The 57,671-nt window shown below is 61.8% G+C and carries 47 protein-coding genes and 15 pseudogenes (1 of these 62 running past the window's edge); 44 read left to right on the top strand and 18 right to left on the bottom strand.

Annotated elements, in window-relative coordinates; genetic code table 11:
• The 3 genes from NKI97_RS21645 to NKI97_RS21635 all read right to left on the bottom strand — a co-directional run.
• Positions 1-465 carry the 5' end (the start) of an MFS transporter gene (locus NKI97_RS21645; RefSeq protein ID WP_352483750.1) on the bottom strand. 786 nt of this gene lie to the left of the window's left edge, so only the first 465 of its 1,251 coding nucleotides appear in the window; it begins with the start codon at positions 463-465; its stop codon lies beyond the left edge, outside the window.
• Positions 466-488: 23 nt separating this feature from the next.
• Positions 489-1,898 carry an RNA polymerase factor sigma-54 gene (gene rpoN / locus NKI97_RS21640; protein ID WP_352836493.1) on the bottom strand — a complete coding sequence of 470 codons (1,410 nt, stop codon included), beginning with the start codon at positions 1,896-1,898 and terminating at the stop codon, positions 489-491.
• Between the two features lie 71 nt (positions 1,899-1,969).
• Positions 1,970-2,503 carry a peroxiredoxin gene (locus NKI97_RS21635; RefSeq protein WP_352836490.1) on the bottom strand — a complete coding sequence of 178 codons (534 nt, stop codon included), beginning with the start codon at positions 2,501-2,503 and terminating at the stop codon, positions 1,970-1,972.
• A gap of 1,297 nt (positions 2,504-3,800) precedes the next feature.
• On the opposite strand from NKI97_RS21635, the gene NKI97_RS21630 reads away from it, so the two are divergent.
• From NKI97_RS21630 to NKI97_RS21565, 14 genes and pseudogenes are all read left to right on the top strand, one after another.
• On the top strand, positions 3,801-4,043 hold the full coding sequence (locus tag NKI97_RS21630; protein WP_352818396.1) for a P-loop NTPase family protein: 243 nt from the start codon (positions 3,801-3,803) through the stop codon (positions 4,041-4,043).
• 145 nt (positions 4,044-4,188) lie between these two features.
• Positions 4,189-5,391: a cytochrome P450 gene (locus NKI97_RS21625; RefSeq protein ID WP_352483747.1), complete on the top strand. Its 1,203-nt coding sequence runs from the start codon at positions 4,189-4,191 to the stop codon at positions 5,389-5,391.
• A gap of 94 nt (positions 5,392-5,485) precedes the next feature.
• Positions 5,486-6,775 carry a cytochrome P450 gene (locus NKI97_RS21620; RefSeq protein WP_352836544.1) on the top strand — a complete coding sequence of 430 codons (1,290 nt, stop codon included), beginning with the start codon at positions 5,486-5,488 and terminating at the stop codon, positions 6,773-6,775.
• A 1-nt stretch (position 6,776) separates the two neighbouring features.
• Positions 6,777-7,084, top strand: a pseudogene (locus tag NKI97_RS35520) (ferredoxin).
• Positions 7,071-7,916: an SDR family oxidoreductase gene (locus NKI97_RS21610; RefSeq protein WP_352483826.1), complete on the top strand. Its 846-nt coding sequence runs from the start codon at positions 7,071-7,073 to the stop codon at positions 7,914-7,916. The pseudogene NKI97_RS35520 and the gene NKI97_RS21610 overlap by 14 nt, the downstream one beginning before the upstream one ends.
• Positions 7,916-9,259, top strand: coding sequence for a cytochrome P450 (locus NKI97_RS21605; RefSeq protein WP_352483746.1), 1,344 nt, complete (start codon positions 7,916-7,918; stop codon positions 9,257-9,259). The genes NKI97_RS21610 and NKI97_RS21605 overlap by 1 nt, the downstream gene beginning before the upstream one ends.
• Before the next feature lie 154 nt (positions 9,260-9,413).
• A complete protein-coding gene (locus tag NKI97_RS21600; protein WP_352836541.1) occupies positions 9,414-10,406 on the top strand; it encodes a polyprenyl synthetase family protein in 993 nt (330 codons plus the stop codon).
• Positions 10,407-10,552: 146 nt separating this feature from the next.
• Complete coding sequence (locus NKI97_RS21595; protein ID WP_352836487.1) at positions 10,553-12,100, top strand: hypothetical protein; 1,548 nt, start codon at positions 10,553-10,555, stop codon at positions 12,098-12,100.
• Positions 12,097-12,999: a terpene synthase family protein gene (locus NKI97_RS21590; protein WP_352836484.1), complete on the top strand. Its 903-nt coding sequence runs from the start codon at positions 12,097-12,099 to the stop codon at positions 12,997-12,999. Before NKI97_RS21595 ends, NKI97_RS21590 begins: the two co-directional genes overlap by 4 nt.
• A gap of 85 nt (positions 13,000-13,084) precedes the next feature.
• Positions 13,085-14,134 (top strand): type 2 isopentenyl-diphosphate Delta-isomerase, encoded by a 1,050-nt coding sequence (fni, locus tag NKI97_RS21585; RefSeq protein WP_352836482.1) that lies wholly within the window; start codon positions 13,085-13,087, stop codon positions 14,132-14,134.
• A 336-nt stretch (positions 14,135-14,470) separates the two neighbouring features.
• Positions 14,471-14,800 (top strand): helix-turn-helix domain-containing protein, encoded by a 330-nt coding sequence (locus NKI97_RS21580; RefSeq protein WP_502895940.1) that lies wholly within the window; start codon positions 14,471-14,473, stop codon positions 14,798-14,800.
• Positions 14,775-16,027 (top strand): annotated as a pseudogene (locus tag NKI97_RS21575) (type II toxin-antitoxin system HipA family toxin). Before NKI97_RS21580 ends, NKI97_RS21575 begins: the two are co-directional and overlap by 26 nt.
• A 1,165-nt stretch (positions 16,028-17,192) precedes the next feature.
• Positions 17,193-17,434: pseudogene (locus NKI97_RS21570) on the top strand (AAA family ATPase); the annotation flags it as partial.
• A gap of 102 nt (positions 17,435-17,536) precedes the next feature.
• Positions 17,537-18,919, top strand: a complete 1,383-nt coding sequence (locus NKI97_RS21565) for an AAA family ATPase (RefSeq protein WP_352485047.1) — start codon at positions 17,537-17,539, stop codon at positions 18,917-18,919.
• Positions 18,920-19,614: 695 nt separating this feature from the next.
• Here the strand turns inward: NKI97_RS21565 and NKI97_RS21560 are convergent.
• The 4 genes and pseudogenes from NKI97_RS21560 to NKI97_RS21545 form a co-directional block, all read right to left on the bottom strand.
• Positions 19,615-19,896, bottom strand: a complete 282-nt coding sequence (locus NKI97_RS21560) for a Fic family protein (protein ID WP_352485048.1) — start codon at positions 19,894-19,896, stop codon at positions 19,615-19,617.
• A 160-nt stretch (positions 19,897-20,056) separates the two neighbouring features.
• Positions 20,057-20,239 carry a Fic/DOC family N-terminal domain-containing protein gene (locus NKI97_RS21555; RefSeq protein WP_352836480.1) on the bottom strand — a complete coding sequence of 61 codons (183 nt, stop codon included), beginning with the start codon at positions 20,237-20,239 and terminating at the stop codon, positions 20,057-20,059.
• A 113-nt stretch (positions 20,240-20,352) separates the two neighbouring features.
• Positions 20,353-20,550: pseudogene (locus tag NKI97_RS21550) on the bottom strand (transposase domain-containing protein); the annotation flags it as partial.
• A gap of 2 nt (positions 20,551-20,552) precedes the next feature.
• Positions 20,553-20,867, bottom strand: coding sequence for a hypothetical protein (locus NKI97_RS21545; protein ID WP_352836477.1), 315 nt, complete (start codon positions 20,865-20,867; stop codon positions 20,553-20,555).
• Positions 20,868-21,040: 173 nt separating this feature from the next.
• On the opposite strand from NKI97_RS21545, the gene NKI97_RS21540 reads away from it, so the two are divergent.
• Positions 21,041-23,110: a recombinase family protein gene (locus NKI97_RS21540; protein WP_352836538.1), complete on the top strand. Its 2,070-nt coding sequence runs from the start codon at positions 21,041-21,043 to the stop codon at positions 23,108-23,110.
• On the opposite strand, the pseudogene tnpC reads toward NKI97_RS21540, so the two are convergent.
• The 3 genes and pseudogenes from tnpC to NKI97_RS21525 all read right to left on the bottom strand — a co-directional run.
• Positions 23,096-24,544, bottom strand: a pseudogene (gene tnpC / locus NKI97_RS21535) (IS66 family transposase); the annotation flags it as partial. The gene NKI97_RS21540 and the pseudogene tnpC sit on opposite strands and share 15 nt — an antisense overlap.
• Positions 24,545-24,617: 73 nt before the next feature.
• On the bottom strand, positions 24,618-24,962 hold the full coding sequence (tnpB, locus tag NKI97_RS21530; RefSeq protein ID WP_023675163.1) for an IS66 family insertion sequence element accessory protein TnpB: 345 nt from the start codon (positions 24,960-24,962) through the stop codon (positions 24,618-24,620).
• Positions 24,959-25,339, bottom strand: a complete 381-nt coding sequence (locus NKI97_RS21525) for a transposase (protein ID WP_245274633.1) — start codon at positions 25,337-25,339, stop codon at positions 24,959-24,961. Before NKI97_RS21525 ends, tnpB begins: the two co-directional genes overlap by 4 nt.
• A 151-nt stretch (positions 25,340-25,490) precedes the next feature.
• On the opposite strand from NKI97_RS21525, the gene NKI97_RS21520 reads away from it, so the two are divergent.
• From NKI97_RS21520 to NKI97_RS21500, 5 genes and pseudogenes are all read left to right on the top strand, one after another.
• Positions 25,491-25,694: a hypothetical protein gene (locus tag NKI97_RS21520; RefSeq protein ID WP_023723017.1), complete on the top strand. Its 204-nt coding sequence runs from the start codon at positions 25,491-25,493 to the stop codon at positions 25,692-25,694.
• 28 nt (positions 25,695-25,722) lie between these two features.
• Entirely contained in the window at positions 25,723-25,968 is a 246-nt protein-coding gene (locus tag NKI97_RS21515) for a hypothetical protein (RefSeq protein ID WP_352818366.1), read from the top strand.
• A 381-nt stretch (positions 25,969-26,349) separates the two neighbouring features.
• Positions 26,350-26,591 (top strand): annotated as a pseudogene (gene nifH, locus NKI97_RS21510) (nitrogenase reductase); the annotation flags it as partial.
• Between the two features lie 143 nt (positions 26,592-26,734).
• Positions 26,735-27,086, top strand: a pseudogene (locus tag NKI97_RS21505) (transposase); the annotation flags it as partial.
• Between the two features lie 239 nt (positions 27,087-27,325).
• Positions 27,326-27,610, top strand: a complete 285-nt coding sequence (locus tag NKI97_RS21500; RefSeq protein WP_023723021.1) for a hypothetical protein — start codon at positions 27,326-27,328, stop codon at positions 27,608-27,610.
• A gap of 845 nt (positions 27,611-28,455) precedes the next feature.
• Here NKI97_RS21500 and NKI97_RS21495 read toward each other — a convergent pair.
• The 6 genes and pseudogenes from NKI97_RS21495 to NKI97_RS21470 form a co-directional block, all read right to left on the bottom strand.
• Positions 28,456-29,059, bottom strand: a pseudogene (locus tag NKI97_RS21495) (IS5 family transposase); the annotation flags it as partial.
• A 445-nt stretch (positions 29,060-29,504) separates the two neighbouring features.
• A pseudogene (locus NKI97_RS21490) lies at positions 29,505-29,789 on the bottom strand (3-oxoacyl-[acyl-carrier-protein] synthase III C-terminal domain-containing protein); the annotation flags it as partial.
• A gap of 38 nt (positions 29,790-29,827) precedes the next feature.
• Positions 29,828-30,246, bottom strand: a pseudogene (locus tag NKI97_RS21485) (sulfite exporter TauE/SafE family protein); the annotation flags it as partial.
• 121 nt (positions 30,247-30,367) lie between these two features.
• On the bottom strand, positions 30,368-32,023 hold the full coding sequence (gene groL, locus NKI97_RS21480; RefSeq protein WP_352836475.1) for a chaperonin GroEL: 1,656 nt from the start codon (positions 32,021-32,023) through the stop codon (positions 30,368-30,370).
• 3 nt (positions 32,024-32,026) lie between these two features.
• Entirely contained in the window at positions 32,027-32,362 is a 336-nt protein-coding gene (gene groES, locus NKI97_RS21475; protein WP_352485014.1) for a co-chaperone GroES, read from the bottom strand.
• 382 nt (positions 32,363-32,744) lie between these two features.
• Positions 32,745-33,881 (bottom strand): redoxin family protein, encoded by a 1,137-nt coding sequence (locus NKI97_RS21470; RefSeq protein ID WP_352836535.1) that lies wholly within the window; start codon positions 33,879-33,881, stop codon positions 32,745-32,747.
• Positions 33,882-34,403: 522 nt separating this feature from the next.
• On the opposite strand from NKI97_RS21470, the gene NKI97_RS21465 reads away from it, so the two are divergent.
• The 7 genes from NKI97_RS21465 (at position 34,404) to NKI97_RS21435 (ending at position 36,691) form a co-directional block, all read left to right on the top strand.
• The gene (locus NKI97_RS21465; protein WP_084643106.1) at positions 34,404-34,664 is read left to right on the top strand and encodes a type II toxin-antitoxin system VapB family antitoxin; all 261 of its coding nucleotides are present in this window, start codon (positions 34,404-34,406) and stop codon (positions 34,662-34,664) included.
• The gene (locus NKI97_RS21460; protein WP_245278771.1) at positions 34,664-34,837 is read left to right on the top strand and encodes a hypothetical protein; all 174 of its coding nucleotides are present in this window, start codon (positions 34,664-34,666) and stop codon (positions 34,835-34,837) included. Before NKI97_RS21465 ends, NKI97_RS21460 begins: the two co-directional genes overlap by 1 nt.
• A 237-nt stretch (positions 34,838-35,074) precedes the next feature.
• Positions 35,075-35,209, top strand: a complete 135-nt coding sequence (locus NKI97_RS21455) for a hypothetical protein (protein WP_023722620.1) — start codon at positions 35,075-35,077, stop codon at positions 35,207-35,209.
• Positions 35,210-35,344: 135 nt separating this feature from the next.
• Positions 35,345-35,683 (top strand): type II toxin-antitoxin system RelE/ParE family toxin, encoded by a 339-nt coding sequence (locus NKI97_RS21450; protein WP_023722621.1) that lies wholly within the window; start codon positions 35,345-35,347, stop codon positions 35,681-35,683.
• The gene (locus NKI97_RS21445) at positions 35,680-36,033 is read left to right on the top strand and encodes a helix-turn-helix domain-containing protein (protein WP_023722622.1); all 354 of its coding nucleotides are present in this window, start codon (positions 35,680-35,682) and stop codon (positions 36,031-36,033) included. The genes NKI97_RS21450 and NKI97_RS21445 overlap by 4 nt, the downstream gene beginning before the upstream one ends.
• Positions 36,034-36,115: 82 nt before the next feature.
• Positions 36,116-36,424 (top strand): type II toxin-antitoxin system VapB family antitoxin, encoded by a 309-nt coding sequence (locus NKI97_RS21440; protein ID WP_352836472.1) that lies wholly within the window; start codon positions 36,116-36,118, stop codon positions 36,422-36,424.
• Between the two features lie 126 nt (positions 36,425-36,550).
• Positions 36,551-36,691 carry a hypothetical protein gene (locus tag NKI97_RS21435; RefSeq protein ID WP_023722625.1) on the top strand — a complete coding sequence of 47 codons (141 nt, stop codon included), beginning with the start codon at positions 36,551-36,553 and terminating at the stop codon, positions 36,689-36,691.
• 193 nt (positions 36,692-36,884) lie between these two features.
• Here the strand turns inward: NKI97_RS21435 and NKI97_RS21430 are convergent.
• Positions 36,885-38,519 (bottom strand): annotated as a pseudogene (locus NKI97_RS21430) (MFS transporter).
• Positions 38,520-39,742: 1,223 nt separating this feature from the next.
• Here NKI97_RS21430 and NKI97_RS21420 point away from each other — a divergent pair.
• The 16 genes and pseudogenes from NKI97_RS21420 to NKI97_RS21345 form a co-directional block, all read left to right on the top strand.
• A pseudogene (locus NKI97_RS21420) lies at positions 39,743-40,785 on the top strand (type II toxin-antitoxin system HipA family toxin); the annotation flags it as partial.
• A 491-nt stretch (positions 40,786-41,276) separates the two neighbouring features.
• Complete coding sequence (nifH, locus tag NKI97_RS21415) at positions 41,277-42,170, top strand: nitrogenase iron protein (RefSeq protein WP_031195212.1); 894 nt, start codon at positions 41,277-41,279, stop codon at positions 42,168-42,170.
• Between the two features lie 98 nt (positions 42,171-42,268).
• Positions 42,269-43,771 carry a nitrogenase molybdenum-iron protein alpha chain gene (nifD, locus tag NKI97_RS21410; protein ID WP_352836469.1) on the top strand — a complete coding sequence of 501 codons (1,503 nt, stop codon included), beginning with the start codon at positions 42,269-42,271 and terminating at the stop codon, positions 43,769-43,771.
• Between the two features lie 128 nt (positions 43,772-43,899).
• Positions 43,900-45,441: a nitrogenase molybdenum-iron protein subunit beta gene (nifK, locus tag NKI97_RS21405; protein WP_023722634.1), complete on the top strand. Its 1,542-nt coding sequence runs from the start codon at positions 43,900-43,902 to the stop codon at positions 45,439-45,441.
• 63 nt (positions 45,442-45,504) lie between these two features.
• Entirely contained in the window at positions 45,505-46,995 is a 1,491-nt protein-coding gene (nifE, locus tag NKI97_RS21400) for a nitrogenase iron-molybdenum cofactor biosynthesis protein NifE (RefSeq protein WP_352836466.1), read from the top strand.
• Positions 46,996-47,004: 9 nt separating this feature from the next.
• Positions 47,005-48,387, top strand: a complete 1,383-nt coding sequence (gene nifN, locus NKI97_RS21395; protein WP_352836464.1) for a nitrogenase iron-molybdenum cofactor biosynthesis protein NifN — start codon at positions 47,005-47,007, stop codon at positions 48,385-48,387.
• A complete protein-coding gene (gene nifX, locus NKI97_RS21390) occupies positions 48,353-48,850 on the top strand; it encodes a nitrogen fixation protein NifX (protein ID WP_352836462.1) in 498 nt (165 codons plus the stop codon). Before nifN ends, nifX begins: the two co-directional genes overlap by 35 nt.
• A 17-nt stretch (positions 48,851-48,867) precedes the next feature.
• Entirely contained in the window at positions 48,868-49,347 is a 480-nt protein-coding gene (locus NKI97_RS21385; RefSeq protein ID WP_352836459.1) for a NifX-associated nitrogen fixation protein, read from the top strand.
• Positions 49,347-50,180, top strand: coding sequence for a response regulator transcription factor (locus tag NKI97_RS21380; protein WP_352836456.1), 834 nt, complete (start codon positions 49,347-49,349; stop codon positions 50,178-50,180). Before NKI97_RS21385 ends, NKI97_RS21380 begins: the two co-directional genes overlap by 1 nt.
• A gap of 428 nt (positions 50,181-50,608) precedes the next feature.
• Complete coding sequence (locus NKI97_RS21375) at positions 50,609-50,845, top strand: hypothetical protein (RefSeq protein WP_352836453.1); 237 nt, start codon at positions 50,609-50,611, stop codon at positions 50,843-50,845.
• 1,676 nt (positions 50,846-52,521) lie between these two features.
• The gene (locus tag NKI97_RS21370) at positions 52,522-53,673 is read left to right on the top strand and encodes a TlpA disulfide reductase family protein (protein ID WP_352836450.1); all 1,152 of its coding nucleotides are present in this window, start codon (positions 52,522-52,524) and stop codon (positions 53,671-53,673) included.
• Between the two features lie 436 nt (positions 53,674-54,109).
• Entirely contained in the window at positions 54,110-54,505 is a 396-nt protein-coding gene (locus NKI97_RS21365) for a NifX-associated nitrogen fixation protein (RefSeq protein WP_352836447.1), read from the top strand.
• A gap of 25 nt (positions 54,506-54,530) precedes the next feature.
• Positions 54,531-54,734, top strand: coding sequence for a CCE_0567 family metalloprotein (locus NKI97_RS21360; protein WP_352836444.1), 204 nt, complete (start codon positions 54,531-54,533; stop codon positions 54,732-54,734).
• Positions 54,731-55,042: a ferredoxin III, nif-specific gene (gene fdxB, locus NKI97_RS21355; RefSeq protein WP_352836441.1), complete on the top strand. Its 312-nt coding sequence runs from the start codon at positions 54,731-54,733 to the stop codon at positions 55,040-55,042. Before NKI97_RS21360 ends, fdxB begins: the two co-directional genes overlap by 4 nt.
• Before the next feature lie 47 nt (positions 55,043-55,089).
• Positions 55,090-55,572, top strand: coding sequence for an exopolysaccharide production repressor protein (locus NKI97_RS21350; RefSeq protein ID WP_352836532.1), 483 nt, complete (start codon positions 55,090-55,092; stop codon positions 55,570-55,572).
• 117 nt (positions 55,573-55,689) lie between these two features.
• A pseudogene (locus NKI97_RS21345) lies at positions 55,690-55,914 on the top strand (transposase domain-containing protein); the annotation flags it as partial.
• A 290-nt stretch (positions 55,915-56,204) separates the two neighbouring features.
• Here NKI97_RS21345 and NKI97_RS21340 read toward each other — a convergent pair.
• Positions 56,205-56,390, bottom strand: a pseudogene (locus NKI97_RS21340) (IS110 family transposase); the annotation flags it as partial.
• Between NKI97_RS21340 and NKI97_RS21335 the strand changes: the two are divergent.
• Positions 56,388-57,524 (top strand): annotated as a pseudogene (locus NKI97_RS21335) (IS1380 family transposase); the annotation flags it as partial. The pseudogenes NKI97_RS21340 and NKI97_RS21335 overlap by 3 nt on opposite strands.
• Positions 57,525-57,671 lie beyond the last annotated feature (147 nt).

Below are 57,671 nucleotides of genomic sequence, written 5' to 3'. Positions count from 1 at the left end.
GAGCCGCATCGCCAGTGCTGCCGACATGGACCAGAAGCCTCCGAGCGCTATGCCGAGCACGACGCGTGCCGTCAGGAGTACCGCCAGCGACCACGCGCCGGCCGCCACAACGTCCGACAGGATCAGCAGCAGCGTCATCGCCCACATGACGATCCTGCGGTCCAGGCGCTTTGTGATGATGGCAACCGTCGGCGCCGAGATCGCCCCGACGATAGCGGTCGCCGTCATCGCCTGTCCAGCCGCACCCTCGGTAACACCGAGATCATGCGCGAGGGGCGTGAGGAGGCTGACAGGCAGAAACTCTGCCGTCACCAGCCCGAAGGTGCCCAAGGAAAGCGAAATGACCGCACCCCATGCGGGATCAGACGGTGGGTCGGGCTTTTCTGGGTCGTGCAGAACAGCGTCATGACGCCTGCCGCGGATCGGGTCATGAACGAAGTCTCCACTTTGGATGCACTGCAACATGAGGTTGGCTGCGTTGACCCACATTAAAGACACAAGCGCATTTCGCGGCGGCGTTGCACGGAGGAGGGGATGTTCATTGCTTCGCGATATTTTGTGACGGTGCGGCGCGCAACATCGATGCCGGTTTCCTTCAGCCGGACAGCGATGTCATCGTCGGAAAGCACGTCGCCGAGAGATTCTGCGGCAATCATCGCTTTGATCCGATGGCGGACAGCTTCGGCGGAGTGCGCATCGCCGCCTTGGCAGGACGCGATCGCGACGGTGAAAAAATACTTCAGTTCAAAGACTCCGCGCGGGGTAAGCATGTACTTGTTCGAGGTCACCCGGCTTACCGTCGACTCGTGCACGCCGATCGCGTCAGCGACGGTTCTGAGATTGAGAGGCCGCAGGTGGGCGACGCCATGTTCCAAAAAGGCATCCTGCTGGCGCACGATTTCAGTCGCAACCTTAAGAATCGTGTTGGCGCGCTGATCGAGGCTGCGTATCAGCCAGTTCGCTGTCTCCAAGCATTCGTTGAGAAATGCTTGATCTTTCGAATTTTGGACGGTGTGACGCGAGACTTCGGCATAGTAGGCTCGGTTGATCAGCACCTTGGGCAGTGTGGCCGGATCAAGTTCGATCTTCCATCCGCCTTCCGGCGAGGGCATGACCCAGACGTCTGGTATGATGGATTCCAACGGACCGGACTGGAACCGGTTTCCAGGCTTGGGATCGAGCGCAAGAATCTCATGGTACATGTCGAGAAGGTCGTCTTCATCGACACCGCAATGCTGCTTCAGTGCCTGGAAATCGCGTCGCCCAAGCATTTTAAGATTGGCAACCAAAGCTGCCATTGCCGGGTCGAACCGGTCTCGCTGGCGCAACTGGAGCTCGAGGCATTCTTCGAGAGTTCGCGCAAAAATTCCCGGTGGATCAAAGTGCTGCAAGGTTCCGAGAACCCGTTCAACGTCAGCCTCCTGGACACTCAGGCTCTCGGCAAGATCCAAAAGGTTGGTCTGAAGATAGCCAGTGTCATCCAGATCGGCGGCAAGCTGGTCAGCGATCAGCCGCTCCTTTGGTGTGAACGCGGTGAGGGCGATCTGACCAGCGACATGGTCGTGCAATGTTTCGGCGAGGGTGGCAAACTCGTCGAGGGAAGGGCCATCAGCCGACGCGTTGTTGGTCTTCTTGCGGAGTGACCCGGCCCCGGTCGGTCCGTCAACGGCGTTTGCACGCGGGCCGATAGGCTGATCCGCTCCCGAAATCGAAACGTCGCCAAAAGACCCGTCATCGTTTGACGCAGATTCCAAGAGCGGGTTCTTCTCGATTTCCTGCTCCACGAACTGATGCAGTTCAGTATGCGCCAGTTGCAGCAAGCGAATCGACTCAATGAGTTGAGGCGATGTGACCATGGATTGCTTCTGGCGCTGAAGTAGGCTTGCTGAGGATTGCATGGTGAGCGCGACATCCTGTCGAGGAGCTTCTTGGGGTGGGTAATGGCACCAGGGAGGAGACGTTTTCTAGGTCATGCGGCGGCCTTCAGCGTTTCGAGAACGTTTTGCGGCGATGAGACGCCATAGGGGTCGGCCTCGCAGTTGTCGGAGAAACCTTCCTCCTCGAACCACTGCTCCACCACGCCATTGTTTATCAGGGCGGCGTAGCGCCAGGAGCGCATCCCGAAGCCGAGATTGTCCTTGGCGACCAGCATGCCCATCTTGCGTGTGAACTCGCCTGAGCCATCGGGGATGAGCTCGACCTTCTGCAAGCCCAAGGACTTCCCCCACGCATTCATGACGAAGGCATCGTTGACGGAGACGCAGTAAATCGCGGCAATTCCCTCCTTCTCAAACTCATCATAGAGGTCTTCGAAATTGGGCAGTTGGTAGGTCGAGCAGGTCGGAGTGAAGGCGCCAGGCAGCGAGAACAGGATGACGCGCTTGCCGGCAAAGTAGTCGTCAGATGTCTTTTCTTCCCAGCGATATGGATTTGGGCCCTGGACTGACTCATCGCGACCACGCGTGAGAAAGGTGACGAAGGGAACCTTCTTTTGAACGGTCATCAACTTGCTCCTCAAGAAAAAACTGGCGCGCTGGAGTCCGGCAGACGCTGGCGCAATACCGAGCAAAGGCTCGTCTGCCGGGCATGAAATGAGGCCCTCGCGGCTCGCAACCTCGGTTTTCCATCCCGATGTAGGGGAACGTCTTGGCTGCTGGTCTTCGTCACCCGAACGCCATCGATCTGAGCGAGTGGAGGCTGTCGAGCCGCTTGGGCAATCTTTCCACGGCTATGGCGCCGGAAGCGGCATCGATCACTCGCGCTCGTGCCCGGGAAAAAGTGATAGCGGGCCCGAAGTAGCCAGTATCGGAAGCGTGTGGCGGCCTCAGATGTGACTTCACGCAAGAGACCCGGGTTACTGAGCTGGTTCGGCGTATCGTCGATATTTGCCAGTGAGCCGCCGACCATGGCTTCGGGGGCTCTTTCATGGGGCTCTTGGGCACTCACATGCTGATCGCAACCGGTAAACGGCAATTGCGCGAGCGCCATGTGTTGGCATGCCGGCATCGGACCAGCCGTGCGCAAAGGGGCTACCGAGCACGGACTTCCGAAGCAGACGATGTACCGATGTTCAGCGGGAACGGGCACTGTGTCTTCAGGCCACCGTCTAGAGCTTCGTGTGTCGGGCATGGCGCAAGTCGCTTTCATCGTGATTTGATGGGCTCTAACCAGGAGCAGCAAGCGGCGTGCCATTTCAAATAGACATGCTTTTGGACCGCCCCCTTTTTCTCGGAGGCGGTGTCTTCGCCAAGATCGGGCGCGCGCTATAACCGCCTAGTCACGACACTCAACAACGGTGCTGTATGGTGCGGATGTTCGGCGCTTCCGCCCCAGCTGGGCAAAGACGAACGCAGCCGAGCCGATGCACTACCTCGCACCGGCGGGAACTGCAGCGATTGCGTAGCGTATGCCGCTAGCGTGTTCTTGCGTGCGCAGGCACGGCTATTGCGAACACACGCCTGTGGCAGCAACCATGAGCGCACGCTCTTCGGCAAGCGCCCTGGTTCCGTGAGGATCGAATTCTCCAAGCGTGTCCTGTTTGCAACCCTCTTATGTTCGAAACTGGACCAGAATGTCGCAAGCCTGACCAAAAGGTCGCCGAGGCGTACTATCCGACACTGTTCTGTCGCCTTTGTTGGTCCGCGACACCGGTCTATTTCGCCGAGCTCTTGTCCGGCCTCAGGCTACGTCGCTGAAAAGCAAACATAATTCTTTTCTTCTGCTGGGTCGGCCAAATTGGCACGAGTTTTGAAGCCTCTTCGTTGCTGGCCGGGAGCCGCCGACCGACCTTCATTTCGTGGATGACACCGCGATCGATGGAACGAAGAAAGAAAAGCAAAATGTCAAATCCGCATCAAATAGCATTCTATGGGAAGGGGGCCTCGGCGAAACCGCCCCTACCAAAAAAGGCTCGCCGCCTTGGTCGAACCCTTGCCCAGGAAATCTTGATGGCCGGCTGCTGCTCAAAGGCCTGCCACACTCGCTTTATCCTGAACTCGAAGGCGCAGGATAACGTTCTGCATCTCGCCGCGGGGTATGCCTAGGCAGTTACACGTTGGCCGATCTTGAAAATCGAGTCAGGCTACGCCGCGGAGGACGTCGTCTACATGTCGTCTTACGTCATTCGATGCCCGCAGCGCCTGCCGGTCACCTTCCGCCCTTCCATCGCTTAGAGAGTCAAGTGCCACCATGTGCGAACAACCCTTGCCGACGCTGCCGATGTGGCGCGTCGATCACATCGAGCCCTCGCCCGAGATGTTGGCACTATGCGCCAAGGGTCCGATCCACCGCGTGCGCTTCCCGTCCGGGCACGAAGGCTGGTGGGTGACAGGCTACGACGAAGCCAAGGCGGTGCTGTCCGACGCGGCCTTCCGGCCCGCGGGAATGCCGCCGGCGGCATTCACCCCGGATTCGGTGATTCTCGGTTCGCCGGGGTGGTTGGTCTCGCACGAGGGGGGCGAGCATGCGCGGTTACGCACGATCGTGGCGCCGGCCCTCAGCAACGGCAGGGTGAAGCTGCTCGCGCAGCAGGTCGAGGCGATCGCCGCGCAGTTGTTCGAGACGCTGGCGGCCCAGCCCCAGCCCGCCGACCTGCGGCGTCACCTCGCCTTTCCGCTTCCGGCCATGGTCATCTGCGCGCTGATGGGCGTGCTCTACGAGGATCACGCCTTTTTCGCCGCACTGTCCGACGAGGTGATGACGCACCAGCATGAAAGCGGCCCGCGAAGCGCGTCGCGCTTTGCCTGGGAAGAACTGCGCGCCTACATTCGCGGCAAGATGCGGGACAAGCGCCAGGATCCGGGCGACAACGTGCTGACGGATCTGCTCGCGGCGGTCGACCAGGGCAAGGCGACCGAGGAAGAGGCGATCGGCCTGGCGGCGGGCATGCTGGTGGCGGGGCACGAGAGCACCGTCGCGCAGATCGAATTCGGCCTGCTGGCCATGTTCCGCCATCCGCAACAGCGCGAACGCCTGGTCGGCGATCCATCCCTGGTGGACAAGGCGGTGGAGGAAATCCTGCGCATGTACCCGCCGGGCGCGGGCTGGGACGGCATCATGCGCTATCCGAGGACCGACGTGACCATCGCGGGCATGAATGTTCCCGCGGAGAGCAAGGTGCTGGTCGGCCTGCCGGCGACGTCGTTCGATCCGCGCCATTTCGACGACCCGGAAATCTTCGACATCGGACGCGACGAAAACCCGCACCTCGCGTTCTCCTACGGGCCGCACTACTGCATCGGCTTGGCGCTGGCCAGGCTGGAACTCAAGGTGGTGTTCGGTTCGATCTTCCAGCGCTTTCCCGCGCTGCGCCTGGCCGTGGCGCCCGAAGAACTGAAGTTGCGCAAGGAGATCATCACTGGCGGGTTCGAGGAGTTCCCGGTGCTCTGGTGATGCGCGGACGCCGCCGGGAATCACGATGTTCTCCGCAATTTGCCGGCGCGCCTGGCGCGCGCCGATCAGATCAGCCAGCCAACAGGTAACCAAGATGGACGTGCAAGAAACCACGGCAGCATGCCGGGACGCCTTCGCCGAACTGGCGTCGCCAGCGTGCATCCACGATCCGTATCCGTTCATGCGGTGGTTGCGCGAGCACGATCCGGTGCATCGCGCGGCGTCGGGCCTCTTTCTGTTGAGCCGCCACGCCGACATCTACTGGGCGCTCAAGGCCACGGGCGATGCGTTTCGGGGACCGGCGCCAGGCGAACTGGCGCGCTATTTCCCGCGTGCGGCGACCAGCCTGTCGCTCAGTTTGCTGGCGTCCACTTTAGCGATGAAGGAACCTCCAACGCATACGCGTCTGCGCCGGCTGATCTCGCGCGATTTCACCATGGGCCAGATCGACAACCTGAGGCCGACCATCGCTCGCATCGTCGCAGCGCGCCTGGACGGCATGGCGCCCGCGCTGGAGCGCGGGGAGGCGGTGGACCTGCATCGGGAATTCGCGCTGGCCTTGCCCATGCTGGTTTTCGGCGAACTGTTCGGCATGCCCCAGGACGATATGTTCGCGCTCGTCGCCGGCATCAGCGCCATTCTGGAAGGCCTGAGCCCGCACGCCAGCGATCCCCAGCTCGCCGCGGCGGACGCGGCCAGCGCCAGGGTGCAGGCCTATTTCAGCGACCTCATACAGCACAAGCGCACCGATTCCCGTCACGACATCGTGTCAATGCTGGTCGGCGCACACGACGACGATGCCGACATGCTGTCGGATGCGGAGTTGATCAGCATGCTGTGGGGCATGCTGCTGGGCGGCTTCGCCACCACTGCTGCGGCCATCGACCATGCGGTCCTGGCGATGCTGGCGTTTCCCGAACAGCGGCACTGGCTGCAGGGAGATGCCGTGGGGGTGAAGGCATTCGTCGAAGAAGTGCTGCGCTGCGACGCGCCCGCCATGTTCAGCTCCATTCCGCGTATCGCCCAGCGCGACATCGAACTGGGCGGCGTGGTGATCCCGAAGAACGCGGACGTGCGCGTGCTGATCGCGGCCGGCAATCGCGACCCGGACGCCTTCGCCGATCCCGACCGCTTCGATCCCGCGCGGTTCTACGGCACCAGTCCTGGCATGTCGACCGACGGGAAGATCATGCTGAGCTTCGGCCACGGCATCCACTTCTGTCTCGGTGCGCAACTGGCCCGGGTGCAGTTGGCCGAGAGCCTGCCGCGGATCGAGGCGCGCTTCCCCACGCTCGTACTGGCCGAACAGCCGACCCGGGAGCCCTCCGCGTTCCTTAGGACGTTCCGCGCCCTGCCGGTGCGGCTGCATGCGCAGGGGGGCTGAGATGCGCGTCGTGGTCGACCAGGATCTGTGCGGAACCACCGGGCAGTGCGTGCTGACGCTGCCGGGCACCTTTCGCCAGCGCGAACCGGACGGCGTGGCGGAAGTGTGCGTGGCGACGGTCCCGCACGCGCTGCACGCTGCCGTGCGGCTCGCGGCCCGCCAGTGCCCGGTCGCCGCCATTCGGGTCATCGAAAGCCACCCTGGCGATGACGAGCGCGCCAGCGCCGACCCTGCGCCCTCTCCGGCGAGGTCGGGCGGCATGCTGCGAAAGACCAACATGATCAGGGAGCACACGATGGGACGGTTTGAGGGCAAGGTTGCCGTGGTGACCGGCGCTGGCGCGGGCATCGGCAAGGCATGCGCCCTCGCCATTGCGCGGGAGGGGGGCCGAGTGGTGGTGGCCGACATTGATGGCTCGGCTGCCGTCGCCTGCACCGCGCGGATCGCGGCCGAAGCGGGCCACGCGCTGCCCCTAGCCATGGATATCGCCGATGCGCAGGCGGTGGCAGCGCTGTTCGAGACGGCGGAGCGGCACTTTGGTGGGGTCGACCTGCTGGTGAACAACGCGAGCGCCATGCATCTGACCCCGCGAGACCGCGCGATTCTCGACCTGGACCTGGCGGTTTGGGATGAGACGATCGCGACCAATCTGCGTGGCACGCTGCTCTGCTGCCGGCAGGCCATCCCACGGATGATCGCCCGTGGCGGTGGCGCGATCGTCAACATGTCGTCGTGCCAGGGGCTCAGCGGTGATACCGCGCAGACGTCCTACGCCGCCTCGAAGGCGGCGATGAACATGCTGTCGGCCTCGCTCGCCACCCAGTACGGTCACTCGCAGATCCGCTGCAACGCGGTTGCGCCGGGTCTTATCATGACCGAGCGTCTCCTCGCCAAGCTGGACGAGTGCATGCAACGGCATCTACGCCGGCACCAGCTCCTGCCGCGCGTCGGCCGCCCCGAGGACGTCGCCGCGCTGGTGACGTTCCTGCTCTCCGACGATGCTGCGTTCATCACCGGCCAAGTCGTGTGCATCGACGGCGGCATGCTGACGCATGTGCCGACATATGCCGATGGTGGCAACAGCCGCGCCGCGCGGCCAGCCGGCGACACCGCCGAAGCGGACGCTGCGCCAGGGAGGTGATGGACATGCTGCTCAACCCGCTCAACCGTCGGCGCCGGCTGCGATACGACATCCCGGTCATGCCCGGCGCTTTCCCCCTGGTCGGGCATCTTCCCGCCATAGTATGCGACCTGCCGCGCCTGCTGCAGCGCGCGGAACGGACGCTGGGCAGTCACTTCTGGCTGGACTTCGGTCGTGCCGGACACCTGATGACCTGCCTGGATCCGGATGTGATCGCATTGCTCCGGCACAAGCACGTGTCCTCGGCGCTGATCGCAGAGATCGCGCCCGAAATCCTTGGCGGAACGTTGGTCACTTTGAACGGTAGCGCGCACCGGCAGGCGCGCGATGGGATCAAGGCGGCGTTCCTGCCCAGGGGGCTGACCGAGGCCGGCATTGGCGAGCTGTTCGAGCCCGTCATCCGGGCGCGGGTGCAGGCGTGGCGCCATCGCGGTGAAGTAACTATCCTGCCCGAAACCGGCGACCTGATGCTCAAGCTCACCTTTAGTCTCATGGGCATCCCCGCCCAAGACCTGCCGGAATGGCATCGCAAGTACCGGCAACTGCTGCAGTTGATCGTCGCGCCCCCGGTCGACCTGCCCGGAACGCCCTTGCGGCGCGGCCGCGCCGCCCGCGACTGGATCGACGCGCAGTCACGCCAGTTCATCCGCGACGCGCGCGCGCATGCCGCGCGCACCGGGTTGATCAACGACATGGTGAGCGCCTTCGATCGCAGCGACGATGCGCTCTCCGATGACGTCCTGGTCGCCAATATCCGCTTGCTGCTGCTTGCCGGTCACGAGACCACCGCCTCGACTATGGCCTGGATGGTGATCGAGCTGGCGCGGCAGCCCGAGCTGTGGGACGCCCTGGTCGAGGAGGCGCAACGCGTGGGCGCGGTGCCGACCCGGCACGCGGACCTGGCGCAGTATCCGGTTGCCGAGGCGCTGTTCCGCGAGACGCTGCGCATGCATCCGGCGTCCTCGCTCGTACCGCGTCGCGCGACGCAGGAATTACAACTCGGCCAGCGGCGCATTCCCGCGGGCACAAGTCTATGCATCCCGCTGCTGCATTTCTCGACCTCGGCGCTGCTGCACGAGGCGCCTGATCAGTTCCGCCTGGCGCGGTGGTTGCAACGCACCGGGCCGATCGGGCCGGTGGACATGCTGCAGTTCGGCAGCGGCCCACACGTCTGCATGGGCTACCACCTAGTATGGCTGGAACTGGTGCAGTTCAGCATCGCCTTGGCGCTGACCATGCACAAGGCCGGGGTGCGGCCGCGGTTGCTGAGCGACGCCGAAAAAGGCCGGCGCTATTACCCGACAGCACAACCCTCCATGAAAATCCGCATCGGATTCTCATGAGCTGGCATCGCATACCCCGTGTGGCGAGGCAGCGGCGCCGGCGACGCGCGGCATTGCTGCACTCGGCGCGCGCGCTCGGTGCGACGCCGGCAACACTGCATCGGCTCGCCGCTCGCCGTGACCGTCTGCTGTCAGGTACAAGGACATGAACGACATGCAGACCGGTTCCACGCTACACGACCACGGAACTGGCGTTTCCGCGCTCGGCGGATTGGGCGCGCAGGCGCGCGGCGCATCCGGCAGGCTGCTGCCGGAGATCTGGATGCAGGACGGCGCAAAACGGGTCGAACAGGCGCTGGCGCGTCTTCTCTGCGCCGAAGACGACGGTGAGACCGAGCTGATGGCGGCGATGCGCTACGCCACCTTGAATGGCGGGAAGCGCACCCGCGCCTTGCTCTGTATGGCTGCCGGCGCACTGGCCGACACGCCGGCGCACACGCTCGACGACGTCGGCGCCGCCATCGAGATGATGCACGCCTGTACCCTGGTCCACGACGACCTGCCCGCAATGGACGACGACGTGCTTCGCCGCGGCCTTCCGACCGTGCACGTCAAGTTCGGCGAAGCCACTGCGATCCTGGTCGGCGATGCGCTGCAGGCGCACGCCTTCCTGACCCTGGCGAGCCTGGATGCGCCGGGCGACAACCGTATCGCGCTCGTGCGCGAACTGGCGCAGGCGGTGTCCGCCGAGGGTGCCGCAGGCGGGCAGGCCATGGATCTGTCGCTGGTCGGAAAGCACGCCGAGCTGGACAGGATCGTGGCGATGCACCGGATGAAGAGCGGAGCACTAGTGCGCGCGTCCGTTCGCATGGGCGCGCTATATTTCATCGCGGAGGATGCCGCGCACGCTGGGCTGTACGGTGCGCTCGATCGCTACACCGCCTGTTTCGGGCTGGCGTTGCAGGTGATCGACGACATTCTCGACGCGACAGCGGATACCGCGACGCTGGGCAAGACCCCCGGTAAGGACGCGGCGGCGCAGAAGCCGACCTGCGCGTCGATCATTGGGCTGCAGGCAGCGCGCCAGTTCGCGCTGGATTTGTTGCGCGACGCCGGGGAGGCCATCGTCCCGCTGGGGCCGCGTGCGGAACGGTTGGCGCAGATGCTGCAGCGGGCCAACGTGTATCTGTCCGCGCCATACGCATGAGCGCGCCCGTCCGCATGGACTCGCCCTATGCTGCTGCGACCGGTCGGCGGGCGATGCATGCTGCTCTTTGCCCGAGTCCGCGGCGCCGATCGCAGCGGTTGCCCGATCCTGGTCTTCGCCAACCGTCTGCAGAAGGAACATCCCGCGTGAACGCGCTGTCCGAACAGATCCTTTCCGAATTGCGCCACCTGCTGAGCGAGATGAGCGACGGCGGCAGCGTCGGTCCGTCCGTCTACGACACGGCGCGAGCTCTGCAGTTCCACGGCAACGTCACCGGTCGGCAGGACGCATACGCGTGGCTCATCGCGCAACAACAGGCCGATGGCGGATGGGGAATCGCGGACTTCCCTCTGTTCCGCCATGCGTCCACATGGGCGGCGTTGCTGGCTTTGCAGCGTGCCGATCCTGTTCCCCGCGCTGCCGACGCAGTCCAGGCTGCAACCCGGTTCCTCGAGCGCCAGCCCGATCCCTACCTGCATGCGGTGCCGGAAGACGCGCCGATCGGCGCGGAGCTGATCCTGCCGCAGTTATGCGGCGACGCCGCATCCTTGCTGGGCGGCGTGGCGTTTCCGCGCCACCCGGCGCTGTTGCCGTTGCGGCAAGCGTGCCTGGTCAAGCTGGGGGCGGTGAGGAGGTTGCCGAGCGGCCATCCGCTGCTGCACTCCTGGGAAGCCTGGGGGAGGTCGCCGACCACCGCATGCCCGGATGACGACGGCAGCATCGGCATCAGTCCGGCGGCCACCGCCGCGTGGCGTGCGCACGCCGTGAGACAGGGGAGCACGCCGCAGGTCGGGCGCGCCGACGCGTATCTGCAGGCGGCATCGCGGGCGACGCGCAGCGGCATCGAAGGTGTCGTTCCCAACGTCTGGCCGATCAATGTGTTCGAGCCATGCTGGTCGCTGTACACCCTGCATCTGGCCGGGCTGTTCGCGCATCCCGCGCTCGCCGAGGCGGTGCAAGGGATCGTCGCAGAGCTCGACGCCCGGCTGGGCGTGCGGGGTCTGGGCCCGGCCTTGCACTTCGCGGCCGATGCGGACGACACCGCCGTTGCGTTGTGCGTCCTGCGCCTTGCAGGCCGCGACCCGGCGGTCGATGCGTTGCGCCATTTCGAAATCGGCGAGCTGTTTGTCACCTTCCCCGGCGAGCGCAATGCCTCGGTGTCGACCAACATCCACGCCCTGCATGCGTTGCGACTGTTGGGAAAGCCCGCCGCCGGCACCAGCGCCTACGTTGAGGCCAATCGCAACCCGCACGGTCTATGGGACAACGAAAAATGGCACGTTTCGTGGCTGTATCCCACCGCGCATGCGGTCGCTGCGCTGGCGCAAGGCAGGCCCCAGTGGCGCGACGAGCGCGCGCTGGCGGCGCTGCTGCAGGCGCAGCGCGACGACGGCGGCTGGGGCGCCGGTCGCGCGTCCACATTCGAGGAAACCGCCTATGCGCTGTTCGCGTTGCACGTGTTGGACGGGAGCGAAGAGCCGACAGGGCGCCGGCGCATCGCGCAGGCGGTGGCGCGTGCGCTGGAGTGGATGCTCGCCCGCCATGCGGCGCATGCATTGCCGCAGACGCCGCTGTGGATCGGCAAGGAACTGTATTGCCCCACCCGGGTGGTGCGCGTCGCCGAGCTCGCCGGGTTGTGGCTGGCGCTTTGCTGGGGGCGCGTCTTGGCCGAGGGAGCAGGAGCGGCGCCATGATCCAGACCGAACGCGCGCTGCAGCAGGTGCTGGAGTGGGGGCGTTCCCTGACCGGGTTCGCCGACGAGCATGCCGTCGAAGCGGTCAGGGGCGGCCAGTACATCCTGCAGCGCATCCACCCGAGCCTGCGCGACACCAGCGCCTGCACCGGCCGCGATCCGCAGGACGAAACGCTGATCGTGGCGTTCTATCGCGAACTGGCGCTGCTGTTCTGGCTCGACGATTGCAACGACCTTGGCCTGATCGCGCCGGAGCAGCTCGCCGCGGTGGAGCAGGCGCTGGGGCAGGGCGGGCCGTGCGCGCTCCCCGGATTCGAGGGCTGCGCTGTGCTGCGCGCTTCGCTGGCCGCGCTCGCCTACGATCGTCGCGACTATGCTCAGCTTCTCGACGATACCCGGTGCTACTGCGCGGCGCTGCGCGCCGGACGCGCGCAGGCGGCAGGGGCGGAACGCTGGTCCTACGCCGAGTACCTGCACAACGGCATCGATTCGATCGCCTACACGAACGTGTTCTGTTGCCTGTCGTTGCTGTGGGGGCTGGACATGGCGGCCTTGCGCGCGCGTCCGGCGTTTCGCCAGGTCCTGCGGCTCATCTCCGCGATAGGGCGCCTGCAGAACGATCTGCATGGACGCGACAAGGACAGGTCGGCCGGCGAGGCCGACAATGCGGCGATCCTGCTGCTGCAGCGCTATCCGGCTATGCCTGTGGTGGAGTTCCTCAACGACGAGCTGGCCGGCCATACGCGCATGCTGCACCGGGTGATGGCGGAAGAACGCTTTCCCGCGCCGTGGGGACCGTTGATCGAGGCCATGGCGACCATCCGCGCGCAGTACTACCAGACCTCGACCAGCCGCTACGGCAGCGACGCTGCGAGGGGAGGCCAGCGTGCGTCGGCCTGAACGCGCGGGACGCGGCGGCGTGCCCGCGCTGCCGTCGGTCCGATCCGACGCAACGCTGTCGCCCGATGCGACGGATGGAGCGAGCATGAGCGACACCGCCCTGAGCCGGCGCAAGGACGACCATCTGGACATCGTGCTGGATCGGCGAACGGCCCCTGCCACGGTCGCCGCCGGCTGGGAGTACATCCGTTTCGAACACTGCGCATTGCCCGAGTTGGACCTGACGCAGATCGACCTGCGCGCCTCGCTGCTGGGCAAGACCATGCGCGCGCCGCTGCTGATCAGCTCCATGACCGGCGGCATGCCACGCGCCGAGGCCATCAACCGGCATCTGAGCGAGGCAGCGCAAGCCTTGGGGATCGCCATGTGCGTCGGTTCGCAGCGCGTGAGCCTGCTATCCCGCAACTCGCAGGGGCTGACGCGCGCGCTGCGCCGCCTGGCCCCAGACATTCCCTTGCTGGCCAATATCGGTGCCGCGCAACTGCGCGAGGCCGACGGCCTGGACCTGGCGCGCCGGGCGGTTGATTCGTTGGAGGCCGATGGACTCATCGTCCATCTCAATCCGCTGCAGGAAGCGGTACAGCCGGAGGGCGACCGCGACTGGCGCGGAGTCCTGGCGCAGATCGCTCGCGCCGCGCGCAGCGTGGGCGTGCCGATCGTGGTCAAGGAAGTGGGATCGGGCCTGTCCGCCTCGGTGGCCTGTGCGCTCGTCGAGGCTGGCGTGGCGGTGATCGATGTCGCCGGCGCTGGCGGCACCAGTTGGGCCGCGGTGGAGGGCGAGCGCGCCCGCGATGCAGCCGACCGTGCAGTGGCGATGGCGTTCGCCGATTGGGGGGTTCCGACCCCGGCCAGCGTGCAGGCGGTACGTCGGGCGCTGCCAACGGTGAAGCTGATCGCGTCGGGCGGGATCCGCGACGGCGTCGACGTGGCCAAGGCCATCCGCCTGGGCGCGGACATCGCCGGGCAGGCGGCCGGCGTGCTGCGCGCGGCTACGGTATCCACCGAGGCGGTTGTCGCGCATTTCGAGATCGTCATCCGCCAGTTGGCCGTCGCCTGCTTCTGCACCGGCTCGGCTGATCTGGCGGCGTTGCGTCAGGCGCGCTTGTTGCATTGGGCGCATCTGCCGGCCGGTTGATGCCGCGGTCGCGTCTGTTTCGCGTTCATAGGGCCCCGTCGGGCGCATCGGTGCTGAGGTTAAACTAGCCGTTCGCTGAATGTCTTTGCGTTGGCCGTTTTCGCAGCGACGTACGCACCGCTCGGTGAAAATGCCGTGGGCGGTGGCCATGGCAGCTGTTCTCGGAGGAACGTCCGCTGTGCGGCGGTAACCTGGGAGATCCTCGAATGAAGGACTGATCTCTTTGGATATCATTATCTTCATATATGATACGCGAACAGATCATTAAATTAACTTGCTCGCCGGATGAGATACCTTTGCATATCAATGGGGGCATTGGAATGAATCGTATAGGTAATGGTGGAATCTGAATCGGAAATTCTGCGCGAAATCGGTGGGCTTTTCAGGCAGGTGAGGCAGGGCGCTGCCATGACGCAGCAGCAGGTCGCTGGTTTGGCGGGTATATCCCGTCCCCGCTATCGCGACATCGAAAAGGGGGCCGCGGCGGCGCGTGCGACGACGCTCATGAATGTCGCTCGCGCGCTCGGTCTGGAAATGATGCTGGTTCCGCAAGTCATGGTGCCGGCTGTCCAGGCTCTGTTGCGTCCGCATGATGATGACGACCTGCCCGCCTTTGTTCCTCAATCTGACGATGACGATCATGGCTCCAGTCTTTCACGCACCTAAGACGATCCCGTCGCTGGACGTGCTCTTGAACGCACTGAAGATCGGCACAATCGTTAGGACGCCGGGCGATTTCAATGCATTCAACTTCGATGAGGCCTACCGCGCGACGGGCGGCTTTCCGGTTTTCAGCCTGTCGTTCCGGGCAGCGACCGGAGGATTGCGGAAAGGTCCGAAGCCTCTGGCGGGCGCCTTGCCGGCCTTTTTCGCGAACCTCCTACCGGAGGAGAAGCTACGCGAGGCGATGGAAAAGCACCACGAAGGCAATGTCCGGCCAGGCAATGATTTCGATCTCTTAGCGGCGCTGGGCGCCGATCTGCCGGGAGCCGTACGGGCGTTGCCAAGTGACGGCGCGATCGCGGTTTCGCAGGATGCTTCAAAGGATAAGCCCAAGGCACGGTTCTCACTTGCCGGCGTGCAGATGAAGCTGTCGGTCAGAATGGAAACTGGAAAAGGCGGGGGCCTTACCTTGCCGATGGACGACGAGCAAGGCCGGTACATCGCCAAGTTTTCTTCAACGGTGTTTCCGGGCGTTTCGGAGAACGAATTCGCCAACCTGGCGCTGGCCGCAGCAATCGGCATGGAGGTGCCTGAATGCGAACTGGTCGAGAAGTCCGATTTTGAGGGCTTTCCCGAAGAATTCAACACGCTGTCGGAGGGCAAGGTCCTTCTCGTCAAACGCTTCGATCGCGGCGCCGATGGCGAGAGGATACACATTGAGGATTTTGCTCAGGTCTTCGGTGTCTATCCCTCGCGCAAATACGAGGGCGCTGCTTACCATGACATAGCCTCGGCTCTTGGCGTGGCCGTCTTGACTACGGCGGCTCTCGAATTCGTCCGCCGCTTGGCGCTGACTGTCATCACCGGCAATGGCGACATGCACCTGAAGAACTGGTCGTTGATCTATCGCGGAAACGGCTTTAAGCCGGCCCTTTCACCAATCTACGACCTACTGTCGACCGTGCCATATCTTCCCGCGGACGCCATGGCGCTTTCGCTTGGAGGAGAGCGCTCGTTCAAGGCGCTAGCAGCACCGCGATGGAAAGCATTTGCGAACCGTGCAATCCGGAGCCGCCAGTCCTGAAGGCAGTGGTCGAGACCGTCGAACTCGTCAACGAGCACTGGTGGCATCTGCCTGAGCGCGACGTTGTCGCGGGGAAAGTGCTCGGGTGGATCGACGAGCATGTGAAGGCGATGACGCCGATACTGAACTCCTGCGCCGAGAAGTGAGCCGAGCCTCTTGGCTTAACGTTGGCGGAATGATCGCCAGCGCCGGTGGCCCAGCCTCACTTGGCAGGCTTCTCCCTTTTTGTTGCGCGTCAGTTTTGTCCGCTGTCCAACGATGTCGGATTTGCGACATAGTCGCAGTAGAACTATGATGTTCTTTATAAAACACGTACATGCAGGTTCCGCTGCGAGCCTTAGGTGCTGAGGGAAACGCTTGTCGCATGCAGATGATGTTTATCCGGTGCTCTGGCTGCGGCGAATTGGACCAACAAAGATAGCGTTAGAAAGTATGGCTCCGGCAAAACTCATCCAACATTGCGGTTAAGCGGCCCGACAGTCATCTCCGACAAGCGACAAAATCAACTGAGCGTTCTCGAGTGCCCGTCAGATATGCGCCGTGTGGACCGACGCGACTGCGGTTCAGAATGAGACCCCCGGCGCGTGTCACGATTGCAGGACCCGACGCTCCGGGACAGCTCAAGAACCTCTTGGCTTGCGCGGCGACCATGATTGGCGATACTCCAGCCGAATTGGAGCACCAGAAGCTGGCCCAGCAGCAGCTGCAAATCGGGGTGCAGCACGAGTGCCATCATACGTGCGATTAGTGACAACACCAGCGCGACGGCCCAACGACCGCTTGGGCGGCGTGTAAGAAATTCCGCTCGGCACCACTATCTGAAGATAACCAGGGTGCGCCAAGACAAGACAGGCGAGGTCGAGCCGTCAACGAACGCATTGTAAAAAGCGGCAGATGTTGGTCGCGGTTGAGCGCCAGCTCGTGCTCAATGTGCGAACGGCCGGCCCAGATCAATGGCAGGCTGGAGCGATACAGAGGTATGCGTAGACCGACGTCCTTGCTGCGGTCTCCCCGATCAAAATCGCCTCAGACTCGCTGCCTGACATTCCCAACTTCTTTCCGGTCTGCGAGGTATGCGGGTCGCAAGTAACGGAAGCCGACACGTTGTGTCGCCTTTGTCGGGTCCGCGACACAGGCTGGCTTAGCCAATCTCTTGTTGCCTAAGCAGCTGAAAAGAATTCACGAATTTTCTTCTCCGGCCCAGTCAGTCACGTTGGCACGAGTCTTGAAAACCTTGGTGCAAGGCGGCGAGAGCTGCCAACGCATTCATGTCGCGGGCAGCCGCACATGGAACAGAAGAAGGAAAGCTACATGTCAGGTCTGCGTCAGATCGCGTTCTACGGCAAGGAGGGCATCGGCAAATCGACGACGTCCCAAAATACGCTCGCCGCCCTTGTCGACCTCGGGCGAAGGATCCTCATCGTCGGCTACGACCCCAAAGCCGACTCCACCCGCCTGATCCTGAACGCGAAGGCGCAGGATACGTTCTGCACCTCGCAGAACAAGAAGGTTCGGTGGAAGATCTCGAACTTCAGGACGTGCTCAAGGTCGGCTGCTTCCAAGCATCCTGACTTGTTGTACAGCATGCTGTGAGGACACCTGATGCATTGTCGCGCGAATCGTCGATCAATTGTGAACTCACAAAGGATATCACCATGACTGAGGTTATTCGCTTTACCTGGCAGGCACTTCATGCCCATTTCAAAACCGATGATTTGATGGAGCTGACGAGCTCCCACCGACGGTTTTATCCACATCTCCTGCCGGATCTTCAAACCATGATCGAAGAGCAGATCGCGCCTCTGTCTCCCAAGCTGGTCGGCGTCCACCAGTTCTACGACTCTGAGCCCATGAAGCTATCAGACCTTATCATTCGCCAGGAACATGCCGTCGTTCCGATAACACCCTTGCAATATCAGGACATCGACATCGGCGAAGAGGAGCCTTATGCGTCTCTGCACAACGGCCTGTGGTTGTTCCAGATCGGCGACGAGCCGGTTGCGGTTTTTCTGTCGCAGTTCACCGCCCCATACAATGGCATGACATACGTTCAAGTGGAAATCGCTTTTCTGCCCGGCGAGCAGGCATGCGACTTCTCGCGCGAATTTCTTCGCAAGATCCAGGAGGGCTGCGAGAGCTCACGATATTATCGCAACAAGGTCCTCTCTTTCGAAGAAGATGCAGGAACCTCTGGGATGCAGGGTACGATGCGGGTTCATGGTCTTCCTGCCGTATGCCGGAACGACCTGGTGCTTTCCGAGGCAACTATGGCGCGTCTTGATGCCCACATCTTCGATTTCGACGGACACCGAGAGGAGCTGAAGCGTCTCGGCCAATCGACGCAAAAGGGTATTCTGCTTTACGGACCTCCTGGGACAGGCAAGACGCACGTCATCCGTCATGTTTGTGCCAACCTGCCTGGCCGCACTACCGTTCTGGTCACGGCTGAGCAGACAATTGCGATTGGGTTCTACATCGCGCTGGCGCGTACCTTGCAGCCGAGCATCGTCGTGCTGGAGGACGTCGATCTGGTGGGCCGGTCGCGAGAGGATGTTCATGGTCAAAAGGCCGAACGCCTCCTCAACCGTCTGTTGAACGAGATGGACGGTCTTGAGTCAGGGACAGATATCTTTTTCTTCCTGACGACGAACCGGCCGGAGGACATTGAGGAAGCGCTCGCTTCGCGCCCGGGCCGCGTGGACGAAGCTATTGAAATTCCGCTCCCCGACGCTGGTTGCCGCGAGCGGCTGATAGCGCTCTATGGTGGTGCTCTCACCTTCGAGAGCGGAGCGGTGGCCGATGCCGTCGCACGCTCAGACGGCAGCAGCGCGGTCTATGTCAAGGAGATGGTCCGTCGTCTGGCCCAACGGAGCCTCGCGCGAGATGGCTCTCATTTTGTCTCGCGCGACGATGTGGAGGTGGTCTTCGGCGACTCCGGAGTATTGTCCAGCCGTCTCAACAGGCGCATCGTCGGCCTCACCGACAAGGCGTCAAGAAGAAAAAAGGCCGAAGAAGATGACAGTGACTGCTGCGGCTAAAGTTCTGCGGCCCGAGTGCGCCTTGTGCTGATTTTCGATGACTTCGCTCTAATCAGCGCAAGGCGCCAGTGGGCGCCCCTCGGCCATGCCTGGTCGGCTCGATGCGAGGCCAGGAACGATGAGTGCCCGAATTCACCTGGCGGCTCACCTGCGGAGCGGTCCCGCACCGCTCCGATCCGCCGCAGTCAGTGTTCGTCGTGAACGACGCTTGCGCACTGCCAGCCCTGGATGAACAGCCTCCGATAGCCGAAGCGTCGCCACTAATTGGCGAGGCTGCAGGAGTCGTTCGCGCAGCGTGGTGTGATTTTCATGGAATGAGCACGCGAAAATGCGGGGTCGGGATTCCACGGTCATTGACAGCGTGAGTATGATTTCGCGGTTGGTAGCGATCAGCCACTGTCCAATTCCGTTCCGGTTCGCACGCATTCCAGATAGGCGCGATAGGCGAAGCTGCGGTCGCGCTTCTTCCCCATGGTGTCCACGAGAATATTGGCTTCGGTCAGCGCCTCGATCGCACGGATCGCGGTCGCTTGCTTACGCCGATCAACTTTATGACCGAGGCAACGCTCACGACCGGATGACGCGGCGATTGCTCGAACAGTCTGACTGCGGAGCCGGAGGCGGATTGGGCTTGGAGCAGTCGCACCCGGTGTGAGGATACGAGATTGAACAGTTCACGCGCCGAAGCGACGGCTTCACCGGAAGTGGTGGCGATCGAGAAAGAAGTCTATCCAGCCCTCCCAGTTCCCTTCCACCGGATTAAAATCGAGGCGCCGGTAGTACTCTTCCCTGTGGCGCTTGAAAAACAGGCTGAGATAGAGGAGCCGCGCCTTTAGTAAGCCCCAGTGCTCCAAGAGCAGGGCGATCAGGAGTCGCCCGATCCGCCCGTTGCGGTCGAGATAGGGATAAATGATCTCGAACTGCACGTGGCGAAAACCTGCCCGCACCAGCTTCGCTAGCGGATCGTCGACGTGGATGTATTTCTCAAATTCGCTGGGAAGCTGGGGAAGCTTATCCGGTGGCGGCGGGACCTAGGTCGCATTGCCTGGCCGACTTCCCCCGATCCAGTTCTGGCTGCGGCGTACGTCTTCTTGTTCGAACAACGCACGACGCGCATCAACCGCTTGTGCGTCTCGTTCAGGAGCGCATGGAAATCGGCAGCCCCTGCTTCGACGCAAGCTGGTCGCGGGCATAGGCGAGCGTGTCGAGGTAGTTCGTGACCGCTTCCATATCGGCGTTGGGTGCCGGCCCCTCTTCGGCCTCGAAAGCCAGAAGGTCCACGAGTGCTGCCTGCGTGCCCTCGATCTGCGACGAGATCACTGCCTCCTTGCGCACGAAGGCATAGATGAACCATCGAGGTCAAGGCACCATATCGCCAGCGCTCGCCGCCCTTGTCGACCTCGGGTGATTGGTTAGCGGGTAGCTGATGCCGTTCAGCGGTGGTAGTTCCAAGGCATGAGCGCCTCGATAGCGCTGTTTGGCCAGCCATTGGCGATGCGCTCGAGGGTCTGGGTGAGCCAGGCGTGCGGATCGACCTGGTTCATCTTGGCGGTGGTCAGCAGCGTGGCGATGGTGGCCCATGTCCGTCCGCCGCCGTCGCTGCCCGCGAAGAGGCTGTTCTTTCGGGTAATTGTCATCTCGGGGTCATTCTGCCCATGTTGGGCAGGAGGTCGAGGTCCATTACCGTTGGCACCCGTATTTCGGACATCGGCTTCGCTGCGAGAACAGCGAAGAGCGCGCCAACGGCCGGATCATTCATCTCGTCGTCGCGCCCGGGCATGTCATTACCGCTCCGGCCTGGATGATCGATCCCGTGGCTTGCGCGGCGATGGACCTGGGCTCCCCGCGCGTATCGCTTGCCGCGCTGCTTGAGCTTCACAAGCTCTTGATCGAACGCCGTTTCCGGCGAGGCTGTCCGGATGGTTTCACCATCGCGGAGGCGCAACATGAGAACCCTGCCACCACCGACACGATCTCTCGTGGTCGTTCGCCAACTCAGCTTGCCGCTCGACTCGCAGAAGCTGAACGGGCTGAGTTCAGCGCAACGGACCATAGTGATCGTCCGGCTCGCCAACGTATTGATGGCCGCCGCCGGCGTGGCAACGGAGGAGGAGAGCTGCGATGACGAGCGGTAATCTGATTCCGACTGCCGTCCTCAAGCGCAAGGCTGTCGTCTATGTGCGTCAGTCCACTCAGGCGCAGGTCCAGCTCAACCTTGAGAGCCAACGTCGGCAATATGAGCTTGTCGACGTCGCGCGGCGCTGGGGATTCCGCAAAGTAGAGGTGATCGACGAGGATCTGGGACGAACCGCAAGCGGGGCTGTGGAGCGTCCCGGTTTCGAGCGCCTGGTCGACGATCTGTGCACCGGCCATGTGGGCGCCGTGCTTTGCCTGGAGGCGTCCCGCCTGTCGCGCAACGGGCCGGACTGGCATAGGCTGCTCGAGTTGTGCGGCGAAGTTGATGCACGCGTGATCGATCTGGACGGAGTCTACGATCCGGGATTGCCGAACGACCGCCTGCTGCTCGGTATGAAGGGCAGCATCAGCGAGTTCGAGCTCGGCGTGCTGCGTGCCCGCATGTACGAGGCCGCCCGCGCCAAGGCACAGCGCGGGGAACTGCGCATCTCCGTGCCTTTCGGCTATGTCTGGCACCGCGATTACGGTCTCGGGTTCGATCCCGACATGCGCCTGCAGGAGACCATTCGCCTGATATTCGCGCGCTTCCGCGAACTCGGCAGTGCGCGCCAGGTCCTGATCTCGATGATCGACGATGGCGTGCATTTCCCCAGACCCTCCGACGGCAAGAAGATGGTGTCCTTCGACTGGGTTCCGATCCGCTACCGCAACGTGATCTCGATCCTGAAGAACCCATTCTACGCCGGCGCCTATGTCTATGGTAAGAGCGAGAAGCGCACTGAGATCGTCGATGGCCGCGTTCGCAAGAGCTATGGCCATTACAAGCCGGCTAGCGAGTGGGCGGTGGTGCTCAACGACCATCACGAAGGCTACATCGGATGGAGCGAGTACGAACGGAACCAGGAACTGCTCGCGGCCAACGCTTATGGCAAAGCCGGCGGCGTCAAGTCGGGCCGCGGCGGTCGCGCACTGCTCCCCGGTCTCATCTCCTGTGGTCGATGCGGGCGAAGACTGGTTGTCATGTATGCCGGACGCGGCCAAGGTTATCCGGTATATCGCTGCGAGCGCGGCAACCTCATGATGGCCCAGGCGCGATGCATGTCGTTCAACGGCTTTCGCACCGACGCGGCGGTGACCCGCGAAGCGCTGGAGGCGGTTGCGCCGATGGCGATCGAAGCGGCGTTGGAGGCTGAACGGATGCAGCTGGAGAGCGAAGCCAGGCGGCGGCAGATGATCGAGATGGACCTGCAGCAGGCGCGCTATGAGGCATCGCTCGCCGAGCGCCGCTATGCCGCTTGCGACCCGGAGAACCGGCTTATTGCGGCCCAGCTCGAGAGGAGTTGGGAAGCCACGCTCAGGCGCGTGGAGACCTGCGAGGCCCGGCTGAGCGAAGTCCAGCGTGTGGAGCCTGTCGACGCGGTTCCGGACTTCACGGGCCTCGCCCAGGATCTCGAGGCCACCTGGAACGCGCCGGGTGTCGACATGCGCTGTCGTCAGCAACTGCTGCGCGCGCTCATCAAGGACATCGTGGCGGATGTCGATGACGATGCGCGCGACGTGATCTTGACCATCCACTGGCACGGAGGCCAGCACTCGCAGGTACGGGTTCGCAAGCCCAAATCCGGAGAGCATGGCCAGCGTACGCCTGAGGAGGCTCTGGCGATCATGCGATCCATGGCAACCCGATGGTCGGATGCCGAAATCGCTGCCACACTCAACCGCATGGGCATGCAGACCGGTCAGGGAAAGACCTGGACCGCGCGTCGCGTCCAATCGCTGCGCACGGTGCACAAGATCAGCGGCTATCGCTCTTCCGACAAGAATGGCGAGTGGCTCACCATGTCGGACGCGGCCGCCCGGCTTGGAGTCTCGCACGTCAAAATCCGCCGGTTCATCAGGGATGGCCTCTTGCCTGCCGAGCAGGTCATGCGCGGCGCACCCTACCAGATCCGCGCCAGCGACCTCGAAGACGAACGGATCAAGGCCGATTTGGCGCGCAATACTCCGCATCGCATCCACGACGACAACCAGGAATCGCTGTTTTCCGCCATTTGAAAAGGAGGTGCATAATGAATCGGTCTTCGCCTGTGGCCTGATGGCGCGCTCGACGGTGTTGGAGTCGATTTCGATGCGGCCGTCGGTGAGGAAGCGCTCCAGCGCGGCACGCCGGCCGAGCGCATAGCGGATCGCCTCGGCGGGCTTCGATTTTCCTGACAGCTTGGGCAGCTCCTTTTCCCACAGCGCAAAGAGAGCGGCAACGACGGCGGCGGATTTCTCCTGACGCGCAGTTATCCGTACTGCCGGGTCCTGGCCGCGTACGGCCTCCTCGGCGGCCCACAGTGGGGCCATCTGCGCCACCGTCTGCGAGGCGATAACGGAGGAGCCTGCGGCATGCAGTTCGTAGAACTTGCGCCGCACGTGCGACCAGCACGCCGCCAGCATCACGCCGTCATTGCCCCGATCGGATCGGGCCAGCCGGTTATAGGCGGCGTATCCGTCGACTTGCAGGATGCCGCGATAGCCGTCCAGATGACGGGCGACACATTCGCCGGCGCGGCTGTCCTCGAAGCGGTAGGCGACGATGGGCGGTCCACTGCCGCCAAAGGGCCGATCATCGCGGACATAGGTCCAGAGGTAGGCCGTCTTGGCCTTGCCAGATCCCGGCGCCAGCGTTGGCAGCGTGGTCTCATCGGCGAAGACCCGCTCCCCCTGCTTGATGCGAGCCAGTGCGTAATCGGCGAGCGGCTCGAGCTCGAAGCCGAGTTTGCCCATCCACTGCGCCATCTGTGACCGGTCGATCTCGACCTGATCGCGGGCATAGATCGCTTCCTGGCGGTAGAGCGGCAGGCCATCGGCGTATTTCGACACCGCGATCTGCGCCAGCAGCGCTTCGGTCGGAATGCCGCTTTCGATGATGCGGGCGGGCGCGGCTGCCTGGATGACGCCGTCCCAACCCTTGTAGGCATATTTGGGGCGACGCGTAACGATCACCCGGAACTTCGCCGGGGTGACATCGAGCCGTTCGGAGACGTCCTCGCCGATCAGGATCTTTTCCAGCGCTTCGCAGCCAGCAGGCGTTTCGGGCTCGATGACCACCTCGACCCGTTCGAGATGGGCCGCAAAGCCTTTGCGAGGGCGCGGGGCGCGCTTCGCTTTCGAGCCGCCCGCAGACTTCTCCATCTGCGCTTGGATGGCCGCCACGCCGGTTTCGATCTCGTCGAAGACCAGAGCGTACTGCTCCTCGCTCAGCGCACCGGCCCGCAACCTTTCGGAGCGGCTGCCGAAGCGCGACCGCTCCAGCATCTTCACCACCGCCGTCAGTCGTGCGATCCGCTCCTCGGCGCTCTTGTTGACCAACTCGAGATGCGTATTGTGGGCTTCGAGATCGGCATTACGCTCTTCCAGACCGGCGGCTTTTTCGGCCATGGCAACAACCATCGCCTTGAGCGCGTCAACGTCGTCCGGGAGCGCGAGATCGGGTGCCGACATGGCCAAAATCAGAGCATATTCGCGGGCAATTTTCCCGCGTTTTCAGCTCCCTGATTCATCATGCCGCAGGGTTTTACCCAACCGATTGCGGCCGCCTGACGGTCTCCGTTCGAACCCGTTTCCAGTCCATTCCGTCAACCAGAGCCATGAGCTGAGCATGATTGAGCTGGACCCGGTGGTGGCCGATCCGCGGCCAGCAGAACTTCGCCTCATCCAGCCGCTTGGCATAAAGACACACGCCGCTGCCGTCCCACCAGACGATCTTGATCCTGTCCGCTCTTTTGGCGCGGAATACATAAAGTGCGCCATTGAATGGATCCGAGCCGGCATCGCGCACCAGTGCCAAAAGGCCGTCGGGACCTTTTCTAAAATCGACGGGATGACTGGCGACCAACACCTTCACGCCAGCCGGGATCATGCCTGGCGAACCGCCCGGATAATCCGCACCAGCTGCTCCTCATTGATATCGGCACCGGCGCGAATGACCACGCCACCCAGCTCGATCTCCACCGACGCAGACGCTGTCGGCGTGACCTCGACAAAGCCGAGCCGCTCCGCATCCCTGTGTGGCGTGACCGCACCGCTCTTGATCGCCTTGCTCCGCCAGCCGAACAGCTGGGCCGGCGCCATCCCCGCTTGTCTGGCAATGGCCGATACATTCGCGCCCGGCTTCAGTGTCGCCTCGATCAGCCGCGACTTCGCTTCCGCCGACCAGCGCCGCCGCGGACGCTGCGGGCTTGCCTCCAGTCGGTTGGCAACCGCTTCAAGAACATGGAAACTTCTATCATCAGGCATAGGCGCAGACATAGAAATTGACACTGCAAGCTCCTCGGCTCCTTGCTTCAGTGTCAGTATGTCTCGCTCATCACCTCAAGCCGCGCCAGATGGGGTCAGCTTGGCGCTTACGGTGATTGCCATGACGACCATTGTGTACCGAGATGGGATCATGGCAACGGACAGCCGCGTCTATTCGAGCGACGGCAGCCCGATCGGCTTCAAGAAAAACCTGCACGTCCTGCCCAATGGCGCCCTGGTCGCGTCCTCGTCGAGTGATGTCGGCCAGACCGACGCCGCGAGCCACGGCGGCCAGACCGACGCCTTCGCCAAATGGTGCAGCCAGGTGGTCAACGAAGGCCATCCCCACCCATGACAGCAAGATCGGCGTCAAGGCGCTGCTGGTGTGGACCGACGGCACCGTCCACTACAGGAACCATTGGTCCTGCTTTACCGGGCCGCTCGAGGCGCCATTCTTCGCGATCGGCTCCGGCACGGAGTTTGCACTGGGCCCGCTGCACGCGGGCAGAACGGCCGAGGAAGCGGTCAGGATCGCCAGCGAGTACGATTCCTTAACCGGCGGGCCGATCCACACTGCGAAGCTCTCCCCTATCCCGAACCCGCCCAACACCCCGATTTCGGGTGTCTAGCCGTGAAGAATCTACGCCGTCAACGTCACCCAGCGGCTGACGCTTACCTAATGCGGCCGCAGCCGAGGCGCAAAGACCAAGCATGTGCTAACGTTCAACATGGATCACCCGATTGGAGGCCGGCCAGTTGTCGGGCTCCTGGGAGATCAATAGCGGTCGCAAGTAACGGAATCCGACACATTGTCGTCTTTGTCGGGTCCGCTACACACGGTTTGCTTAGCCAATCTCTTGTTGCCTCGGGCTAAGCAGCTGAAAAATACACAAATTTTGCTCCGGCCCAACTCAGCCGAGTTGGCACGGGTCTTGGAGCCCTTGGTGCAAGGCGGCGAGCTGCCTTCATGGCGCGGGCAGCCGCAAATGGAACAGAAGAAGGAAAGCTACATGTCACGTCTGCGTCAGATCGCGTTCTACGGCAAGGGGGGCATCGGCAAAGTCGACGACGTCCCACGCTCGCCGCCCTTGTCGACCTCGGGCGAAGGATCCTCATCGTCGGCTGCGGCCACAAAGCCGACTCCACCCGCCTGATCCTGAACGCGAAGGCGCAGGATACGTTCCTGCACCTCGCAGCACAAGAAGGCCCGGTGGAAGATCTCGAACTCCAGGACGTGCTCAAGGCCGGCTACTTCCATGCATCCTGACTTGTTGTACAGCATGCTGTGAGGACACCTGATGCATTGTCGCGCAAATCGTCGCTCCATTATGAGCTCGCAAAGGATATCATCATGACTGCCGTTCGCTTTGCATGGCAGGCACTCCATGCCCATTGGCGCTCTACGAGGATGTCTACTGCCGGCGCGGCGCGGCCGAGAACCACATCAAGTCGTGGAAGACGCATCTTGCCGCCGACCGCACCTCCTGCACAAGAGCGACGGCCAACCAGTTCCGGCTCTTCCTGCATGCCGGCGCCTACTGGCTCATGTGGGGCCTGCGCGCCCCAATGCCGAAACGCTCGAGCTTCGCAGTCGCCCAATTCGACACGCTGCGATTGCGCCTCATCAAAATCGCTGCGCGGGTGGTCGAGATGAAATCGCAAATCCGCCTGCACCTGCCGACATCGGTGCCCCGACCAGCGCATCCTGCGCATCGTCCTCGATCGCATCCCCCAACTCGCGACATAACGATGGGGGCAGACGCCCCGAAACGAACCCGCCGACCGCAACCCGCAAACCCTCGCCTTCCATCACGACGGATCACCGCCGGCGCCTGATGAGGCTTGGGAAAACGCACAGCAAAGGAAACCAGATCGCCGCTTCAGGCCGCCGAAAGCTCTTCGCCGTGCATCAAGCGGGCTAGGTTCCGCGGGCGATCTAATGCTCCCAGAATCTCTACAATCAACTTTTGTGTCGAGGAGGAAAGTATGTGGTATAAGACGGCGATGGTGGTCGCGCTGGCCACAATCTGCACAGGCTGCATGACGGCGGAAGACCGCCGTGCCGCGGACGAGGACCGCCGTGCCGCGGACGAGGCGCAATGCCGGTCCTACGGCTTCGTCGGGAACGATGCCTTCGCCGAATGTCTGCAGCGCATCGAGCTCGAGCGCCGCGCGGACCTGAGAAGCGCGTGCGCTTTCGATCCTTGGGACCGGCCGGTGATCTATCGTCCGGTCATCATCCGGCCATGGCCCTGTTTTGAAGATTGGTAGATTCATGTCGTTTATGCAGCCTGTCAGGATGTTCCTTACGACGCGACCGGGCACTCGATAGGATCAAAGGCGTGTGCGGCTAGAGCTGGTCCGGCGATGAAGCGGGGGATCTCGGCTTCGTCGCCACAGGTTTTGGCAGCAGCGTCATTCCGACCACCGCAAGGAGCCGGAGAAGCTCGCCTACTATCTGGTCTGGGGCACGGCGTTGGCCGAACTGGCCGGTGCCGCCGCCTGCGCTGGGCGGTCGAGGAATGGCTTCGAGCGCACCAAAGACGATCTCGGCCTCGACCACTACGTCGTGAAATTCGCTGACTGCTTTTGAGGCTACTGTCAGCTAGCTCTGCCAAAAGGGTTGTTGTTGGGACAAACAACTGGCGACCTTATGAAACCAGTCACCTTACCAAAACCGTCCGACGTGCCGATCGCAGATGGCAAACGACACCGGATCATCCGCAAAACATTAAAGAACGAGAGAAAGGCAACAATGACACCGTCACCAAAAGATGTCGCGGCCCCGGGCCTCCCGAAACCGTCGACGAAATTTCGGCCTGACTGGCTGCGCCCGATACTTCCTGCGATCGCGCTGGCCCTGGTAACGACCGCTCCGGATCCGGGCGCCACTTACAACGGGGGACGGAAATGTGAGAAATTTCCTAAATCTTTGTTGTGCAATCCGCCAGACGACGGAGCAGACGACGGAGCGGACCGTGGTCAAGGGTGATGGATGAGCTTTTCCGCCCCATGTCCTTTGTCACAGGTTTGTCCTTCGTTGATGGGCAGCACGGGGACGAGATGGGGCTTAAGACGACGGTTGATCCAGCTCTTATCCGCGGGTTGGTAACCGCACTGGTGCCTTCGGCCACACGCGGTCCCTGATATCCAGGTCGGCGAACACCTTTCGGATGAAGGGGAATGGTCGCCGCGAGGCGTTCAGGACCGGGCCGGCGCCGTCGCGATCCTGGATGCTGGCGGGATGCGGATAAGGGACGAGAGCCCGACCGGCGGTGTCGACCAGCGCATGGCGCTTGCGGCCTTTGTCTTCTTGCCGGCGTCATAGCCACGCGGCCCGCCACTCTCGCAGGTCTTCACGGTCTGGCTGTCGATGACGGAGGCCGTGGGTGAAGCCTCTCGGCCGCAACGTTCGCGATCCAGCATCAGGAGCTTGTGGTTGATCTTCTCGAACAGGCATGTGTCACGGAACAAGCAAAACCAGCGAAACACCGTGCTCCTCGGCGGAAAATCCGATGGCAGAAGACGCCACCCGATCCCGCCGCGCATGACGTAGAAGATCGCGTTCACGATCTCGCGCAATGGCCATTTGCGCGGTCGCCCCGTCGGGCGCGCCGTGGGCATGAGTGGCGCGATCAAACTCCACTCTGCGTCCGTCATGTCTGTTTCGTAACGCAGGCTTCCGCGGTTATGCTGGCGGCGAGTAGCTGGCGTCCACATCAGGTCTCTCCAATCAGGCTTCGACAACACGTTGGAATCACGACCGCGCCAGCTGCTCAACCCCTTCGGCGAGATCAATATTGGAGCACATGTTTGTGTGGATGTAGATTCACACGAATCCACTAACACATTGAATGCGAGGGCGGCTTGCGGCATGACCGAGGTGCGTGAGGATAGCGGCCCCCCGCCGTAGCCTTGCTGATAGTGCCGTGCGGTTGACGGATCGGATTATGCTCGGCGTCTCGCGATCGTCGAGCATAACGCGCGAAGCCCGCGAGCCCGACGATCCAAGGCAAACCGGCATGGCGAAACACTGCCTTCATGAACAAGCCGTCCGAAGCTCCAGTCCATCCAGAATAGCGTTGGTCGGGCGAGTGACAAACTGGCGAACAGCCTTCACGTGTGCCGCGCATGAGAGCGCCGGCCAACGAGCGGGCAAAACCCGTCAAAGCTTCTTGAGCAGTGCGCCGCCGATCGAGTATCCCCGCCCTGAAGGTGCAGAGCAGGCCGTAATCGCCCGCCTTCATATCCTCGTGGTTTTCCTTGAAGGCGATGATCGCGCCGGCCGCCGCCGTGTTGCCGAGCCGCTCCAGCACCATTGGCGCCCGGTCATGCCGACATCATGGCCGAAGGAGAGCTTCAGGATCATCGCGTTCATGCGCGCATTGGCCTGATGCAGCCAGAACCGGCGGATGCCATGCGGGGTCAGGCCGTGCTCGGCCAGGAAATCCGTTGAACATTGCCCGCAGCGGTGTTTCAGCCGCCGACCATCGGACCCCAACCACCGCCACCGGCCGGTGGCGGAACGCGCCTGCGGCGCCCAGCGGAGCCACCAGGCAGGTAGGAACCGGATTGTTGGGGATCTTGCGGAACCACCGGAGCTGTTTCACCATGTCGCCGTCGAAACAAGGTCAGCACGAAGGCGCCGAGGCAGCCGCCGAGGGGATGCCGAACGGTGCAAGCCGCCAGAACAGCTTCCAGTCGATATTGCGGTGGTAATGGTGCGCCGTGCCGGATGCGGCCGTGGTGAACACTTCCGCCGCGTGCACCGCGGCCGAAGCCTGCGCCGGCGGAACGCCGAAGGAAAGCAGAACCGTCGAGGAGATCGCGCCGTATGCCATGCCAAGCGCACCGTCGACTGCCTGGGCGAGAAAGCCGACTATGGCGAACAGAATGAATTCAGTCATTGGTGTCCGCCATAAAGTGCGCCGCATGCAGGCCTGTGGATCGGGCAGCCGGCTTGGATCCGCGCCAGAGAAAAGGGCGGCATCGCTGCCGCCCTTTTCCTGTAGTTGGAGGTTGGCTGGATCAGAAATCCATACCGCCCATACCGCCCATGCCGCCGCCGCCCATGCCGCCAGGCATGCCGCCGCCGCCACCCGACTCCTTCTTCGGAGCCTCGGCGATCATGGCTTCGGTGGTGACCAGCAGGCCGGCGACCGAGGCCGCGTCCTGGAGAGCCGTGCGCACGACCTTCATCGGATCGACGATGCCCATGGCGATCATGTCGCCATATTCGCCGGTCTGGGCGTTGAAGCCGAAGGTCGCGCCCTTGTTGTCGAGGATCTTGCCGGCGACGATCGAAGCTTCGGCGCCTGCGTTCGCTGCGATCTGGCGGGCCGGAGCCTGCAGGGCGCGGCGAACGATGGCGATGCCGGCCGTCTGGTCGGCATTGGCGCCGGTGACGGTAATGGCCAGCGAAGCGCGCAGCAGGGCGACGCCGCCGCCGGGAACGATGCCTTCTTCGACGGCCGCGCGGGTCGCGTTGAGGGCGTCATCGACGCGGTCCTTCTTTTCCTTGACTTCGATCTCGGTCGCACCGCCGACGCGGATCACGGCAACGCCGCCCGCCAGCTTGGCGAGACGCTCCTGCAGCTTCTCCTTGTCGTAGTCCGAGGTGGTCTCCTCGATCTGCTGCTTGATCTGGGCGACGCGGCCCTGGATCTCGGCCTTCTTACCGGCGCCGTCGACGATGGTGGTGTTCTCCTTGGAGATCGACACCTTCTTGGCGCGGCCGAGCATGTTGAGGCCGACATTCTCGAGCTTGATGCCGAGGTCTTCGGAGATGACCTGGCCACCGGTGAGAATGGCGATGTCTTCCAGCATGGCCTTACGGCGATCACCGAAGCCCGGCGCCTTGACGGCAGCGATCTTCAGGCCGCCACGCAGCTTGTTGACGACCAGCGTGGCCAGGGCCTCACCTTCGACGTCTTCGGAGATGATGACCAGCGGCTTCGAGGTCTGCACGACAGCCTCGAGGATCGGCAGCATGGCCTGCAGGTTGGAGAGCTTCTTCTCGTGGAGGAGGATGTAGGCGTCTTCCAGATCCGCAACCATCTTGTCGGCGTTGGTGACGAAGTAGGGCGAGAGATAGCCGCGGTCGAACTGCATGCCTTCGACGACTTCGAGTTCGGTCTCGGCGGTCTTGGCTTCCTCGACCGTGATGACGCCCTCATTGCCGACCTTCTGCATCGCTTCGGCGATCATCGAGCCGACCGACACGTCGCCATTGCCGGCGATGGTGCCGACCTGGGCAACCTCTTCCGAGGTCTTGATCTTCTTGGCGTTCTTGATCAGCGTCGCGACGACGTCGGCGACGGCGAGGTCGATGCCGCGCTTGAGGTCCATCGGGTTCATGCCGGCGGCAACCGACTTGTGGCCTTCCTGGACGATCGACTGTGCCAGAACGGTCGCGGTCGTGGTGCCGTCGCCGGCGATGTCGTTGGTCTTCGAAGCAACTTCGCGGACCATCTGCGCGCCCATATTCTCGAACTTGTCCTCCAGCTCGATTTCCTTGGCGACGGTGACGCCGTCCTTGGTGATGCGCGGTGCGCCGAACGACTTGTCGATGACGACGTTGCGGCCCTTGGGGCCGAGCGTGACCTTCACTGCGTCGGCGAGGATGTTGACGCCGCGCAGCATGCGCTCACGAGCGTCGCGGGAAAATTTTACGTCTTTGGGCATTTTTTAGCTCCGAAGGTCTGTGGAAGAGGCGAACTGGATTTCGGCGGTCAGAATGATGCCCATAATGTCGGATTCCTTCATGATCAGAAGGTCTTCGCCATTGAGCTTCACTTCGGTGCCGGACCACTTGCCGAACAGGATGCGGTCGCCAGCCTTCACGTCGAGCGGAACAAGCTTGCCCGCCTCGTCGCGCGCGCCGGAGCCGACGGCGACGATCTCGCCTTCCTGCGGCTTTTCCTTTGCGGTGTCGGGAATGATGATCCCGCCGGCGGTCTTCGCTTCGGAGTCGACGCGGCGAACGACCACGCGGTCATGCAGCGGCCGGAAATTCTTTGCCATTTTTGGATGTCCTTGGTGCGGATGTTGAATGGTGTTCCGTTGCCGGAGCGTGCGAGTGCTATCGTGGCGCTGAGACAGGCGGTCGGCTGCGTCCCCGTCTTCCCCGCCTGTGGGTGCAGGTGGATCGGTGGGCAGCGTCGAGCTGGCTAGTAACCTTTTTTCATGTTCCAAGCCTTACTCCAGTGCCATCTTTGACGGGTCCGGGAGACCCGCAGCGGCAGTATGTTTTGGTGAGGTGATCAGGGGACGTCGTCTTCTCCTTGGTCAGTCACGTGTTTGCGGATGACGGCGAGGCTGGGCTGGACGCCTGGGCCGGCTATTTGCACAACCACGCCAGGAAAGTGGACGAATTGACCAGTAAGGCATTCCGACACGCCCCTTCTTAGGTTTGCTCCTCGGCCACCCCATTGACGTTGGGAGAATCCTTTTGCGGAGCTACACAGATAGTGCCGTGACAAACCTTCTCACCCTTGTAGTTGGCCAGAGCCTGCAGCAACTCCGGTAGAAGGTGCTGTTTCAGGTCGTTCGAGATAGGCTCCGGACCGTCCAGCACCTTAAGTGCCTGCTCGACCAACTCGATCGCGCGATCTTTGTTGCCGCTCTCATGATAGTACTGAGCGACCATCGGATAAGACATGAACTTAGAGCCGTGGCCTTGCGGCAGTGCCACGATGTGTTTAGACAGCTCTTCGCCCATCGCAAAGCGCTCAGCAGACGGAAAGCCCGCATAATCAAAGCACGGCGCGAAGAGTAGGAATAGCCCATAATATATCCAGTGCTCGGACTCTCTGTTGATCGCGTCGCGAACGAATTGGCGCATTTCGGGCAAGCCGGCCTCCATGTCGCGCATTTTGTGAAGCAACAGATGCGCAAGACTCACGCGGAAATATAGGTTGTCCGGCATCAAGGCGACGCCCTCCTCGATTGCCGAGCGCGCCGTCTTCCAATCATTTGTCTCCATCGCCGCCCGATATCTAGCCTTGATAGGCTTCGTCAGCGCTTGTTCGCGCGCTTTGGGTTCGCCTTTCGCGATCCGCTCCCTGTCGGCGGCTTTCGCTTGATCGCTGGCGCGCCAGCTGCCGTCGAGCACCTTCGGCAAAACCTCATCGAGTTCCGTCGGGCCACCAATAAAGGCGATGTGGCCGTCTCGGTCGACCACGAAACTGGTCGGAATCCAGCAAGAAAAGCTGGGCTCCATCCAAAGCTTTTTCATTTCGCCTGTGGAGTCGAACGCCATCCGAAAGTTCAGATTCGAGAACTTTTCGGTCAACCACGCGTCCAGAGTGCTGCGGGCCTCATCGGCCGTTGGAGCGTCTTCACTAGCCGCGACTCCGATGATCTCAACGCCGCTGTCCCTGTATTTCTCCTGCAACTGCATCAGATGAGGCATCGCGTCCACACATGGGCCGCACGAAGTTGCCCAAAATTCGACGATGTATACTTTCCCGGGCTCGAAGCTGCTGAGCGGCTCGCCACGCAGCCAGGTTTCCACTTGAATCGAAGGGGCCGGGGACTCCATCTGCAAGACCGGGTGCTGTCCAAAGTTATTTCCAAAGGGTAAGGTTGTCGGCACTCTGGTTTCCTTCCTAGAGAGGCACGGGTTGGGGGGAAGAGGAGCCTCTGGTTGCTCCCTTATTCGTGCAAGGGCCATGCCAGCGAGCTCAGCGCGCACATGCTTTGGAAAAACCTCCCGGTGCCCCAGATGACCGGTTGTAATGCACCTGATATTTTTGCCATTGTTTGTTCTGAACGTGTCATATTGTCTGCCGCTGTCAGGTTTTGGACACGCTTCGCGCCGCCCGAAAAGCGTGGCCCGTCCCCGAAGCGCCAAGGCCATAAGGACGCGCGGCAGGCAGCCTCTGCCCGTCCCGAGGGAATTCGCCTCAGTGACATTGATGGGTTGGCTCGCCGCTAACAGTTTTGAAGAGGAGGATGAACAAAGCCCCCGGCGAAGTGTGAGCCAGCCTAATCGACCGACACTGCGGGTATGCTCCAAGCTACACAGTGATGTAAAGGGCGCTACGCGCTTGGAGCTACACACATGACGCTGAACATTCGCAATCCGGAGGCCGATACTCTCGCTCGGGAGCTTGCGCGCATTGACGGCACAAGCATCACCCGATGCTGTGATTGTCGCCCTGCGGGAAACCATACGCAACCGGATGAACAAGGAAAGCCCGATAGAAACGGCGCAAAAGAAACACTGGCTAAGCACGGCCTGTCTTTCAGCCAGGTCGAAAGCCGGTTCCACCGGAGGCCTATCACGAGCTCGACCATGATCTCAACAGGTGGTGACGAATAATGTTCGTCGATGCATGTGCGATCGTCTCGATGATGGCGGCGGAGGACACGGCCGACGCCTATGAAGCGGCGCCGCTCGATGCGGCTCGCCGTTCACATGACACTTGCTGCCTAGGAAGCCATCATCGTGCTTTCACGGCCGGATCAGTTGAATTGCGCCTACAAAGCGGCTGAGGCGGTCGTCGTCGAATGGCTCGCAGCACCAAAGATTCGGCTCTGCGAGCCCGGTTCGCCCCGACACGTCCTGTCCTACGCGGTCGCTGTCGCCGGACAGCACGGCATAGCAAAGCGGCGCCTCAGCAAGTTCGATTGCCCCTACGCCTATTCCAAGGCGATGCACTCGCCGCGGCTCACGCTGGACCACCTTTTGCTTCAGACAGACGTGGCGACCTTGCCAAAAGGATCAGATGAATGACCGTCTTCGAAAAATCGACTGAACTGCCGGAATTGACCGGGGTCGTTGCCGCCGAGCAGGTAGCCGATCAGCCGTCCCTGTGGTCGACGGGAAGCACGTTTTGCATGTCAGCGGCCATTTGCAGCGCCTGAGAGCTCGTTGCGGGGCTGATTTCCAAATCCAGAGGATAAGGATAATCGATCGGTTGGAGGCGTCGTTTCGGTAGATCGGCCATTGACTCTGCCCACCGCTGGCTCATATATAACCCATTGGGTTATAGGAAGTGCATGCAGACCGTCGCCGAGACACCATTGTTCATCAAGCAGGCGGCGGAGCTGTTTAGCGACGATGAGCGGAAGGAACTGATCGACTTTCTCGCTGCCAATCCGCAGGTGGGTGATGAGATTCCAGGTACCGGTGGCGTTCGAAAGATGCGGTTCGGCGCCAAAGGCAAGGGTAAGCGCGGTGGCGCAAGGGTCATCTACTACTGGTACAGCGATGACGCACCGATCTACGCGCTGTTGGCGTACGGCAAGAATGAAAAGGTCGATCTGAAGCCGGACGAGGCAAAAGCGGTTGCAGCCTTCGCCAAGGCGATTAAGGCAGCGAACAGGAGCAGGACATGAGCGAGATGACAAAATTCGGCGCTGATCTGATCCAGTCTATGTCGGAAGCTCTGGCGCACGCGCAGGGTAAGGACGTTCCCGGTATCAAGGTGCACAGCGTCGATGTTGGCGCGGTCGACGCCAAAGCCATCCGCAAGAAGCTCGACCTGACACAGGATGAGATGGCGACCGTGCTGGGAACCAGTCCATCCGGCTACAAGAAGTGGGAGCAGGGCAAGCGGCAGCCAAGCGGCGCGGCCCGTACACTGCTTCGCGTCATGGACCGGGAGCCTGAGGCGGTGCTGCGTGCTCTAACGCCCAATGATACGGAGGCCAACCTCAACAACAAAACTCCTGCAGCCGCGCACTGAGCAGGGGAGGGGAGGGCCGCTTTCAGAGCCCCGACGCCTTGGTGAGATTGACCCGGAACCACCGCCTACGCGCGATGGCCGAGTGGAAGGCTATCGCGGCTCAAAATTGCTTGATTATCCTGCCCTGTTCTCCGCTCGCCCGCTCGCCAACAATCCGGAGGCCGATACTCTCGTTCGGGAGCTTGCGCGCATTGACGGCACAAGCATCACCGATGCTGTGATTGTCGCCCTGCGGGAAACCATCCGCAACCGGATGAACAAGGAAAGCCCGAGAGAAACGGCGAAAAAGATTCTGGTTAAGCACGGCCTGTCTTTTCAGCCAGGTCGAAAGCCGGTTCAACCGGAGGCCTATCACGAGCTCGACCATGATCTCACAGGTGGTGACGAATAATGTTCGTCGATGCATGTTCGATTGCTTCCACTACGCCTATGCCAAGGCGATGCGCTCGCCGCTGCTCACGCTGGACGAGCTTTTGCTTCAGACAGACGTGGCAACCTTGCCGAAAGGATCAGATGAATGGCCGCCTTCGAAAAATTGACTGAACTGCCGGAGTTGACCGGGGCCGTTGCCGAGCAGGTAAGCGAGCACATGGCCTTGATCGCGCGCGGCGAGGAGCTCGACCTTCCATGGCGTCGACTTCGCGTCCTTATCGACTAGGAGCTTGTGGAAATAGTAACACCGGCGCTCTTGGGCGGTTCTCTTCGGGGGAGTCGGACAAGCCTTGGCTGGTCAGAGAAAGGAACGCAGTTTATGCGCGGTTGAGTGGAGCCGAAGGCCAGAAAGGGGGCCTGGGAGTGAGCCTAGGCCCCTTCGCGGCGGGTTGGCATCGGCTGACAGCTTCATCATGACGTCACCTCGGAGGACGAGAAGCGATTGTTGACGCACGGGTACGAGCTGCCTCGGTCGTTCGCTCGATCGAAAGGACTGTGTGTGGAGGAAGCTCTCCATCGTGCAAGGCGAGAGGCTGCTGGGCTGCTTCCTTGTCCGCTGCCGTGAGCCGATGATTCAGGCGAAGAAAGTCCATCCAGGTTGGCGTGCGAAATGTCTCTGTCCAAAGTGAAGGCGTTTGGAGGTTGCGCTGGAGCGTCCAGTTTCGCGCACCGGCGCGGCTAAGAGCGTGGCGCTTTGCACGCATGCAGGAAGGCGTCGGTATTCTTTTCGGATATGCAATAGTCGATTTTGGCGACGATAGGGCCACTCCTTGGCTTCAGATCGAGTGCCAGCTCCGGTGCGCGAAAATCCGAACTTTCCTGGTCCGTTTCTTCCCATGGACGTATCGGCAACACCATTCCCGCTGCTGCAAGCAGCAACAGACCCCGGCGGCGCCCTCCAAAGCCCAGGTCAGGGAGTAATTCTGCGCGACGGAACCCCAAATCCAGCTGCCGGCAGCCATACCGCCAGCGCTCAAGGCGTAGTAGATGGAGAGTGTACGGCCGACTACCCACCGTGGGCTTGCGAGTTGCACCGCCACGTCAATGCCGGTCCAGGTGATAAGCCAACCCGCGCCGCCCAAGGCAAGCGCGACTGCCGCCACAGGGACCGACGATGTTAGTGCAACGGAAACGCAACATGCTGCACAAGCGACAAAGGCGAACGCCACCAGCCTGTTTTGAGACGTGATCCGCCTAAGGAAGCCGTTGCTCATACCCGCGATGAAAGCCCCGGTGCCGAAGCCGGCCAATAGAATACCGTAGACGATCGGCCCGCTCTTCAACTGATCCCGAACGACGAGAGGCAGCAACGCCAAGATCGAAATGCTGGCCCGAAAAGGGTTCCGCGGGCGATCGCCGCCCTGATTTCCAGGGACATCGCCGTAAAGCGCACTCCGTCGTGAATCGCCGTCATCATTCTCTCGCGGGGGAGAGGCGAAGAGCGGATTTTCCATTTGGTGCGCCATAGTGCACCTAGAGGCGCGAGATCGCTCAGCGCGGCCAAGCCGAAAGCGGCCAGCGGACCAAAGAAGGCCAGAATCGTCCCACCCAGAGCAGGACCTATGCTGCGTACGAGGTTGTATCCGACGGACATCAGCGTGACCGCGGCCGGTATGTCGCGCTTGTCGAGGATATCGCCGACCGAAGCATGCCAGGCCGGATCATTCAAAGCAAAGCCGCAGCCGGCCAGGAAACCCAGTCCGAGTACCAGCCAAGGATCGACAAATCCCAGGCCGACCAAAATCATTAGCGTCGTTGATGCCAATGCTATCAAGCAGTGCCCCGCAAACATCACCCATCGGCGGCTGAAGTTATCGGCGATGGCTCCGGCGAGAATTGAGAGGAAAAACACCGGCAATGTGGATGCGGCCTGAACGAGTGCGACCATGAGGTCGGAAGCTGAAATGGTGGCCTTCAGCCAACTGATGGCGACCGTCTGCACGAGCCACCCGAGGCTGGATAATCTGTGTGGCTGTCCAGATCGAGCGAAATACCGGATTGCGAAGCGGGGCAAGCGTCGTTGGAGCGGACGGCTGAGGATCTTCGTGCTGCACGTTTTTTGCCTTCCACGAGCCGATCGTTAACTCACGGCTGCCAGTACTGACTTTTTGTCTATAGATTTGTGTGATCGGTCAGTATTTCCAGAGCATGACCTAGCAGTCGCTTCCGCATGCTCCACAATCAACTTTGGGGCGGCAGCGGAACCGGGCCGGGTGAAGACCGCAGCTTGACCCCACTTGTTCACAGACGGGAGAGACAACGAACCCTAACAGGAGAGGTGCCACAATCTCGTCCTCGCCCTGGTTGACGACGAGTGCTCAGGGATGGCTTCCCTAAGCCCGATGATGATCGGCATTCGCGATGACCCCTCGTGAATGCGCGTTTTGTGATGGCAAGGGATTAGAGCTCGACTGGCCGACTTGCCGGGGCCAGTATTCGGTCCGTGTCCACAGATTAAGAACGAAGCGGTATTCGCATGGCTGTCAACGCGGACATTGAGAGCATTCGCCCGCCTGATTTATCGGCGCAGACGCCTAGAACGATCGAAGCTGTCCGCCGGGAAGTCCGCAGCCTCAACCATCATCTCGATCAAGACCGTCCGTAGCCGTGGCATACTACCCATCCGGCGAGGCTCTCGCATCAAGACCAGCCAGCGCCCTGGTTTCTCCCGGATCATCAGCGATTTAAATCAAATCCGTCTGTGGATACTAACGATTGCGCCTCCCTCACCTCCTAGACGGCTAATGCGGGCGGTAACTGAGAGGGTCATATGACAAGCGATTTTTCCGCCGCGCGGGTGCATTTAGATCGAGCGTATCACTACCTGCGGGGCGATGACCCGATAAGTCGGAGGGGGCGCGAAGCCTTGGACCTGCTACTTGAGGCGGTTACCGTCGAAGAGTTTAAGCAGCCACGCCAAAACGCGGAGATGCTAATGTTTCCGATTGGGCGCCGCTTCAGAGTCGGCCACCATGAACATGGTGCGCAGACACCCTCAGAATACCGCCCGTCCCGGCATGAGCCAAAGTCGGGCAATCGAATGGGAGTCCGAAGCGTGTCGCTCACAACGATCCGTACTTAGCCGCCCTGGCTGAAGCTTCAATGCAATCCGACGTCGAGTTGCTCACGCCCGACGCCGGGTTCTTGTGATCGAGGCCGGCTGCGGCGGAGCCGTTTCGCCAGCCATTCGCTTGGTTTCCCGTCCCAGAACGGCGTTGAACGGGCCGAGATCGCGAAACGGTCGCGTGAGCAGCTTTCGCGGCTACGAGACGCTCGCCTGGTACGACGGAACGGCCGAACGGGTAGGGGGCCGCGACGCATTGGGCGTCCCACTCGCCGACGGGGCGAAAAGCACCATGAAGGCAATGTGCGGCCAGGCAATGATTTCGATCTTTTAGCGGCGCTGGGCGCCGATCTGCCGGGAGCCGTACGGGCGTTGCCCAGTGACGGCGCGATAGCGGTTTCGCAGGATGCTTCAAAGGATGACCCCAAGGCACGGTTCTCACTTGCCGGCGTGCAGATGAAGCTGTCGGTCAGAATGGAAACTGGAAAAGGCGGGGGCCTTACCTTGCCGATGGACGACGAGCAAGGCCGGTACATCGCCAAGTTTTCTTCAACGGTGTTTCCGGGCGTTTCGGAGAACGAATTCGCCAACCTGGCGCTGGCCGCAGCAATCGGCATGGAGGTTCCCGAATGCGAACTGGTCGAGAAGTCCGATTTTGAGGGCTTTCCCGAAGAATTCAACACGCTGTCGGAGGGCAAGGTCCTTCTCGTCAAACGCTTCGATCGCGGCGCCGATGGCGAGAGGATACACATCGAGGATTTCGCTCAGGTCTTCGGTGTCTATCCCTCGCGCAAATATGAGGGAGCCGCTTACCATGACATAACCTCGGCTCTTGGCGTGGCCGTCTCGCCTACGGCGGCTCTCGAATTCGTCCGCCGCCTGGTGCTGACGGTCATCACCGGCAATGGCGACATGCACCTGAAGAACTGGTCTTTGATTTATCCCGGTAACGGCGACAAGCCGGTGCTTGCACCAATCTACGACGTTTTGTCGACCGTGCCATATATTCCCGCCGACGCCATGGCGTTTTCGCTTGGAGGGGAGCGCTCGTCAAGGCGCTAGCAGCACCGCGATGGAAGGCATTTGCGAACCGCGCAAGGCTTCCGGAGCCGGCAGTCCTGAAGGCAGTGGTCGAGACCGTCGAACTCGTCAATGAGCACTGGTGGCATCTGCCTGAGCGCGACGTTGTCGCGGGGAAAGTGCTCGAGCGGATTGACGCACATGTGAAGGCGATGACGCCGATACTGAACTCCTGCCCGATAAGTGAGCCGAGTCGCCTTGGGTGTGATATGGCGGAATCATCGCCTTTGGCCCCGGATGGATGGCCGTGGATCGATGGTATGCCAGCGTGGCGCGCAACATTCCGCGCAGTTTCGATGAGGACACGCGAGACCAAGCACGTCAGCTCACCGGAACAGAAGAGTTCGCAGCATCCCGCAATTAACGCAAGCGGGTCGAGATGCTGTTCGCTCACCTCAACACAACGATGCGGTTCGAACGAATGCGTGACTGAGGATCGCGATCCCACGCTTTGTGTCGCCATTGTCGGGTCCGCTACACGGCTTGTTCCGATGATCCTTTCTTTGGCCTCAAGCTAAATCTCTGAAAAGCATTCACAAATTTTCTTCTCCGGCCCAATCAGCCAAGTTGGCACGAGTCTTGAAACCCTTAGGTGCGAGGCGGCGAGAGCTGTCGGCCGGTATTCATGTCGCGGGCAGCCGCCAATGGAACAAAGAAGGAAAGCTACATGTCAGGTCTGCGTCAGATCGCGTTCTACGGCAAGGGGGGGATCGGCAAATCGACGACATCCCAAAATACGCTCGCCGCCCTTGTCGACCTCGGGCAAAGGATCCTCATCGTCGGCTGCGACCCCAAAGCCGACTCCACCCGCCTGATCCTGAACGCGAAGGCGCAGGATACGGTCCTGCACCTGGCAGCACAAGAAGGTTCGGTGGAAGATCTCGAACTCCAGGACGTGCTAAAGGTCGGCTACAAAGGCATCAAGTGCGTGGAATCCGGCGGCCCCGAGCCGGGTGTCGGCTGCGCCGGCCGAGGCGTCATCACCTCGATCAACTTCCTCGAGGAGAACGGCGCCTATGACGATGTCGACTATGTCTCCTATGACGTGCTCGGGGACGTGGTGTGCGGCGGCTTCGCGATGCCGATCCGCGAGAACAAGGCCCAGGAAATCTACATCGTCATGTCCGGCGAGATGATGGCACTCTATGCCGCCAACAACATCGCCAAGGGCATCCTGAAATACGCCCATTCGGGCGGCGTGCGGCTCGGCGGCCTGATCTGCAACGAGCGCCAAACCGATCGCGAGCTCGACCTCGCCGAAGCGCTGGCTTCCAGGCTCAATTCCAAGCTTATCCACTTCGTGCCGCGCGACAACATCGTCCAGCACGCCGAACTCAGGAAGATGTCTGTCATTCAATATGCGCCGGACTCCAAGCAGGCCGGGGAATACCGGGCGTTGGCCGAGAAGATCCATGCCAATTCGGGCCAGGGCACCATCCCCACCCCTATCACCATGGAGGAGCTCGAGGACATGCTGCTCGACTTCGGCATCATGAAGACTGACGAGCAGATGCTTGCCGAGCTTCAGGTCAAGGAAGCGGCCAAGGCGGCCGCACAGTAACGACCGCTGCCGAACGAGGCGCGGCCTTGACCTGGCGCGCCTTTCAAAGAACGGCGCCTCGTTGGTGAGGCGTCACCCTGAACCTTGAAAGGGGTCCCATGAGCCTGGAATACGAGAATGACGGCGCCCTCCATGCGAAGCTGATCGAGGAGGTGCTGTCGCAATATCCTGACAAGGCGGCGAAGCGCCGCAAAAAGCACCTGAGCGTCGCAACGAGCGGCGACGAGGCTGGCGAGGAAAGCGAGGTCCTTTCCGAATGCGAGGTCAAATCGAACATCAAGTCCATCCCCGGAGTGATGACGATTCGCGGCTGCGCCTATGCCGGCTCGAAAGGCGTGGTGTGGGGTCCAGTCAAGGATATGGTCCATATCTCGCACGGCCCGGTCGGCTGCGGGCAATATTCCTGGTCGCAACGCCGCAACTACTACGTTGGCACGACGGGCATCGACACGTTCGTGACAATGCAGTTCACCTCCGATTTCCAGGAGAGGGACATTGTTTTCGGCGGCGACAAGAAGCTGGAACAGGTCATCGACGAGATCGAGGAACTGTTTCCGCTGAACAAGGGCGTCACCGTGCAATCCGAATGTCCGATTGGCCTGATTGGCGACGACACCGAAGCTGTGTCCCGCAACAAGGCCAAGGAGCACGAAAAGACGATCGTGCCGGTGCGCTGCGAGGGCTTCCGCGGCGTCTCGCAATCGCTCGGCCACCACATCGCCAACGATGCGATCCGCGACTGGGTGTTCGAGAAGAAGGACATCGAGTTCGAGGCCAGCCCGTACGATGTCAATGTGATCGGCGACTACAACATCGGCGGCGACGCCTGGGCTTCGCGCATCCTGCTCGAGGAGATGGGCCTGCGCGTGGTCGGCAACTGGTCGGGCGACGCTACACTGGCCGAAATAGAGCGCGCGCCGAAGGCCAAGCTCAATCTCATCCATTGCTACAGGTCGATGAACTACATCTGCCGGCACATGGAGGAAAAGTATGGCATCGACTGGATGGAGTATAATTTCTTCGGCCCCTCCCAGACCGAAGCCTCTCTGCGCAAGATAGCCAAGCATTTCGGGCCGGAAATCGAGGCCAAGGCCGAGGCGGTCATCGCCAAATACCGGCCGTTGGTCGATGCCGTCATCGCTAAATACCGGCCGCGCCTCGAAGGCAGGACGGTGATGCTCTATGTCGGCGGGCTGCGCCCCCGTCACGTCGTCACGGCATATGAGGATCTGGGCATGGTGATCGTCGGCACTGGCTATGAATTTGGCCATAACGACGACTATCAGCGTACCGGCCATTACGTGAAGAAGGGCACGCTGATCTATGACGACGTGACTGGTTACGAGCTGGAGAAGTTCATCGAGGGGATCCGTCCTGATCTCGTTGGTTCCGGCGTCAAAGAAAAGTACCCGGTCCAGAAGATGGGCATACCGTTCCGTCAGATGCATTCCTGGGATTATTCCGGCCCGTATCACGGCTACGACGGCTTCGCCATCTTCGCCCGCGACATGGATCTGGCCATCAACAACCCAGTCTGGAACCTCTACGACGCCCCCTGGAAGAAAAAAGCCGAGCCGTCGGCGGCGATCGCAGCCGAATGAAAACCTGGCCTCCCGGAAGCCGGGAGGCCGTTGAACGCCTGTGGCCCTTTTGTCCGCGGGAGACCTGAAACGTTTCGACGTCCCTGTGCCGCCGTATGGCGGGCCAGATGGAGAAGAGGTAACCACCCATGCCGCAGTCGGCTGAAAAAGTTCTCGACCACGCGCCCCTGTTCCGCGAGCCGGAATACAGGCAGATGCTCGCCGAGAAGAGGCTGAATTTCGAATGTCCTCACCCGGACCAGGTCGTTACCGACCAAGGCGAATTCACCAAGACGTGGGAATACCGCGAAAAGAACCTCGCTCGCGAAGCGCTTGTCGTGAACCCCGCCAAAGCCTGCCAGCCGCTCGGCGCGGTGTTCGCGGCCGCCGGTTTCGAGCGAACCATGTCCTTCGTCCACGGCAGCCAGGGCTGCGTGGCCTACTACCGCTCGCACCTGTCGCGCCATTTCAAGGAGCCTGCTTCGGCGGTTTCCTCCTCGATGACCGAGGATGCGGCAGTGTTCGGCGGCCTGAAGAACATGGTCGACGGGCTCGCCAACACGTACCAACTCTACGACCCGAAGATGATCGCCGTCTCGACCACTTGTATGGCGGAGGTCATAGGCGACGACCTGCACAGCTTCATCGAGAACGCCAAGGACGAAGGCTCCGTCCCGCGCGACTTCGACGTGCCCTTCGCCCACACGCCAGCCTTCGTCGGCAGCCATGTCGATGGCTACGACGTTACGGTCAAGGGCATTTTGGAGCACTTCTGGAAAGGCGAGGAGCGAACGGAAGCCGAGGGAACCATCAACATCATTCCGGGTTTCGACGGCTTTTGCGTGGGCAACAACCGGGAACTCAAGCGCCTGCTCGATCTGCTGGGCGTGTCATATACCTTCATCCAAGACGCCTCTGACCAGTTCGACACGCCGTCGGACGGCGAATACCGCATGTACGACGGCGGCACGAAGATCGAAGACGTGAGGAAAGCACTCAACGCCGAGGCGACACTTTCGCTACAGCATTACAACACCCGAAAAACACTGGAGTATTGCGAGGGGCGAGGGCAGGCGACGGCCTCGTTTCATTATCCGCTCGGAGTCCAGGCGACCGACGACTTCCTGATGGAGGTCTCCGCGATTTCCGGCAAGCAAATCCCCGAGACAATCCGCCTGGAGCGCGGCCGACTTGTCGACGCCATGGCGGACAGCCAATCCTGGCTGCACGGTAAGAAATACGCCGTCTACGGCGATCCGGACTTTGTCTACGCCGTGGCCCGCTTCATCATGGAGACGGGCGGCGAGCCGACCCATTGCCTCGCCACCAACGGCACCTCGGCATGGGAAGCGGAGTTGAAGGAACTGCTTGCATCATCGCCCTTCGGCAAGGATGCTCAAGTCTGGGCGGGCAAGGACCTCTGGGCGATGCGCTCGCTGCTCTTCACCGAGCCGGTGGACCTGCTGATCGGCAACTCCTATGGCAAGTATCTGGAGCGCGACACCGGCACGCCGCTGATCCGGCTGACGTTTCCGATCTTCGACCGCCACCATCACCATCGGTTTGCGCTTATGGGCTACCAAGGCGGGTTGCGCGTCCTGACGACGATCCTCGACAAGATCTTCGACAAGCTCGATCGCGAGACAAGCGAGACGGGCGTGACGGACTATTCGTATGACCTCACCCGCTAAGAGTGGCGGCCGGCTCATCGGTGAGGCCGGTCGTCTTCCCGAGGGACTTTGGAGACCGACGCAATGTCCTCGCTCAGAGCCAAAATCCAGGATGTTTTCAACGAGCCCGCCTGCGAGCAGAACCGCGGCAAGGATGCCAAGGCGCGCAAGGAGGGCTGTTCGAAGCCACTGACCCCCGGGGCGGCGGCGGGCGGCTGTGCCTTTGATGGCGCCAAGATCGTGCTGCAGCCGATCACCGACGTCGCGCACCTGATCCATGCGCCCCTCGCCTGCGAGGGCAATTCCTGGGACAACCGCGGTGCGGCTTCGTCCGGGCCAACGCTGTGGCGCACGAGCTTCACGACCGACCTCACCGAACTCGATGTTGTGATGGGGCAGGGCGAGCGGAAGCTCTTCAAAGCGATCCGCGAGATCAAGGAAGCTTATGGGCCGCCGGCTATCTTCGTCTATCCGACCTGCGTGACGGCGCTGATCGGCGACGACATCGAGGCCGTCTGCAGGCGCGCGGCGGAAAAGTTCGGCCTGCCGGTGGTGCCGGTCAATGCGCCGGGCTTCGTCGGCTCCAAGAATCTTGGCAACAAGCTTGCCGGCGAGGCGTTGCTCGATCATGTCATCGGCACCGTGGAGCCCGACGATGCCGGCCCTTACGACATCAATATCCTTGGCGAATTCAACCTCTCGGGCGAATTCTGGCTGGTGAAGCCGCTGCTGGATCGGCTCGGCATCCGGGTGCGCGCCTGCATTCCGGGCGACGCGCGTTATTTCGACATTGCCTGCGCGCACCGCGCCCGGGCGGCTATGATGGTGTGCTCGACCGCGCTCATCAATCTCGCCCGCAAGATGGAGCAGCGCTGGGACATCCGGTTTTTCGAAGGCTCCTTCTACGGCATCACCGACACCTCGGAAGCGCTCCGACAGATCTCTCAGCTGCTCGTGAAGAAGGGTGCCGATCCGGAGATCCTCGGCCGCACCGAGGCATTGATTGCAGAGGAGGAGGCCATCGCTTGGAAGAAGCTCGCGGCCTACCGGCCGAGGCTCGAAGGCAAGCGCGTGCTGCTCAACACCGGCGGTGTGAAGTCCTGGTCGGTCGTCCATGCGCTGATGGAGATCGGCATCGAGATCGTCGGCACCTCTGTCAAGAAGTCGACCGTCGAAGACAAGGAGCGCATCAAGCAGATCCTCAAGGACGACAACCACATATTCGAGCAGATGGCGCCGCGCGAGCTTTACGCCATGCTCTCAGAACACAAGGCCGATATTATGCTGTCGGGCGGGCGCACGCAGTTCATCGCGCTGAAGGCCAAGACACCCTGGCTCGATATCAACCAGGAGCGCCAACATCCTTACGCCGGCTATGACGGCATGGTGGAACTCGTACGCCAGATCGACCTCGCCATTCATAACCCGATCTGGCGCCAGGTGCGGGAGCCGGCACCATGGGATTGCCAGCCTGCGGTGAGGGAGGAACTGCCGAGCACGAAAAGCGAGACCGCGACCTTGCATGTTGTCCAGGAATTCGCCGGCACGACGGCCGGCGATTTCGGGGGGTGTTGAGGAAAGCCGATGGTCCGCATCCTTCCCCAGACCAAAGCGGCGGCGATCAATCCGCTGAAGTCATCGCAGCCGCTGGGTGCCGCCTTGGCCTTTCTTGGCGTCGACGGCGCGATCCCGTTGTTCCACGGCAGCCAGGGGTGCACCAGCTTTGCGCTCGTGCTGTTCGTGCGGCATTTCAAGGAAGCCATTCCCTTGCAGACAACGGCGATGGACGAGGTGGCGACGATCCTCGGCGGGGCAGACCATCTGGAAGAGGCGATCCTCAACCTCAAGGCCCGCACAAAGCCAACGCTGATCGGGGTCTGCACGACGGCGCTGGTGGAAACCCGGGGCGAAGACTGCGCAGGAGATATCGCCAATATCAGGCTGAAGCGCACCGAAGAACTCGCAGGTACGGAGGTCGTGCTGGCCAACACACCGGATTTCGACGGCGCGATCGAAGAAGGCTGGGCCAAGGCGGTCACCGCGATGATCGAAAGGATTACGCCGCCCGGCCAGCAGGCGCGGCAGTCGAAGAAGATCGTGATCCTGCCTGGCTGGAACCTCACTGTGGCTGATATCGAGCATTTGCGTGAGATGGTTGAAAGCTTCGGACTGAAGCCCGTGATCCTGCCGGACGTCTCCGGCTCTCTCGACGGTACGGTGCCCGACCGCTGGGTCACGACCACCTATGGCGGCACCAGTGTCGAGGATATCCGTGAACTTGGCACGGCCGAGCAATGCATCGTCATCGGTGAGCATATGCGCCGCCCGGCCGAGCTGCTGCAGAGGTTGACCGGCGTGCCCTACGTGCTGTTCCGGTCGCTGACTGGATTGAAGGACGCCGACCGGTTCGTCTCGCTGCTGTCCGCGCTTTCGGGCGCGGGGGCGCCAGCTGGGGTGCGCCGTCGCCGGGCGCAGTTGCAGGACGCGTTGCTCGACGGACATTTCCACTTTGGAGGCAAGAAAATTGCGATCGCTGCTGAACCAGACCAACTCTACCAACTCGCGAGCTTCTTCACCGGCATGGGCTCCGAAATCGCGGCAGCGGTCACCACGACCAACATGTCGAAAATTTTGGAGGAAGTACCGGCGCAGTCGGTTCAGATCGGCGATCTCGGCGATTTGGAAGCTCTTGGCGCCGACGCTGATCTTCTCGTCACCCATTCTCATGGCCGCAAGGCGGCGCAGCGCCTCGGCATTCCGCTCATGCGGGTCGGCTTCCCGATCTTCGACCGGCTCGGCAGCCAGCACAAGCTCACAATCCTCTACCAGGGGACCCGCGACTTGGTTTTCGAGGTTGCCAATATTTTCCAGTCTAACCGGCAGGCGCCGACACCTGAAGAACTTGATCCCCTCCGCAAGCGAGAAACGCCACATGGGCCCCGTTCGTCGCCTCTCACTCGTCACTGACGAGGTTCACGCACCGACGCCGGAACGCCACGCCGGCGCATTGCGCGTGGCGATCGCCACGCAGGACATGAAGAACCTCAACGCCCATTTCGGTTCGGCCAGGCGCTTTGCTGTCTACGACGTGGGACGCGAGGAGTGGAATCTCGTCGAAGCCGTAGCCTTCGATGACGTTTCCGACGAGAGCGGGAAGCATCGGACTGAGGGCGACGACCGCATCACCCCGAAGGTGGAGGCGCTGAAGGGCTGTCATCTCCTGTTTTGTCTGGCTATCGGGGGGCCTTCGGCAGCCAAGGTTGTTTCGGCAAAAATTCATCCGATCAAAGTGCCGCACCCCCAAAGCATCCAAGAGGTGCTGTTGCGCACGCAGATGATGCTCAGGACGTGTCCTCCCCCTTGGCTGCGCAAGGTGCTGGCGCAGGCAGGTGTCGCCGAACAGAAACCGTCCTTCGAGGAGGAGGACTGAAATGAGGAGTGGGCGAAATGTCTGACGCCGTGGTTACCCCTGCTGTCGCCGAAGACGAGGCGGCCCTTGCCACCCCGTTCGTCAAATGCCTCGTGCGGCTGGTCCGGGCTCATGATTCCCACGGGTCTTGGGAAGGCAAATCGGACGCCGAGCTGCTGGGCGACTTCATCATCACCAGGGAACAGCGCCGTGCGATCCCGATCATCGGGGATCCCGATCCGGACGTACTGTGGAGGCTCGAGATCTTTTACACCGCCGTCGGGCTTGCGATCGAGGAGCGCTGCGGCCTCATGGCATCGCCGATGATGGAGGTGAGCCATGAGGGCTTCGGGCGCGTGCTTTTCACGGCCGGGCGGTTGGTCGCTCTGTCGAAGACGCTGCGCGACGTCCACAGGTTCGGCTTCGAGACGCTCCGGAAGCTTGCTCAGGCGGGCACGAAAATGGTTGGCGACGCGATCGCAGCCATTGAGGCTCATCCCGAGGTGGCGCGGGCGTGATGGAACCGATTTTCGATCAAGGGGATCATGTCAGGCTCGAGGACATGCGATCGCCAGCCCTCTCAATCGAGGCGGTCGAGGCCGATGTGGTCCTTGGGGTAGCGCTGATGAAGCCACTGGTCCTGATCTGTTCGCAAGATGCGGAGTTGTGTCTGTACTACAGCCACATTCTGGGGGTGGATGGCTTCAGGATTGAACTGGCCAGAAGCGTGGAGGAAGCGCTGGCACTAGCCAGTGAACGGGAGCCGCAGGCCGTGGTGCTGGACTGCCAGCCGGTAAGCTCGACAGGGTCCACCATCTGTGCCCAGCTCAAGGCGGAGTTCCGGAACAGAGGCCTGTTGGTTGTTGCCCTGATCGCGCCCGGCGCCGAAAACCAGCACCTCGATCTCTTGAAGGCAGGTATTGACGAGAGCTTTGTGCGGCCCTTCGGGCCGGCGATGCTGCTCGACTGTCTACGGACGAAGCTGGCGCTGCCAAAGCCGGGTCCAAACGGGATCGAAAACGGCAGCTGGCTCCGCTGTGGCAGGCTAGAGATGAACGTCGATGCCCGCCGAGTCCGTGGTAACGGCCACGACATCCACCTTGGACCGATCCAGTTCAAGCTGCTGCGGCATTTGCTCGAGACTCCCGGCGTGGTGTTCAGCCGAGTCGAGTTAAAGAACGCAGCTTGGGGGGAAAAGATCCATGTCGGTGAACGCACCGTCGATGTCCATATCAGCCGGATCAGAAAGGAGCTGGAGAGGACGTCGGCCGGGAGCGTCATTCGAACCATCAGGTCCGACGGCTACTCGCTGGAGGAGGCGGACGTTGAGCCTGAAGCTGACGGTGAATAGGCATCGGTGCGCTGCCACTCGCTCGAGTGGCCGGACGGCTGAACAGCGAACTGATGTAGTGCCACCCCCATCTCCGTCGTGCTGAGGGCAAGTGTTGCGGCTTCGAAACGCGCCTACAGATACGACATACTTAGAAAGAAGCAGTCAGATGGCCTTCAAAAAGCGTATTCAGTGTGACGGGAGTTGACCACTCCGATCAGGATGTCAGGACAGCTGCCGGCTTGTGTGCCGAAGTCGGCGACTGGTCATGTCGCCTCCGCCGCTCATTATGCCTTCTCCGCTGCTCGGCGATGGCATCCCGGAGTGGCCTGAACAACGCGCACAGGCCATCGCCAGACTGGACAACGGTTTAGGCAGATCGAAAGTTTTTCACAGGACATGGCCAGACTGGAAACAACATCCAGGAAATTCAGAAACAGCTGAGAGCCGTGCAGCTTTGCTATGACGTCGATACCCACTACTGCGATCAGGCCAGCGTCGGTGACGCGGTGCGACAGCGGGCGCTCTGCACCGACCTGACAATCATCGGCCCCGCACTTCTCAAAGACACTCGTCTCGGACCTCTCGTCATCAACGGCAGCCTGTTCGATACGGGTAAGCCGGTGCTTGTCGTGCCGGAGGGCGCTAAGGCGACTCTGTCTCCACGGCGAGTGCTGGTCGGCTAGGATTCGCGAGTCGAGGCGTCCCGTTCGGTTCGGGAAGCGCTGGATTGCTGAGGAAGTTCGTGTCGCCCTAGTCGATCCCGAGGCGACCCGCACCGGAAGCGGCGCCGAGCCGGGAGCCGGCATCGCTGCCTATCTCACTCGGCATGGTGCTGGGGTGTTGGTCGACCGGCTGCCGAGCGCCGGCAAACCGGTGGCTATGGTGCTCGCGCAGCACGCAATCGACACGTCTGCCACATGATTGTCATGGGTGCCTATGGCAGCCGCCGGCTGCGCGAGCGGCTCTTCGGTGGCGTGACGAGATGATAGTTGGGAAGCCGCCATTGCCGCTGTTTTTGGCCCGCTGACGGGTTCCGAAGCGGCACCGCCGCTGTTCGAAACTCTAGTCACCGGGTCACCATCTGATGCGGAGTCGGAGAAAGGTCGCGGCAAACGAGCAGGTTTCGTGAAGCTCCTCGAGCAACTTGCAAGCTCCGTCGCGAAGAACATTCCCGGACTCCTCTAACGCGCGCTGGGGTCAACTCGCCGAGATAATGCGTAATGCGCAGACCGACGGCAGGGCAGAGGCCCAGCCGTCCTCAATGCGCTCAAAACACCGATACTCGAGCCGGCGTCGGGTCGAGAAAGAGAGTCGTTTCAGCGCGGCAGGCCGCGTTCGGACCGTAGCCTCATCGTAGTGGCGTTATCACCATTTCCCTCACTACTGGCCGGGAACTGAACACGGCAACGACTATGCAGCGGCAAGAGCCCGACCTTCGAGTCCGACGGTCGGGCTCTTGCCGGGCCTCGGCGTGAACGATGCGATCAATCACGTGTCATCGCCTGGGGATGGTAGCCGGGTCAGCGGCGAGGACGGCCGCTATGTTCAGCGCGTCAGTCGGTCCGGCCCGAGCCGCGTGGCGACCGGGCGGTCTTTGGGCTGGTCAATTCCGACAGTGCTCACATTCGCACCAGGCGGTCCCCGTAGCGCCTAAGCACGGGGCACACAGTAGATAACGACACAATTGCAGGAACTGCAGGGGAGTTCATCGGCCGACGCATGCCGGCACTCGTCCTGCCCGTTTCGCCACGATCATCATCGTCAATCTGACGATGACGGTATTGCCACCGCAGCTGGACCGGCTTCGCCGTGAAGAACTCCTATGTCGTCGCTAGGAATTCAATCGCAAGGCGCAAGCGAGCAGGGCACAGCTCGGATGGAGCGGCCCCCTGAAGTGCAAATGGCGGGATTTCGCTACCGCGTGGAGGACCGGAACGGCAAGAAGCTCAAGCTAGCCACGTGGCGTGAAGCGGACGATGATAAGAGCATGGCGGCAGCCAACGCAGTCATGATGTCCATCTACTCGTCCCTCCGCTCGAAAACATGTGAAGTCATCCGTGGCCACGCTTTCCTTGGCGGAGCGTGGCGCGTGATACGTGTCCAGAACCTGACAGCGGCACATGTCGGGTTCAATACCACCTCATGTTGGGCACATAGGAGGTTCAAGCGTAATCATGGGCTTATTGCGTGCTGAGCGCGCTGGCACGGCCTTTGCGGAGAGTGTGACAACACTGAGTGAAGGCTGGCTGCACGCAGACGCGCGTGACTCTCCTTTGCTTGAACCCGTGCCCCTCCCTAAGGGGGAAACAAGCTCGCGCATAAAGTCGCGCAGCCTTTGGCAATAGCTTTGGAGAAAAACATGACATTGCAGATGGGGTCACCGGCTCCTTCGATCAAAGTGGAGAACTGGCTGCGTGGCGAGCCCGTGACGTACTTCCAGCCCGGCAAAGTGTATATCGTCGAATTTTGGGCAACTTCGTGCGGACCATGCGTGGCGGCGATGCCCCATCTGGTGCAGCTCCAGGAGAAATACACGGACAGTGGACTTGAGGTCGTCGGTGTCGCGGCCAGTGAAAAGGCTCCAACGGCCGTCGAGGCCCAAACCAGGTTGGACGCGTGGTTGACCGAAAAGTGCTCGAATCTGAACTTTCGGATCGCGTTCGACTCCACAGGCGAAATGAACAAGTTTTGGATGGAACCCAGCTTTTCTCTTGGGATTCCGACCTCATTCGTGGTCGACCGAGACGGCCACATCGCCTTTATCGGTCATCCGGGGCAACTCGATGAGGTTTTGCCGAAAGTCCTTAACGGCAGCTGGCGCACCAGCGATGAAGCGAAGGCTGCCGATAAGGAGCGGATTGCCAGCTCCCAACACGAAGCGCGCGAACGAACCCTCACCGAGCCGATATATGCCAAACTACAGCCGGCGATGGAAGCCGAGGATTGGACGGCGGCGCTCTCGGTTGTCGAAGAAGGCCTCGCCTTGCCCGACAATATGGAGTTCCGGTTCATTCATGCGAATCTACTGCTTCACAAGCTGCGCGACATGCGGGCCGGCTTGCCAGCCCTGCAAAAGTTGGTCGATGACGTGATCGACAAAAAATTCCAAACCGTGTCTTGGATGGTCGCGGTCCTGAACGAACTCTTCGACCCCAAAATGGACAACTCCCATCTCCCCCATGCTGAGCGCTTTGCGATGGGCGACAAGCTCTCGGAACAGATCCTGACGCTCAATCCTCCACAAGGGGACGGCCCCCTTAAATTCCTTTGGTACGTCCCGCTCGCTCAGTATTATTACGAGAGCGGCAACAAGGATCGCGCGATCGAGTTGATCGAGGTGGCGCTGAAATCGCTGGGTGATCAGGAGCGAATGCCGGATCACATCAAACAGCACTACCTTACCCCATTGCTCCAAGCCCTGGCCAATTACACGGGTGAGAACGCCTGTTACGCGGATCTTTGCGTGGTTCCGCAAAACAAGGCTTCTGAAAATCAAACCGCAGTCGCCTGATGAGCAAAGATCGCAAAGGGATGACAATTGGAATTTGAACCCTGGCCAATTCGCCCATTGTCTGCGGCGAGCCCGCAGTAAGTATGTCCATTGCAGCATAGGGCGCATCGCTTGCCGCAGGTTGGAGTTCAATCTTGTAATAACCTCCGGCCGAATCCCTGCGGACGCGATGGTCGACGCGAATTCGGCCAGTCGTGGAAGACCCACGGTCCAGGACGTGTTCAAGGTCGGCGACTGGGACATCCATTGCGTGGAATCGGCCGCCCGAGCCGGGCGCCGGCTGCGCAAGTGTGGCCGAAGTAGGCGTCCCCGAAAACTGACATCGTGCTTCGAGGAAGAGGGCTGAAATGAGGAGTGTGCCAAATGTCTGACACCGCAATCAGCCCTGCGGTCAACGAGGACGAGGCGCCCCTTGCCACCGTTCGTCAGATGCCTCGTGCGGCTGATCCGTGCTCAAGACTACTACGGCTCGTGGGAATGCAAATCGGGCGCGGAGCTGCTGGCCGACTTCATCGTCACCAGAAAACAGCGCCGTGCGATGCGTGTCATCGGCGATCCGGAGCCGGACGTGCTGTGGAGGCTCGACATGTTCTACACCGCCGTCGGGCTCGCGATCGAGGAGCGCTCCGGGCTGATGACGTCGCCAATGACAAAGATGAAACCCGTGGGGGCTTCGGACGCCTGGTGTTCGCGGGCGGGCGGTTGGTCGCTCTGTCGAGACATCCACCGGTTCGGCTTCGAGACGTTCAGGAAGCTCGCGGAGGCCGGTACGAAACTGGTCGACGATGCGACTGCAGCCATCGAAGCCTATCCCGACGTGGCACGGGCATGAAGAAACCGATTTCGAGGAAGGATTTATGTCAAAGCTAGATGAGATGGGGAAGAAAGTCCGAAAGCTTCAGCTGCGCGCGGCAGCTGCCAAGACGAAATTGCGCGACCTTGCAGAGAACCTTCCGATCAACTGGACTGAGATAGACGAAGTTGCCGAGAAAGCGTCGGCCGTTTTTGCCGAGTTGGATGGTGCCAGGAGAGAGCTCGCTGCAATGAAGAAGTTACGATGAGGAGCACATTCACCACCCGCGACGGCTCCGGATGGATGCCGGAATATCTCACCGCTATAGACGGCACGACCTGCATCGGCTGCGGCCGCTGTTTCAAGGTCTGCTCGCGCGAGGTCATGCATCTTTACGGCGTCGATGACGCGGGTGAAATCCTCGGCGCCTGCGACGATGAGGATGACGATTTCGACGGCGAACTCAATCGCATGATCATGGTCGTCGACCAGGAAGGCTGCTGCATTGGCTGCGGAGCCTGCGCGCGTGTCTGCCCGAAGAACTGCCAGACGCATGTTGCGGCCGACCAGGTCTAAGCATGATCTGAGGAGACAAAACCAGGAGAACGGCGTTGCCCTTTAGAATGTTTTGTCGCGTCCTCGGGCTGGTGCTGTGCAGCACCGCACTGACGGTCTACTTCGCTTCGCATTCCATCCGCACAGTAGTCGTCACGACGATGGCTTGTTCGCTGCTCCTTCAGCTGGCCTATTTCGCAAGCGTGCTCTTTCTGATCTGGCGGTCTGGTTGCGTTAGCCGAGCTGGCCAAAGGGCTGAGCATTTCGGCAGTTGCAAGGAAGTTGGATCCGAGCCGCCAGACCTTGATGAGGTGACAAATGAATCCGAAGATTTGCTCCAAACGCAATCAAATACTGGCCATATCGCCTCCGCGATGGTGAAACCATCCGGAGAGCCTCGCCGGAAACGGCGTTCGATCAAGAGCTCGTTAAGCTCAAGCAGCACGGCAAGCGATACGCGCGGGGAGCCAAGGTCCATCGCCGCGCAAGCCACGGGATCGATCATCCAGGCCGGAGCGGTAATGACATGCCCGGGCGCGACGACGAGATGAATGATCCGGCCGTTGGCGCGCTCTTCGCTGTTCTCGCAGCGAAGCCGACGTCCGAAATACGGTGCCAACGGTAATGGACCTCGACCTCCTGCCCAACATGGGCAGAATGACCCCGAGATGGCTCTCAACCGCAAGAATGCGCTGTTCGCAGGCTCTGACGGCGCCGAACACTGGGCCGTCATCGCCTCGCTGATCGAAACCTGCGAGCTCAACAGCGTTGAGCCGCTCGGCTATGTCGCCGATGTCCTCACCAGGGTCGTGAACGGCCATCCTAACAGCCAGATCGACGATCTCCTGCCCTGGGCCTACATCCGGGCTCCCGAGTTCGAGGCCGTGGCCTGAGAACAGCGCTCTGATGTCCGCTGTCAAGGTTAGGAACGCAGGAGGTCGCCCGTTCGAGGAACGGCCGCTCATTCTGATGATCGCGCATGGGTGGAGGCGGAACTGAAGGACGTCGGTGATCAAGCTCTGATGCGCGGGTTGGCTACCGCATTCCCGATTGTGCGTCCGGGGCTGTTCCTATCTTACTGCGGGCGTCGGCGGTTCGCCGGCCACAAAGCGTCTGACGGGCATTCCCCTGCCGTGGTCCCGCCTCCGCCCATGCGCGAGATGTGCGCCGTCGCGGCGAGCGATCAGGTGATGCGCGCCTCCCTTGCGACTGCCCACATGAAGCCGACCAGTTCACGGGCGATCGCGGTGCAGACGACCGTTGTCCGTTTGCCCCGAGCGCTCAGCATGCGGTAGCGGGCTGTCAGGCGGGACTGCGCCTTCCAGGCGATCTCACGCACCTTCGGTGGCGCCTGCTCCAATCGGTATACGAGGACGTCGACGATCACGATACGCCTCGCCACGACCCGGTGCTGGCGCTCTTGTCGGAAAGCCTGACGCCGAAGCGCTCCGATTGCGGCGTCCTTGCCGGCAAGTCGACGCTGAACCGGCTGGAGCACGGCCGCGCCGGGGAGCCGACGCGCTATCACAAGATCCGTTACGACAAGGAGGCGATGGAAGCCCTGTTCTGGATCTGTTCCTGGAAGCCCATGACAAGCCGCCAGGCGAGATCGTGCTCGATCTCGACGCCACCGATGATCCGCTGCACGGCCAGCAGGAAGGCCGCTTCTTCCACGGCTACTACAACTGCTACTGCTACCTGCCGCTCTACGTCTTCTGCGGCCGGCATCTGCTGGCGGCAAAGCTCAGGCGTTCCAACATCGATGCCAGCAAAGGAGCGGTCGAGGAGGTCGCGCGGATCGTGACGCGAATCCGGCAAGTCGTGGCCCCGGGTCCGCATCATTCTGCGCGCCGATTCCGGCTTTGCCCGTGAGGCGGTGATGGCCTGGTGCGAGCAAAACCGCGTCGACTACGTGTTCGGGGTCGCCCGCAACGAACGGCTGGAAACGAAGATCGCCCCGGCCTTGGCGGAAGCCCGCCAGTCTTGCAGGGCAAGCGGCCAGGCCGCCCGTGTCTTCCGCGACTTCCTGTGGTCGACTTTAGACAGCTGGTCACGCCGAAGACGGGTCGTCGCCAAGGCCGAGTGGACGACGCTGGGCGCCAATCCGCGCTTCATCGTGACGTCCCTCCAGCCAGAGCGCTGGGCGGCACGGGTGCTTTACGAGGATCTCTACTGCGCCCGCGGCGACATGGAGAACCGTATCAAAGAGTGCCAGCTCGACTTCTACGCCGATCGCACCAGCGCCCATACCATGCGCGCCAATCAGTTGCGGCTCTGGTTCGCGTCGTTTACCTACGTGCTCATTTGCGCCTTGCGCCGCCTTGGCCTCGCCCACACCCGGCTTGCCGAGGCCACCTGCGGCACGATCAGGTTGAAGCTGCTGAAGATCGGTGCACAGGTCCGGGTCTCGGTGCGCCGCATCAAGGTAGCGATGGCTTCGGCCTGCCCTTATGCCGAGGAATTTGCACTGGCACACGCCCGAATACGCGCCGCGGCCCGATGACGCCGCAGGACCCGAACCCTTCCCGCAAACGACACAGGACACATCGCCGAACCCATTGTCAATGCCGCTCGAATTTTCCCCAAAAGTGCCGAAGTAAAATTCCCCAGTTTCGCCGCTCAGACTGTCGCGGAGGGGTGTCCATTTTTC

It is taken from the genome of Mesorhizobium sp. M0296 (genome assembly GCF_040321675.1).
Lineage (GTDB): Bacteria > Pseudomonadota > Alphaproteobacteria > Rhizobiales > Rhizobiaceae > Mesorhizobium.
This window is presented reverse-complemented; position numbering and strand designations above follow the sequence as displayed.

Coding starts and splice junctions, on each gene's coding strand:
- NKI97_RS21370 (WP_352836450.1), top strand. CDS start 52,522: ATGACATTGCAGATGGGGTCACCGGCTCCTTCGATCAAAGTGGAGAAC.
- NKI97_RS21605 (WP_352483746.1), top strand. CDS start 7,916: ATGGACATGCTGCTCAACCCGCTCAACCGTCGGCGCCGGCTGCGATAC.
- NKI97_RS21470 (WP_352836535.1), bottom strand. CDS start 33,881: ATGGAGTCCCCGGCCCCTTCGATTCAAGTGGAAACCTGGCTGCGTGGC.
- NKI97_RS21600 (WP_352836541.1), top strand. CDS start 9,414: ATGCAGACCGGTTCCACGCTACACGACCACGGAACTGGCGTTTCCGCG.
- nifE (WP_352836466.1), top strand. CDS start 45,505: ATGTCCTCGCTCAGAGCCAAAATCCAGGATGTTTTCAACGAGCCCGCC.
- NKI97_RS21465 (WP_084643106.1), top strand. CDS start 34,404: ATGACGCTGAACATTCGCAATCCGGAGGCCGATACTCTCGCTCGGGAG.
- NKI97_RS21625 (WP_352483747.1), top strand. CDS start 4,189: ATGTGCGAACAACCCTTGCCGACGCTGCCGATGTGGCGCGTCGATCAC.
- nifN (WP_352836464.1), top strand. CDS start 47,005: ATGGTCCGCATCCTTCCCCAGACCAAAGCGGCGGCGATCAATCCGCTG.
- nifX (WP_352836462.1), top strand. CDS start 48,353: ATGGGCCCCGTTCGTCGCCTCTCACTCGTCACTGACGAGGTTCACGCA.
- fni (WP_352836482.1), top strand. CDS start 13,085: ATGAGCGACACCGCCCTGAGCCGGCGCAAGGACGACCATCTGGACATC.
- NKI97_RS21455 (WP_023722620.1), top strand. CDS start 35,075: ATGACCGTCTTCGAAAAATCGACTGAACTGCCGGAATTGACCGGGGTC.
- NKI97_RS21630 (WP_352818396.1), top strand. CDS start 3,801: ATGACACCGCGATCGATGGAACGAAGAAAGAAAAGCAAAATGTCAAAT.
- NKI97_RS21525 (WP_245274633.1), bottom strand. CDS start 25,339: ATGCCTGATGATAGAAGTTTCCATGTTCTTGAAGCGGTTGCCAACCGA.
- NKI97_RS21565 (WP_352485047.1), top strand. CDS start 17,537: ATGACTGAGGTTATTCGCTTTACCTGGCAGGCACTTCATGCCCATTTC.
- NKI97_RS21520 (WP_023723017.1), top strand. CDS start 25,491: ATGGCAACGGACAGCCGCGTCTATTCGAGCGACGGCAGCCCGATCGGC.
- nifD (WP_352836469.1), top strand. CDS start 42,269: ATGAGCCTGGAATACGAGAATGACGGCGCCCTCCATGCGAAGCTGATC.
- tnpB (WP_023675163.1), bottom strand. CDS start 24,962: ATGATCCCGGCTGGCGTGAAGGTGTTGGTCGCCAGTCATCCCGTCGAT.
- NKI97_RS21385 (WP_352836459.1), top strand. CDS start 48,868: ATGTCTGACGCCGTGGTTACCCCTGCTGTCGCCGAAGACGAGGCGGCC.
- NKI97_RS21635 (WP_352836490.1), bottom strand. CDS start 2,503: ATGACCGTTCAAAAGAAGGTTCCCTTCGTCACCTTTCTCACGCGTGGT.
- groL (WP_352836475.1), bottom strand. CDS start 32,023: ATGCCCAAAGACGTAAAATTTTCCCGCGACGCTCGTGAGCGCATGCTG.
- NKI97_RS21450 (WP_023722621.1), top strand. CDS start 35,345: ATGCAGACCGTCGCCGAGACACCATTGTTCATCAAGCAGGCGGCGGAG.
- NKI97_RS21540 (WP_352836538.1), top strand. CDS start 21,041: ATGACGAGCGGTAATCTGATTCCGACTGCCGTCCTCAAGCGCAAGGCT.
- nifK (WP_023722634.1), top strand. CDS start 43,900: ATGCCGCAGTCGGCTGAAAAAGTTCTCGACCACGCGCCCCTGTTCCGC.
- NKI97_RS21620 (WP_352836544.1), top strand. CDS start 5,486: ATGGACGTGCAAGAAACCACGGCAGCATGCCGGGACGCCTTCGCCGAA.
- NKI97_RS21360 (WP_352836444.1), top strand. CDS start 54,531: ATGTCAAAGCTAGATGAGATGGGGAAGAAAGTCCGAAAGCTTCAGCTG.
- NKI97_RS21460 (WP_245278771.1), top strand. CDS start 34,664: ATGTTCGTCGATGCATGTGCGATCGTCTCGATGATGGCGGCGGAGGAC.
- NKI97_RS21380 (WP_352836456.1), top strand. CDS start 49,347: ATGGAACCGATTTTCGATCAAGGGGATCATGTCAGGCTCGAGGACATG.
- nifH (WP_031195212.1), top strand. CDS start 41,277: ATGTCAGGTCTGCGTCAGATCGCGTTCTACGGCAAGGGGGGGATCGGC.
- groES (WP_352485014.1), bottom strand. CDS start 32,362: ATGGCAAAGAATTTCCGGCCGCTGCATGACCGCGTGGTCGTTCGCCGC.
- NKI97_RS21445 (WP_023722622.1), top strand. CDS start 35,680: ATGAGCGAGATGACAAAATTCGGCGCTGATCTGATCCAGTCTATGTCG.
- NKI97_RS21610 (WP_352483826.1), top strand. CDS start 7,071: ATGGGACGGTTTGAGGGCAAGGTTGCCGTGGTGACCGGCGCTGGCGCG.
- NKI97_RS21545 (WP_352836477.1), bottom strand. CDS start 20,867: ATGTTGCGCCTCCGCGATGGTGAAACCATCCGGACAGCCTCGCCGGAA.
- NKI97_RS21580 (WP_502895940.1), top strand. CDS start 14,471: ATGGTGGAATCTGAATCGGAAATTCTGCGCGAAATCGGTGGGCTTTTC.
- NKI97_RS21500 (WP_023723021.1), top strand. CDS start 27,326: ATGTGGTATAAGACGGCGATGGTGGTCGCGCTGGCCACAATCTGCACA.
- NKI97_RS21350 (WP_352836532.1), top strand. CDS start 55,090: ATGTTTTGTCGCGTCCTCGGGCTGGTGCTGTGCAGCACCGCACTGACG.
- NKI97_RS21590 (WP_352836484.1), top strand. CDS start 12,097: ATGATCCAGACCGAACGCGCGCTGCAGCAGGTGCTGGAGTGGGGGCGT.
- rpoN (WP_352836493.1), bottom strand. CDS start 1,898: ATGCAATCCTCAGCAAGCCTACTTCAGCGCCAGAAGCAATCCATGGTC.
- NKI97_RS21435 (WP_023722625.1), top strand. CDS start 36,551: ATGGCCGCCTTCGAAAAATTGACTGAACTGCCGGAGTTGACCGGGGCC.
- fdxB (WP_352836441.1), top strand. CDS start 54,731: ATGAGGAGCACATTCACCACCCGCGACGGCTCCGGATGGATGCCGGAA.